Source organism: Moraxella sp. TY6, from assembly GCF_048551375.1.
Taxonomy (GTDB): Bacteria; Pseudomonadota; Gammaproteobacteria; order Pseudomonadales; family Moraxellaceae; genus Faucicola.
In genome coordinates this window covers 1-46025 of sequence record NZ_JBLYZJ010000017.1, presented here as the reverse complement: position 1 = coordinate 46025, position 46025 = coordinate 1, and the positions used below count along the sequence as shown (strand labels likewise).

The following is a 46025-nucleotide window of genomic DNA, read 5'->3' as shown; positions in this document are numbered from 1 at the left end:
ACCCAACAATTTCAATGGTTTATGTTGGGTGTCATTCTTCCACCCAACCTACAAATGGCATTTTTGCGTAAGCCTTATAAAGATAAAATTTGATAAATTGCTATCCAAAAGTAAGAGTTTTTGTGTTAAAAACCCCAATAATAAATAATTTAACCCAATTAAATATTTAATTTAAACTTTAATATTGAAATAAATTATTAAAAAATAATTACAAAAAGAAACGGTTATTCGACCGCCAATCCGTTATGATAACACCATGCAATCAATGTCAATCCAGCCATACCTTATTATTTAATGTTATACCACAATCTATATTTCAATTTAACTCTCATTTCATAATTATCAAGGAATTACCATGACACAATCAAATGCACTATCGACCCTACAACAAGTTGCAGAAACTCGCCGTTCGATTTATGCCCTTAACAACCAACTACCTGTATCAAATGACGAAGTGGTCAAACTGGTCGAACATGCCATTTTACACACCCCATCATCATTTAACTCACAATCGACTCGCATTGTCGTGTTGTTTGGTCAAGACCACGAAAAATTGTGGGACATGACCAGCGATATCTTGCGTAATATGGTCAATGACGAAGAAAAATTTAAAGCCACTGCCGACAAAATGGCAATGTTTAAAGCAGGGGCAGGCACGATTTTGTTCTACGAAGATACCAAAGTTATCAAAGGCTTACAAGAAAACTTCTCAGCGTATGCCGACAACTTCCCAATTTGGGCAGAACACAGCAACGCCATGCACCAATACGTGATTTGGAATGCGTTGGCTTCACTAAATATCGGTGCAAACTTACAACATTACAGCAACCTAGTCGAGCAACCTGTTGCCCAAGCGTGGGGCGTGGATGCTGACTATAAACTGATTGCCCAAATGGTATTTGGTGGCATTGTTGCCCCTGCTGGCGAAAAAGCCTTTGAACCAATCGAAAAACGTTTGGCTGTTTTTGGCAAATAAAGGGTTTGGGAAATAATGGGAGTTTGTTAAAAATACCCCCATCAACCAACAAACCGACACAAAAAGCCAATGTTAAACAACATTGGCTTTTTCAATGATTGATAAAAGATACAAAACCATACACCCCTATACAAAAATTTAATTTACAAGCCCCCAAGATATCCTCATAATTCCCTCAAAAGCAAAGCTCTTAGCTGACTAACTTATTTTTGAGGAAGTATTATGAAAAGCATGAAAAATCTCGTATTAGCCACCGCAGTTATTATCGGCTCTACCAGCCTCACAGGCTGTGGTTACAACACCATGCAAGCACAAGACGAACAAATCAACGCCTCATGGTCAGAAGTTATCAACCAATACCAACGCCGTGCCGACTTGATTCCAAACCTTGTGAAAGTTGTCGGACAATATGCCCAACACGAACAAGCCACCTTGACCCAAGTCACCCAAGCACGCTCGCAAGCCACGACCATTCAAGTCACCCCAGAAGTGCTAAATGACCCAGAAACCTTCAAAAAATACCAACAAGCCCAAGACCAATTAAGCGGTGCGTTATCACGTTTGATGGCAGTGTCAGAGCGTTATCCAGACCTTAAAGCTGACCGTCAGTTCCAAGAACTACAAGCCCAGCTTGAAGGCACAGAAAACCGCATCACCGTGGCTCGTGGTCGCTATATCCAAGACGTACAAGGCTACAATACCACCGTGCGTCAATTCCCAACCAACTTAACCGCCAAAGTCTTTGGTATGCACACACGCCCTAACTTTACCGTGGCAAACGAAGCCCAAATTTCAACCGCTCCAACCGTGGACTTTGGCAACAACACAGGCACTGCCAACACAGGTACAGCCACCGCACAGCCTAATGCAGGCGGTCAGCCAGTTGTCGCTAATCCAAATACCGCCAATGCAGGTGGACAACCTGTTGGTAACACCGCTAATGCAACAGCGAATTAAGCCTAATCGTATTAAACACATCAAGTTGGGCTTATTCAATAAGCCCCTACTTTTTGAATTTTAAAGAAATAATGTCTGTAGGGGCGTATTGCATACGCCCAAGCCCTCGAACTATTATTTCTGATTTAATTCATCAAGTCATTGGAAAAATTTAGCCATTTTAAGGAATCATTGGTGGGATATTTAAAGGCACAGGCAAATTCAACCGCTTTAGTTGGCTCGGAAAAACGACCGCTTTCCAAGTTACGCAACTCACTGATGCTGTCTATGGCAATGGCATTGCCCATGCCCATGCTGTCGCCTACTGTATGGGCAGAAACCGCCACCGCCCACCAAGCGACTGCTAACCACGCCAACGCAACTGCCACGGCTACGGTCAATTCTACCAATTCTGCGACTAGCAAAAACCAAGCCGTGACCTCAACCACCGTTGAGGATATGGTGGCGATTTCCAAAGTTGGACAACAAAACGAAGCCGTTAATGATGCGGTATTGGGCAATGAAGCCATTCGAGATACGCTCGGCAATGATGCCTTATTTCCCAACGCATCTGCCAACTCAGCCAATGCCAATGGGTCAGCCAATGGCACATCAAGCAATTCTGCCAATGCCAATTCCACAGCAACCACCACCCCACGCCAATCCACCCAAGCCCCTGTTTCTGCGGATAAACTGATTCTTAATAATCCAGTGATTGACGAAGCAAGGGTATTATCGCCCAGTGATAAGCAAGCCCTTGAGCAGAAATTGCGTGGTATTCACCAACGTGGTTTGGCTCAAATGGCAGTGGTGCTTGTGCCGACCACCAATGGGCAAGATATTTTTCAGTATGCTATGCAAGTGGCGGATAAATGGCAACTGGGCAATAAAGACACCGATAACGGCTTGCTGATGGTCATGGCGATTAATGACCGCAAAATGTATATTCTCACTGGTTATGGGCTAGAGGGGACGCTTCCTGATGCCATTACCAAACGGATTATTAGTGAGGATATTCGTCCTTATTTTCAGCAAGGTGACTATGCAGGCGGTATCAATGCAGGGATTAACCGCATTGAAGAACGCCTCACCACTGACCCCACGGTCTTAAAGCAAGCCGATGCCCAGCAACAAACCCAACAAGACATTGGCGGTATCTCGCCGATTGCGTTGGCGATTTTTGGTTTTGTGTTGGGAACGATGTTGACTGGGATGCTAGGGCGTTTTTTAGGGTCGGTCGTGACTGCAGGGGGCGTGTTGGTTGGCGGTACACTGTTGGGGGCAGGATTTTTTGCCAGTTTGCTAATTGCGGTGATTTTATTTGTCATTCTGCTCGGTCGAGGCGGTAGCAATAACCGTGGTGGTCGAGGCGGTGGTGGGGGCATTGTTTTCTTGCCACCGATGGGTGGCGGTGGAGGCTTTGGCGGAGGCGGTGGCTTCGGTGGGGGCGGTTTTAGCGGTGGCGGTGGTGGCTTCGGCGGTGGTGGGGCAGGCGGTGACTGGTAAATTTGAATATAAAGGTTAATAAATGAAATTATTTAAAAATCCGTTTAAAAAAATTCCTAATAACAGCAATTTAGCGTTGTTGGATAGCATTTTAAACCAGTATAAAAGCCAAATCGGTAATGACCAAAATCATACTGATAATCCTTTTCCTATTTTTAAACTTTAATTGATTTGAACATGACTGCACCGAATTTGCCATCCGACTTGACCGCTAATACGCCTACCACGACTGCCAATGCCACGGCTGATTCGCCTGTGGTGGAAGCCGTTCAAGAAACGCTTAACACCGATACCATTGCCTACACTTCGCCTGTCGCTCATGCCACGCTTGGCAAACCCAGTTGGGCAAGGTGGTGGCGACAAGTGACCTTTGTGCCGATTTTACATAACCGCTGGTTTACCGCACAGGGACAGCAACGCCTCAATCAAGCCGTGAGAGAGGCGGAAATAGGTCATCGTGGCGAGGTGTTTTTGGTGGTGGAAAATCACCTACCGCTAGAGATTGCTCGCACGCATAACAGCCGTGACCGTGCCATACAGGTGTTTGCGGATTATCGAGTATGGGACACGGCAGACAATACAGGCGTGTTGGTATACCTGAATGTGTGTGAACATCGTCTTGAGATTGTGGCTGATAGGGGTATTAATAGCCATGTCATGCCGACCTTGTGGCAAGCCCTATGTGACAAGGCGATTGAAGGGCTAAAGGCAGGCAAACAGGTGGATAGTTTGGTGGCATTGTTGCAGGATATTGGGCAGTTGCTTCGCCAGCATTATCAACTGGAAAATGATATTCGAGGTAATGAGTTGAGTGATGAGATGGTTTTTTTACGTTAATGGGATTGTTGAGTTTTAGGTGTGATTTAGACACTTTTATTATAAAAAATAAAATCCCTTGTATTATTAAGGGATTAACAGTGCTATAATAGCACTTTTTTAAAGTGTAGTAATTTGTTATTTTTATTTATTCTTTATAGTTTTATACGAAAATTTTATCAAAGATAATGATTACTACGTTTCAATATATCATTTGTAGTTATCAACTTATACATTTTATACGATTGTAATGTCATCGTCATCATGTAACTGGGCTATATTGCCAGTTGGGGAACATTATGCACATCACGGTTTTATACCAAAATCAAGTGGTATCATTAGCAATTGTCTGTACAGCATTAGGTCGAGAAGCGTTAAACCAGCATTTATTAACGCCCCGTGAACGTCAACTATTATTGTTATTGGATAAAAATAGCAATACCAGTGAGCAGGTCGTGGCTCATTTATTGCAAAAAATTAACATTCCCAAGCTGTCTGAGCAGGGACTAATCAAATATCAGATTGATGCTTCAACTGATAAAATGGTCAACCAATTTCCGCATTCATCCTTGGTACAGTTAAATTTTAACACGCCCAGTTATCAGAAATATGACAAAACAGAAAATAAAGACCTAAAAAATTTTTTGGCGACCTATTCTCATCTACATGATGATGAAATTATTAATGTCATAGAAGTCAATGAATCCCCAACAGTTAAAGAACAAATAAATCATAGCGAATCCACCCCTACCATTGAGTTTAACGCCCCACCAATTAAGATGCCACAAGCTGTGCCAACCCATTTTGAGGACATTATGATTGTTCAAACCTTGTTAAACCAATCATAAATAATGTCGGCATATCAATGAATAAGCTAGCTAATCGAGTATTGCGTTGCCCATTGTGTCATAGTGAGTTGATGCCTATGGCAAAAACATGGCAATGTACTGGTGATAACTCGCAAAACAATCCACAAAGCAACTCACCAAATCGCCAACATAGCTTTGATGTTGCCAAACAAGGCTATGTCAACTTATTGCCTGTCCAACATAAAAAATCCAAAAATCCAGGTGACACCGAGCAAGCGGTGTTGGCTCGCCAGCGGTTTTTGTCGGCTGGGTATTATCAAGTATTGGCGGATGGATTACAAGATTTTTGTCAACAATTTATCAGCGATATCCCACAGCGTAACTGGCTAGATATTGGCTGTGGCGAGGGCTATTATACTGAGCGATTTTTGCAACTTTCACCCAAACATTTGCTTGCTTTAGATATCAGCAAATCGGCGGTCATCGCCACTGCCAAACGCCTCAAGCCGTTTTTGGCGACCCAAGCCTGCTATCCGATGGTGGCTTCGGCTTCGCAAGTGCCTGTATTTGACCAATCGCTGAATGTGATTAGTTCGATTTTTAGCCCAATTTTACCCAATGAATTTGCAAGGATTTTGGCAGATAATGGGCAAGTGATTATTGCCAAACCAGCTCCCAATCATTTGGTGCAAATGCGTGAAGCCTTATTTGAACAGGTGCAAGCCCATGATTCGGATAAATTTATTGATGAAATGGCAAGTCATTTTACCTTGGGCAAAGAACAGCGGATTACCCATCAAATTACGGTGAATAGTGAGGCATTGGCGGATGTGTTGACCATGACCCCTTATACTTACCGTGCCAAACCTACCAATCGCCAAGCGTTAATGCAACGCTGTGAGCAATTGGGAGAGTTGGCATTGACGTTGGATTTTGTGATTTATGGGTTTAATAAACGCTGATTCTAACTTACGCCCTCGGATGATGTTTGGCATGTAATTCTTGCAAACGAGCGGTCGCCACATGGGTATAAATCTGCGTGGTCGATAAATCACTATGCCCAAGAAGCATCTGCACACTCCGCAAATCCGCCCCATGATTGAGCAAATGTGTCGCAAACGCATGACGAAGCGTATGCGGTGAAATTTCGGTTTCAATGCCTGCTTGGGTGGCGTAGCGTTTGATGGCATACCAAAAATTTTGCCGTGTCATATAACCGCCTTGTTGGGTCAAAAACACCGCTTGGCAATGGCTCTCTCGCCCACTTTTTTGTAGGGTTAATAGCGGGCGAGCGTTGAGTAAATACCGCTGTAACACATCCAATGCCACTTCACCCAATGGCACAAGCCGTACTTTTTCGCCCTTACCCTTGACTTGAAGCCAGCCTGCATTGAGATTGACCTCGCTGAGGCTTAGATTCATCAGTTCTGACACCCGTAAACCACAGGCATATAACACCTCAAGCATGGCTTGATCACGCAGTCCAAGCGGTGTGGTGGTATCTGGGCTAGCTAATAAGGCTTCGACATCGGCTTCGGATAAGTCTTTGGGTAGATTGCGTCCGATTTTTGGGGTGCGAATGGGTTCACAAGGGCTGTCTTCTCGCACGCCTGTTTGGATTTGCCATAAAAAAAACTGACGTAATGCGGATAATGCCCTTGCTTGGCTACGTGCGGTTTTGCCTTGTTGGTATAACGTTCCCATGCAGTGTAGTACCGCTTCGCTAGTCCATTGGGGCAGGGCTTTGGGGTGGGTGGTTTCGCAGGTCAATAGGTCACGCAAATAGGCATTACGAGTATTGGTCGATAGCCCTCGTGCCACCAAATGTTGACGAAATTGCTGAAGATAAATAGGCTCATCAACAATCTTGAGAGCCGTGGGTTTGCGTGGGTGATGGGCTTTGGTTTGGGACATGATTCGCCATCCGTTATTGTATGGCTTCGGTCATTACATAAAACATTTGTTCTTGTTGAGCCAGCAAGAGATCATCAATGGCTTGCTCTAAGGTTTTGGCAGGTTTGGGTTTTTTGACCACGGCTTCTAAGGTGTCGTATAGCTGAGAAATCAGTGAAAAATTACTTTGTAATAAATAACTTAATACCACCTCATTTAGCCCTGTGACCTCAATATCCAATGAGGTTTTACAGCGGATTTCACCATCAAGCATATCCAGCTCAAGATTGCCAATCATCAAGTCATAATTCAAATAATTAACCACGGCTAACATATCCGAACGGTGATTTTTTGGCACAGTAAAGGGCAGAATACTATATATAGATAACAGTTGTTGATTGCTAAAATAGCGTAACATACAGCCCCACTCATGGGTTTGGTCGGATACTTGCATGGTGTAATGATGCACCGCTTGTGGTTCATCGGCTTTAGGCGGATGATACATAAAATGATAGCCCAATTGTTCCAATAAATATTCAATATCATCCGATGATGGTAATTGGGTCAAATCCACATTCATCTCATTATTTTTAAGGAACAACGGACTCGTATTGGTGGGATTAGCACCAATATTGACATTATCAAGCGTGATACCATGACTAGCAGAAGATACGTCAAGGTTATTTTTATTTGGGTTATTATTATCAGTCGGCAGTTGAGGCGTTACACCCAATAGCTTTTTTAAGCGTTGCCATAGACTTTGAGTAGATTTCGGCATAATCAATGTTACAATAACAAACTATTAATCATCATAGCACACAAATTCACCATTGGGGCTGATTTTTATAAACCATTGGTCAACTTTACGATATAATAGGCGATTTGATGACATAAATAACCCACTATCATGCTCCAATCGCCTGCCATGACCCAATTGCCTTCTTCGATGCTAACGGCTGTCGAGCCACCAGTAACCATTCCATCCTCGGCTGTGAGTGGTTTGTTAAACTGCCAAAATCTCACCGTCCAACGGAGTGAATTTCCGCTATGCGAAGGGGTGAATTTGACCCTCAAAGCTGGGGATATTTGTCATTTGATTGGCGAAAATGGCACAGGCAAAACCACCTTTATCATGCAGTTGGCAGGGTTGATTCCGATTATTGAAGGGGAAATTTTTTGGCAAGGGAAAAAAAGCCTGCCCATTCAGCCGTTATTTATCGCCCACCAAATTGGCATTCATCTGCAACTTACCGTTGAGCAAAATCTACGCTTTTTATTAGCATTATATGGGATTACCCCCACGTTTGATGAGCTTGACCAAGCCCTTGATTGGGTGGGATTGGCAGGGTATGAAGCCATTCCTTGCTATCAATTATCCGCAGGGCAGACTCGCCGAGTTGGTTTAACACGGCTGTGGTTTGGGCTAAACAATGTGCAGAGCCAACCCTTTTGGCTACTTGATGAGCCACTCACTGCCCTTGATGTCAACATGATTGCCAAAATTGAAACGCTATTGCAAGATTTTGCCAATCGTGGTGGTGCGGTACTATTGACCAGTCACCAAGCGGTGGGCGTGGCGAATAAACAACTGGATTTGACAGATTATATGGTTTAATTTTCCTTAGAAATTACACATTTTTATAGACTGTAGGTTGGGTTGAGTTTGCGAAACCCAACGTTACCAAGCGTTTATATTGGCTTTCATACTTCGACCCAACAAATGATTTTTTTGCGTAAGTCCTAAAATGAAAAGATAAAAAATGACACAATCGACCGCTTTACCCCTACCCACCATTACGTTTTCCCAATTTTGGCAACGTGAATGGCAAATCAAACAACAAAATAAAGTCCAATGGCTGTATCCGTTGGTATTGTTTTTAATCATTATTACCCTGTTCCCGCTGGCGATGGGGACAGAGCCGAACTTGCTAAAACAACTGGGTGTGCCTGCGGTGTGGATTGCAGGGCTATTGTCGCTGATTATGGGGATGGATAGCCTGTTTCGTCCTGCATTGGATAATGGTACGCTCGCCCAACTGGTGGTGGCTCGTGCGTCATTGCCTGTGTGGGTGTTGGTGCGGTTGGTGGTGCATTGGCTCACGAGTGCAGGCATGGTGGCGATGTTGGCATTTTTGGCAATGCCGTTGTTTGGTTTGTCGCTCAATAGTACGGTGGCGTTAGCGATGTCAATTGTGGTTGGTAGTCCGATTTTATTATGCCTGTCAGCGATTGCCAGCAGTTTGACCTTGTCGCTCAAAAGTGGGGCGGTGCTTGTGCCGTTGATTGCGTTACCGATGCAGTTGCCTGTGTTGATTTTTGCCACTGGGGCAGTGGGGCAATTGGCGATGGGTCTGAATGGCTTGCCGATTTTGGCATTACTATTGGCAGGGAGTATTGTGGCGGTGATTGTCACCCCATTTGTGATTGCCTTTAGTTTAAAATTGGCGTGGTTAAGTTGATGCTTGATAAAAAACCTCACAATGTTGTGAGGTTTTTTAATGCGGATAAGATTAAGCCGTTTCGTTAAACAATTCACGACCAATCAGCATACGGCGGATTTCGCTAGTACCTGCACCGATTTCATACAGTTTGGCATCTCGCCAGTAGCGACCCATTGGGTATTCGTTGGTATAGCCATTACCACCGAAGATTTGAATGCCTTCACCTGCCATCCAAGTGGCTTTTTCGGCAGTCCATAAAATCACGCTGGCACAGTCTTTACGCACTTGACGCACATGGTCAGAGCCAAGCATATCCAAGTTTTTACCCACGGTATAAAGGAAACTACGACCTGCTTGCAAGATAGTGTACATATCCGCTACTTTACCTTGAATCAATTGGAATTCACCGATTGACTGACCGAATTGTTTGCGGTCATGGATATACGGAATGACGTTGTCCATCACGGCTTGCATGATACCGATAGGACCTGCGGCAAGTACGGCACGCTCATAGTCCAAGCCACTCATCAATACTTTTACGCCATTGTTTAAGCCACCCATGATGTTTTCGGCTGGTACTTCGACATTTTCAAATACCATCTCGCCTGTGTGACTGCCACGCATACCGAGTTTGTCAAGTTTTTGGGCGGTAGAGAAGCCTTTCATGCCTTTTTCGACCAAGAAAGCGGTAATGCCTTTTGCCCCAAGTTCTGGGTTGGTTTTGGCATATACCACCATCACGTCTGCATCAGGGCCGTTGGTAATCCACATTTTTGAGCCGTTCAGCACATATACGCCGTCTTTTTCTTCGGCACGGATTTTCATGCTAGTCACGTCCGAACCTGCACCCGTTTCGCTCATTGCCAATGCACCGATGAATTCACCACTGATAAGTTTTGGCAAATATTTTTGCTTTTGGGCTTCTGTGCCGTTGCGTTTGATTTGGTTGATACATAGGTTTGAGTGTGCGCCATAGCTTAGGGCGACTGAGGCAGAGGCACGGCTGATTTCTTCCATCGCAACCATGTGTGCGACATAGCCCATGTCCACGCCACCGTAGCTTTCAGGTACTGTGATACCGTGAAGACCTAAGTCGCCCATTTTTTGCCATAAGTCCATTGGGAATTGGTCGGTGCGGTCAAGTTCGGCAGCACGAGGGGCGATTTCGGCATCGGCAAATGCTTTGACGGTTTCACGGAGGGCGTTGATGTCATCGCCGAGTTGGTAGTCGAGTCCTAAATTCATGGTGAAGTTCCTTTTTAGTGGATAAAGTGTGTGGTGGGCGTTCTTTGTCGCCGTGAAATAAAGCGATAATTTCATCGGCAAACGCATTATCAAAATTCTCTGGTATGCTAATTTTGTCTTTTAGCGTTCCCATTTGGCGTTTGGGTTGTTTGTTTCGTAATGTCATAGTTGTTTATGTGAAATTTAATCCAGTAGGGTGCGTTGTACGCACCTATTTTACATTAGTTCTATTGAGGTTATTGATTTCATTAATAAATTGCTTTTTTAAATTTTTTTGGAAATCTAGTCTTGTTGGGTATTGATTGTTTTCATAGAAATAACCACTACCGATTAGCCAAAACAGTTTGTCGATATAATAAGGTGATTTTTCTGTTGCATTAGCAAAATTAATTGCCTTTCTAAAAATAGTAAAATTTGAATCATCTTCATTACAAACTTCAATACCTATCAAAATATCATTGATATGTGTATCAGGTTTAACATATTTATCAGAAACATTTTCTTTAATAAAATCGCACGCTAAGGCAAAACCTAAACCAAAAATTTCTTCTTTCAAAAGTAAAGGTAAAGCTATCTGCAAATTTGGATTATTATCTTTTACAAAACAATCAACAAAATCGGAAAAAGATTTGTAGCTTTCAAACTCGGCTAAAAAAGTTGCCCCAGTAAAAATAGATTTTGAGTATCTAACCCATGAGTTTAAAGAGTTTTGTAAGTTAAACTTGTCTTGATGTCTTATATTTGCTTGTTGGATTGCATGAAAAACCGCTTCCCAATCACTAAAATTTTGTTTGACTTTAATTGGGTCAAAATTAAATAAGACATCATTTAAATCATCAATATTACCAATGGCATTTGTCATTCTACCTGTGTTTTTACAAGAGCCTAACAAAGACTTATAGATATAATTTAAAGATTTTTCTCTGATATTTACAGTTTCTTGAAATTGATTGAGATAATAATCAAGCCGTTTTTTATCTACTTGGCTTTTTTCGAGTACAAAGTGATAAGCATAATCAATAATTTGGGCTTGATTTAACATCTAATTATTTTATCCTAAACGTTTATTTAAAATCGCTCTTGCGACTTTTGAGCCATTTTGCCGACCCAAGAAATCACTAATCTTCTGCCCCACATCGACCAATTTATCAAGGTCAATACCAGTGTCAATCCCCATACCATGTAGCAGATACACCACATCTTCTGTGGCGACATTACCAGTCGCACCTTTGGCATACGGACAACCGCCAAGCCCAGCTACTGACGTATCAAACTGCCATACGCCCATCTGTAACGAAGCCAAGGTATTGCTCAAGGCTTGCCCATAAGTATCGTGAAAATGCCCAGAAATATTGTCAATATCGATATATTTAAGGGCGGATTCAATCGCTCTTTGTACTTTAAGCGGTGTACCCACGCCAATGGTATCGGCGATACCGATATGCTCCGCCCCAATGCCGACCAGTTTTTCGGTGACATAAGCGACTTTATCAGGGCTAATCTCGCCCTCATACGGACAGCCAACGGTGCAGGAAATTACGCCACGCACCTTGATACCGTGTGCTTTGGCACTTTCGGCAACAGGGGCAAAACGCTCGATACTCTCGGCAATGCTACAGTTGATGTTTTTTTGGCTAAAGGCTTCACTTGCCGAGCCGAAAATTACCACTTCATATTGGCTAAAGTCGTCTTTGTGGGCGAGGGCGGATTCAAAGCCTTTCATATTGGGCGTAAGTACCGAAAACACCACGTTATCACGTTTGACGATACCGTTTAGCACATCGCTGTTATCGCCCATTTGTGGTACCCATTTTGGGGAGACAAAACTGGTGGCTTCTAGCTTGGTGATACCTGCGTCCATGAGACCGTTAATGAGTTCGATTTTGATGTCGCTGGGTACGGTTTGTTTTTCGTTTTGCAAGCCGTCCCTTGCACCGACATCAACGATTTGTACAAATTTTGGGTACTGCATTTTTCTATTACCTTTAATTATTTATCAAAACTTGGTTAAGTTTAGGAAATTCTGTTTCAATGGTTCGAGATTTATAAGGTGATTGACTGACAAGCGGATAACCGTATTCCAATCCTGCACTAATAAAAAATTTCAACGCTGATTTATCATCTTCGCTAAAACCGTCAATCAACCTGATAAATTCATCTTCACCGATTTTAAAAACCAACTGGGAAAATATAAATCCCAAATCATAGCAACCTGCACCACCACCGCAGTTAAAATTTAGCAAATCTTTTATGGCGGTCTTATCTTTGGCTAATGCACGTTTTATCAAATCGACTAACTTTTGGTTTTCGCCAACGGTTGAGTTATAAAACAATGCCCCATCAACGCCACCAATTTTAATACCTTCAACAATTTCTACTTTTAAATTTTCATCAGTACAAAAGTTGTTTTTCCCAACGGATGTACCACAAGCTAAGTCATGAGCAATATTTTTAGTGACGGCTGAATCACTTTGGCAACCCACCAAACATAGGCTTGATATAAAAATAGCGAAAGTTTTTTTCATCATTTTAATTTCATCACTTGTTGAATGGGTTACATTCCATAGTTACGCAACGGTTAAAATTTACTTTTTACCATCGGTTTCCAATTTCAATAATTCATCGCCATCCGACACCAAGTCACCTGCTTTAAACAGCAATTCCATCACCGTACCATCGGCAGGGGCGTTAATGGTATGCTCAATTTTCATCGCTTCAATCACCGCCAGTGGCTGACCTTTTTTCACCACATCGCCGACATTGACACGGAACGCCACGACTTGCCCCGGCATTGGCGACTTGAGGCTACCTGCATCTTGGGCTTCCTCGCCCACATGAGCCATGCTATCGACAAGGGTAATCACATCGCTGGCACGGTTCGAGAAGATATACACTTGCTCGTTGTCAATCCATGCTTGTAGCGTTTGGCGAGTGCCATCAAGCCACACGGTAAAGGTGTCGGCAGACTGCGGTAAATAGCGGATTTCCCCTGTGTAAACTGGGGTCAAGCTATCCGCTTTGCCCTCTTGTTTTTCCACCGCAAATACTGCCAGTTGGAATTGCTGTCCGTCTAACTTACTCAATACAGCCTTTAGCGGTTTTTCATGGTAAACCAAGTCAAATGGACGTTCATAGTTACTATACGCACGCCAGCCATCGGTTTTGCTAAATGGGTCATTGTTTTGGCTTTGGGCTTCATTTGCAAGCTCATTGATAATTGCTGTCGCCACTAACCAAGCCAGTTCGCCACGTTGTTGCCCGAATAGCACGTCTTTTTCACGTTCAATCAAAGCGGTGTCAAGATTGGCATTTTTGAACGAATCTGATTGCACCACATGACGCAAAAACGCCACGTTGTTTGGCAAGCCGACAATGCGAGTTTGAGCAAGAGCATGGTCAAGTTTGGCAAGGGCTTGTTCACGAGTGGGGGCATGGACGATAAGTTTGGCAATCATCGAATCGTAGTAAGGGCTGATGACATCGCCCTCACGCACGCCATCGTCAATACGCACATCGCTGATATTAAAGGCGGTGTGTTCTGGCTTGCGATACACATTTAGCGTACCTGTCGCAGGTAAGAAATTATTGTCTGGGTTTTCGGCACAAATCCGTGCTTCAATCGCATGACCATTAATGGTAAGTTCCGCTTGGGTTTTAGGTAGTGGTTCGCCACTGGCAACACGCAATTGCCATTCGACCAAATCCGTACCTGTAATGGCTTCGGTAACTGGGTGTTCGACCTGTAGGCGAGTGTTCATTTCCATAAAATAGAAATTCATGCCTTCTGGACGTTGCTCAACGATAAACTCCACCGTCCCTGCACCGACATAATTCACCGCACGAGCAGCATTAATGGCAGCCGTTCCCATCGCTTCACGCATCTCAAGGCTGACATCAGGGGCTGGGGCTTCTTCTAGCACTTTTTGGTGACGGCGTTGTACCGAGCAATCACGTTCAAACAAATACACATAGTTGCCATGCGTATCGCCAAACACTTGAATCTCAATGTGGCGTGGGCGTAGGGCGTATTTTTCAATCAGTACGCTGTCATTGCCAAAGCTACTAATGGCTTCACGTTTACACGAGGCAAGGGCTTCGATAAAGTCTTCGGATTTTTCGACCAAACGCATCCCTTTACCACCACCGCCAGAGCTGGCTTTGATAAGTACAGGATAGCCGATTTTGTCGGCTTCTGCGTGTAAAAATTCTGGGTCTTGGTTTGTGCCGTGATACCCCGGGATTAAGGGTACGTTGGCAGATTCCATCAAGCGTTTGGATTCGGCTTTTAGCCCCATGGCGGTAATCGCAGAGGCAGGCGGCCCGATAAATACCAAGCCTGCTTGCTCACAGGCATTGGCAAATTCGTCATTTTCGCTCAAAAATCCGTAGCCTGGGTGGATAGCTTGTGCGCCTGTTTTTTTGGCGGCTTCTAGGATACGCTCCCAACGTAGGTAGCTATCTTTGGGGGCAGAACCACCGATATAGACAGCTTCGTCACAGACGGCAACGTGTTTGGCAAAGCGGTCAGCGTCTGAATAGACGGCAACGGTACGCACGCCCATTTTTTTTGCGGTACTGGCAACACGGCAGGCGATTTCACCACGATTGGCGATTAAAATTTTTGAAAACATTTTTAAATTCCTTCATTAATAAGATACGGTAACAAACCCTTCTTCCCAATGGTCTGTGTCTAATCGATAACTTGATACAAATAACTCACCTTGAGTAAATCGCTGTTTCAAACTTGCATAGTAAGCAGAGCCAATCTGTTTATCAAATACACCAAAAAACTTTACATCATCTTGCCAAATATCATCTGCTATCTGATAACTGTGTTCATAAATCAAAAAATCGATAATGTCTAACTCACCAAACTGGCTATTTTCGATATTTTCTGCAACAGCTGTGACCGCTTCGCCACAATCTCGTAAATAATCACATTCAAAGTATTCATTGAGTGTCAAACAGCGAATCACGAAGTCATTCGGATAATTTTTAAAGCCGTTTTGGGTTGTTAAGCGTAAAATGGCTTGTTTAGCGTTATCAAGGGTTGAGTAAAAACCAATCAGCTTTTCTTCAAATTCGTTATCTTGTATTGGATAACTGTGAGCCAGTAGATAAACCATTAAATCAACCAATTTGGCTTACGTTTTTGCAAGAACGACTGCACGCCCTCTTTACCCTCATCAGACGCACGAATATCCGCAATCCCTGCCACCGTATCGGCAATCAACTTATCATCAATATCCGCATACGCCACATCTTGCACCAAAGTTTTACACACCTTGACCGCATTTGGGCTATTGGTAACAAGTGGTTTTAACAGACGTTCCACCGTTTCATCTAATTCTTCCTCATCGACACGCTCATGGATAAAGCCGATTTTATGGGCTTCTGTGGCATCAAATACCTCAGCCGTCAAGAAATAACGGTGAGCCATTCTCACCCCCATCGCACGAATCACATACGGACTAATGGTCGCAGGAATCAAGCCAAGTTTGACTTCACTCAAGCAAAAATTGGCACTTTTGACCGCCACGGCAATATCACACACCGCCACCAAGCCCATGCCACCTGCATACACATCGCCTTGCACTTTGGCAATGGTCGGCTTGGGGCAATCGTAAATGGTCTTGAGCATGGTCGCAAGTTTGCCTGCGTCTGCCAAGTTTTCGTCACGAGTGTAATCCGCCATCGCTCGCATCCAGTTCAAATCCGCCCCTGCACAGAATGCTTTGCCATTGGCGGATAAGACCACAGCTCGAACGTCCGCTTGTTCACCGCAAAAGCGAAAGGCTTGGGTGAGTTCGCTGATGACTTCATCGTTAAAGGCGTTGCGTTTGTCTGGGCGATTTAACGTAATCGTGGCGACGTGGTTTTCAATCGTTAATAATAAATTTTCAAAATTTGGCTGATTCATAATATTTTCTGTATTTTATTTAAACGGATTTGGTAAGTAATGAAGCAAAATTAAATACCAATACTTATGACCCCACCCCAGCCCTCCCCTTAGCAGGGGAGGGAGCGGTTCTCCCCCTGTGAAGGGGGAGTTAGAGGGGGTTAATGAAATTATAATTTAATATTGTTCAGTTACTTATCTTGGATTAAATTAGGCATAAAAGCTTGAGATTTTGGGCGTAAGCATTACGCCCCTACTAAACCTGTCTTATTGCTAATTTAAAGCACTATCATTTACATTCTAAACACACCAAAGGTCGTATCTTCAATCGGTGCGTTATACGCCGTGCTAAGTCCCAACGCCAACACCTTACGAGTGTCCGCAGGGTCAATCACGCCATCATCCCACAGACGTGCCGATGAATAATACGGATGACCTTGGTCTTCGTACTGCTGACGGACTGGGGCTTTAAAGGCTTCTTCATCTTCCGCTGACCATGTTTCGCCCTTAGCATCGTATTGGCTACGCTTGACGGTAGCCAGTACCGAAGCGGCTTGTTCGCCACCCATCACCGAGATACGAGCGTTTGGCCACATCCACAAGAAACGTGGGCTATACGCACGACCACACATACCGTAGTTACCTGCACCGAACGAACCGCCGACAATCACGGTGAATTTTGGCACTTTGGCATTGGCAACCGCCATCACCATTTTTGCCCCATGACGAGCGATACCTTCGTTTTCGTACTTGCGACCGACCATAAAGCCTGTGATATTTTGCAAAAACACCAATGGAATCTTGCGTTTACAGCACAGCTCAATAAAATGCGTGGCTTTTTGAGCCGATTCGCTAAATAAAATACCGTTATTGGCGATGATACCGACTGGCATCCCTTCGATATGGGCAAAACCACATACCAAAGTCGTGCCGAAACGGGCTTTAAACTCATCAAATTCACTAGCATCGACAATACGAGCGATGACTTCACGGATATCAAACGGCTTACGGGTATCGGTCGGGATAATGCCGTACAGTTCTTTGGCATCGTATTTTGGTGCACGTGGGGCGATTTGGGTCGCAAGGGTCGGTTTACTGCGATTTAGATTGCCCACGACATCACGAGCCAATGACAAAGCGTGTAGGTCATTTTGTGCCAAATGGTCAACCACACCTGAAAGCCTTGTATGCACATCGCCACCACCCAAGTCTTCGGCAGTCACTTCTTCGCCTGTAGCAGCTTTGACCAGTGGCGGGCCTCCCAAGAAAATCGTGCCTTGCTCTTTGACGATAATCGACTCATCGCTCATCGCAGGAACATACGCACCGCCAGCGGTACAGCTTCCCATCACCACGGCAATTTGCGGAATGCCTTCGGCACTCATATTGGCTTGGTTAAAGAAAATGCGTCCAAAATGGTCACGGTCTGGGAAAACTTCGTCTTGGTTCGGTAAGTTTGCCCCACCAGAGTCCACCAAGTAGATACAAGGTAGGCGGTTTTCTTTGGCGATTTCTTGGGCTCGCAAATGCTTTTTGACCGTCATTGGGTAGTAAGTACCGCCTTTGACAGTGGCATCGTTACACACAATCATGCAATCAATGCCTGCGACACGCCCAATCCCTGCAATCACGCCAGCCGCTGGGATATCGGTGTCGTACATACCGTAGGCTGCCATCGGTGAGATTTCCAAAAATGGCGTACCTGCGTCAAGCAAGCGTTCGACACGCTCACGAGGCAAGAGTTTGCCACGAGCGATGTGTTTGGCACGAGCGGATTCACTGCCACCTTGGGCGATGACGGCAAGCTTGGTTTTGAGGTCATCGACAATGGTTTGCATGGCTTGGCTATTTGCTTGAAATTCCGCACCGTTAGGGCTAAGTTTACTTTGAATGATGGTCATATTATTACCTAATTTTTTAGCTTTTTAGTTGGGCGTATTCAATACGCCCCTACCATGTCATAAATTTTTCAAAAATTACAAACCCAATTCTTCTTTCATCGCTTCTACGATTTTGAATTTTTGAATTTTGCCTGTCACCGTCATTGGGAACTCTTCGACAAACTTCATATAGGTCGGTACTTTGTAGTGGGCGATGTGGTCTTTACAGAAGTCACGGACTTCTTGCTCGGTTAAGTTACTGTCTTTTTTCGGAATAATCCACGCTGCCAACACTTCACCAAATTTCTTGTCAGGCACACCGACCACCTGCACATCACGTACTTTGGGGTGACGGTATAAGTAGTTTTCGATTTCCACAGGGTAAATATTTTCACCGCCACGGATTACCATGTCTTTGCTACGTCCCACGATTTTGATATAGCCTTCTTCGTCCATCGTGGCAAGGTCACCTGTGTACATCCAACCATCCACAATAGCTTCAGCGGTTTTATTGGTGTCGTTCCAATAGCCAAGCATCACCGAATAGCCTTTGGTACACAGTTCACCTGTTTCACCAATTGCCACGGTTTCACCTGTGTCTGGATTGACGATTTTTACTTCCAAATTAGGCTGTACTAGACCGACAGTCGAAACTTGTTTTTCGATAGGGGTGTGTTCGTTAGTTTGGCAAGAAACAGGCGAGGTTTCGGTCATGCCATAGGCGATGGTGACTTCTTTCATGTGCATTTTGTCAATTACACGACGCATCACCTCAATCGGACAGCTTGAACCTGCCATAATGCCTGTGCGGAGGGTCGATAGGTCATAATTGGCAAAATCTGGGTGGTCAAGTTCAGAGATAAACATGGTTGGTACGCCATGCAAGCCTGTACATTTTTCTTTTTGTACCGTTTCTAGGACGGTAATCGGGTCAAAGCCGTCATTCGGATACACAATCGTACCGCCATGCGTCAAAATGGCTAAGTTACCCAATACCATGCCAAAGCAGTGATAAAGAGGTACAGGAATACATAGACGGTCATCTGCGGTGAGGTTCATCGCTTCACCGATAAAGTAACCGTTGTTCAAGATATTACGGTGGGTAAGAGTCGCACCTTTTGGCGTACCTGTCGTACCACTGGTAAATTGAATGTTAATTGGGTTGTTAGGATTGAGTTTTTTGGCACGTTCGGCTACGGCTGGGTCATCGGCATCACCTTCAGCAATCCACTCTGAGAATTTTTGCATAAAGCCAAAATCTTCGGTTGAGTCTGGGTTATCAATCCATACCACACGCTTGAGGTTCGGTAATTGAATCAACTCAAGGTTTTTGTAATCTTGATGGCGAGCTTCTGGGGCAAGCTCTTGCATCATTACCGCATAGTCACTAGATTTAAAGTGACGCATTAGCACCAACACTTGACAGTCAACTTTATTGATGGCGTATTCAAGTTCAAAAATACGGTAGGCTGGGTTGATATTGACCAATACAATCCCTGCTTTGGCGGTCGCTAACTGCATCAATACCCATTCGACATTGTTATGTGACCAAACACCAACACGGTCGCCTTTTTGTAGCCCCATGCGAATCATGGTACTAGCAAGTTGATTGACTTTGCGTTGTAGCTCACGGTAGGTGAGGCGGATATTCTGATGAGCAGAAACTAGGGCTTCTTTGTCAGGATTTTGTTCAGCGATTTTGTCAAAAAAATCACCAATGGTCATTTCAATGAGGGGTGTAACAGGGCCTTTGTCATAGCTTTGGGTAAGTGGGGCGTTGGCAGATTTTGCCCCCATTTCGATGCGAGGTAGGTTTAGCACATCAGTGGTCATGGTAGCGTCCTTTCTACAGTATACGGTAGTGTGAATTTAGTATGAGGCAGTATTAATTGTTTTGATATGCAGAGGGGCTTTAATCATACCCCTCAACATCCTTGTTTTATGATTATTGCATTGAGTCATATTAATCAAAAAATTATGATATTGTCAACCTAAAACGATACAATTTCTATCATAATACGCTAAAAACTGTGAAAAAATGCCAAAAAAACCCTGCCATACCAATATCATCGGCAAGGCAGGTACGCCCCTCCTAGTGGGAGAGGGTGGGGGAGGGAATGAAAAATTGTAATTATTTTTCGCTAGATAATTTTAGCCCTTGAGCGAAGCCACATTGTTTAAGGCGTGCAGACTGAATCATGGCATCACGTTGCCCCATCGCAATGGCAAGGTTGCTACGGTTGGCGGTGTTGGCTTGACCAACCCCAAGGCTGATGTTGGGATAAATGCCCCCACGTCCGATACCAATGCCAATCCCCACGCCAGACATGGTCAAACCGCCTTGGTGTTGGTTGGCGTTGATATATTGGGTCACACGGTTGTATTCGTTTGATAAGGCGTTACAATCGTAGGTTTGGTAAGTATTGGGCGAAATATACTCTGGGCTTGGGGTGGTGGCACAGCCAACAAATGTAGTGCTGATAACTGAGGTCGCAAGGGCAAGAAGGGTTAATTTTTTCATAAGCGTTCCTAATTTTATTTTTTACATTTATCAAAACAAATTCATCGGCTTCATCACCGCCAAACCGACAATACCGATATACGCAATCATGGCAAGAAGCATACCTGCTTTGGCTTGGGGGGCTGGCGTGGTAAGACGAGTGGCTTTGATAGTTGTTGAAATCGCCACGACAAAGAGGATAATTTTCGCCAAGATAAAGTGAGGAAAACCAATGACCTTTAGCAATGGCATAAGTGTCATCACCCCTGCTATCAGTAATAAGGTATAAATCACGTGGCTGGCGATTTTTAGCCCTTTATTTGGCAACTGTGCATTTTTGCCACGCATGATTTGAATAAATTGATACACAAAAATGGCAATGGTTAGCACTGCCATCAACATATGAAGATGTTTCATACAAAATTCCTACCGATTAGCCTTTATTCTGTCCTGCACAATTTGGCGATTGCGGATTTTGTCCTTGCCATTCATCAGCAGTATAAGTATGCAGTGAAAAGGCATGAATCGTTCCGCCACCTTGGGCAAGCAAGTCATTGACCAAGCCAAATACCAACTGATGGCGTTGTACCAAACGCTTGCCTGCAAAACTGTCACTGACAATAACCAGTTTAAAATGGCTCTCTTTTCCCTCAAAATATCCTGCATGACGCATGGATTCATTTTCTAAATTCAAAAAAATGGGGTTAAGTGCCTGTAATCGTTGAGTGACCTCATCTGCCAAAGGCGTGGCAAGGGTGGATTGGTTCATAAGTATTCCTAAATGCTATTAAATAGGTCAAACAAAAAACCCAAAAGTTAAAACTTTTGGGTAGTGTAACATGATTTTTGGGGATTAACGATATTTGCTTTGTTGATAAAGTGGCAACACTTTTGGCATCATGGCTTGCAAGTTGGCGATGCGAGTGGCACTCACAGGGTGGGTACTCAAAAACTGCGGTGGTTCGCCTTGACCTTCGGCACTTTGCATTTTTCTCCAAAGGGTCACGGCTGAATTTGGGTCATAGCCTGCACGAGCCATTAATTCTAACCCAATCAAGTCGGCTTCGGTTTCTTGGGTACGGCTATTGGGTAGCGATAATCCCAAATCCCCTGCCAATCCTGCAAGCTGTGCTTGACCTTGCGACAATCCCAACACACTGGCGGCAATACCAATGCCTGTTTGGGTGGCAACTTGGCGTGACATCCGCTCACGAGCATGTTCACGCAACGCATGAGCCATCTCATGCCCAATGATGGCGGCAATTTCAGCATCGGTCAGATTCAAACGGTCAATAATCCCTGAATAAATCATAATTTTACCACCAGGTAAAACATAGGCATTGAGCTGATTGCTTTTGATGGTATGCACTTCCCAATTCCAACGCTGTGCATCAGGACGATACGCCCCCACTTGGTTAATCAAGCGATTGGCAATTTGGGTGACACGTTTTAGTTGAGCGGTATTGGTATCCAGCACGCCTTGGCTAAGGGCTTGTTTGAGGGTTTGTTGGTAGCTTTGATTGGACATCTGTAGCACTTCTTGGTCAGATACCATCAATAGCTGATTACGATTGACCCCAATCGCCCCTGTGTTGGTGGTACTAGAACAAGCGGTCAAGCCCACGGTCGCCATCATGGTGGCAAGGACAAGTGTGGTAAGGCGTTTATTATAATGATTGCTATGACTGTGATGACGCATGGAATCCTCCCAAGTAAATATTTTTGCCCAATTATACCCAAAAGCCAAGCCAATGCACTGCTATGATTTGGTAGCTTTAGGTAACGCTAGCGTAACAACGCTGGGTGGCTATTGGGCTAAACTTGCCATAATCGTTAGCAATTGCTCAATCTGTTCAGAGCTATGACTAGCACTCACGCAAAACCGTAGCCTTGCCGTTCCCACAGGCACGGTGGGCGGACGGATTGCCGATACCCAAAACCCTGCCGATTTTAACTTATCAGCCAAAGCTACCGCCTTGTCATTATCGCCAATCAACACAGGAATAATGGCGGTTGTGGGTAACTCATCATCAATACCGACTTGCCAACCTTGAGCATTTAAACCTTCGCTTAGTTGTTTGATATTACTTAATAATTTATCAGCACGAGAAAGGTCACTTTGGGTGAGTTTAACACTCGCTTGCGTGACTTTTGCCAATATAGGCGGTAGGGCAGTGGTATAAATAAAGGCACGGCTAAAATTGATTAAATACTCAATCAACTCATGCGAGCTAGCGACAAACGCCCCACTTGTACCAATCGCCTTGCCAAATGTTCCCATATAAATATCGGCTTTGCTCGTATTAGTATGGTTTTGATAGGCTTGATACGGCAAACCAAACCCATGAGCATCATCGACCATCAAGGCACATTCATAACGTTGTGCCAGTTCATGCAACTTATCCAAATCCGCAAACGTCCCATCCATGCTAAATACATGGTCGGTGACAATCAGTTTTTGCGTAGCGGTGGTTTGTTGCAGTTGATGTTCCAAATGGGCATAGTCACGGTGCGGAAAACGCACGACTTTGGCACGACTTAGCCCTTGAACAAGTAAAGCACCATCCACAATCGAGGCATGATTAAGTTTATCACTAAAAATCACGCTATCTTTCCCGCATAACGCTTGAATCACGCCGACATTCGCCATGTAGCCTGTGCTAAAGGTAATGGCTTTGTCATAGCCTGTGACTTCGGCAAGGGTAAGGGCAAGCTCGTCATGCCACACGCTATGCCCTGTAATCAGGTGGGATGCACCGCTGCCGACTTGCTCGATTTCTGCCACGGTATTTTTGAATGTATCCACCAAATAAGGGTCGGTTGCCAAGCCCAAATAGTCATTACTGGCGAAATTCACATACGTTTTACCATCAATTTCTATGGCGGGCGTGACACCGCTGGTAATACTCGTGAGTGAGCGGTAACGTCCGCTTTGGCGTTGTTCGGTTAAGGATTGGGTGAGGGGGAAGTGGGTGAGCATAGATAATATCCGTTTGATATTAAAAAACCGCCAATCAAGGCGGTTTTTTAGCCCTAAGCAATCGCCAACTAAATGACAGTGTAAAGGGAGGGTTATTTGTCAATATTAGCGATTAACTAACCGTTTGTCAAAATTAAATAACCGCTAAATTCCCAATTCGCCCCATCATTTAACCAATATTGTGCATCAAAATAGATTGTCGCTAAAAAAATAAAGGCATATACTAAAGTTTTATTTTACACCCAATAAACTTTAGATTATAAATCAGCCTTTGTAAATATTGCCTACCAAAAATATTCAATTGGAGTCATTATATGAAAAAATCCCTATTAACATCAATAATTTTAGCCTCTTTTAGCCTGCTATCTAGCCAAGCTGTTTTGGCAAAACCCACCCCATTTGCGTTTCAAACCGTCAAATTTGACTACAAAATCCCACCAAAATTAGATGCTTTGTGTAAACAACGCTACAACGCTTTGCCAAAAGAAGATAGAACGGATAACGAATATTGTATGCGTGTCGATATTGACCTTGTCAAAACCAATTATCCGTTTATTGATAACGTCATCAATGAGAACTTTGTGACCGAGGCAGAGCAGGCAGAAATGCGTGCCAGTTTTGATGAAGATGCAGAATATGCGTATGAATATTTGCAAGATAAAAAAAATACCCAATTCAATCAAAGTGATACATCAACATTGGTGAAGTTGGTATCTACTTCGCCTAAGGTAGTACAAATCAGCCAAGAAGGCTATGAATACGGTGGTGGACCTCATGGTATGCCATCAATGGGATTTTATGTGTTTGATTTAGAAAAACAAAAACAGCTAAAAGTAGATGATATTTTGGTCAGCCCAAGCAAGAAAACGGCATTGGAAAAATTGGTTTTTGCTCAGTTTAAAAATTGGGTGAAAAAATCTTATGTAGAAAATGGTGATAAATTGACCGAACAAGCATTTGCCGACTATCAAAAAACGTGGAAATTTGAGTTGAACGATAATTTTTATTTCACGCCACAAGGCATGACTTTTAGCTATAACCCTTACAGCTTAGGGGCTTATGCGATAGGCTTTGCAATATTAAATATTGATAAAAAAGATTTAAAAGGCATTGTTAAAGATGCGTATTTGAATCAGAACTTTGACAAGTTTGATGATGATAATTGGAATAAACCAGAGTGATTGTTATACCAATCCCAAAAATTAAAGTCGTAGGGGCGTAATGCTTACGCCCTATTGAATATTTTAAATATTGGGCTTATGCAATAAGCCCCTACAATACAATATTTATTGGGTTTGATATTATTTTTAATTAACAGGAGTAAGTCCATGAAAAAATTAATTTTATCCAGTCTATTGGCACTCGGTGCATTGGCAGTGAGTCAATCGGCAATGGCAGGTACAATCTTTCAATGTTAAGCTACCACTGGTAAGCAAATTCAACTCATCGACAATGGTAGTACACTACAATACAGCTATGGCAAAGTCGGCAAACCCGAAATCACCTTAAAAGTGCCACGCCAAGACGCTCGATACTACAACTGGAAAGGTGTAGGGCGAGCGATAGCGTATTCGGTTGATATCCGTAATGGTGATACCGTCTATAATGTTAATCATGCCTATGACACCATGACACAAGAATATTATGGTGGCGTAAATGTCGAATTAGCCAATCAAAAACATGTCGAAATTCAATGCAATCCAAAAGCCAAAACTATCAGCAAATTAGACACTCTAAAAAATGTCCCAAGTGGCTATGAGTAATCATATTTTTACCAACAAAACCGTGCCAAAATTGTCCTGGGTTAGCGAAGGGTAACCCACGTAAAATCAGAGTATAGTTTAAAATTTTTCTGATACTTATACCACCGCCAAACTTCCAATCCGCCCAGTCATCGCATTGGTGACTGGGATTTGTTTTGGCTCGGCTTTTTCCACCGTCAATCCCAAATCCGCAATCAATTTATCATCATGGTTGGTGGTGGCATTGTCCGTGGTCAGTAAGCGATTGCCATAGAAGAACGAATTTGCCCCTGCCATAAATAGCATGGCTTGCTCAGCATCACTCAAGCCCTCACGCCCTGCGGCAATGCGTACATAACTGGTCGGACAGGCGAGGCGAGTGACTGCAATCGTGCGTATCCACTCCAGCACAGGTAGACGAGTGCCTTGCAACTCATCGGCAATCGGTGTTCCCTCAATCGGCACAAGCATATTAATCGGCACAGATTCAGGTGGTTTGGGTAAATTGGCAAGTTCATGTAATAGGCTGATACGGTCATCACGGCTTTCGCCCATGCCGATGATGCCACCAGAACAGATGTTAATGCCTGCTTTTCGCACGTTATCAAGGGTATCAAGGCGGTCATCATAACTGCGTGTGCTGACGATTTTGCAATAATAATCTCGTGACGTGTCAAGGTTGTGGTTATAGTAGTCTAGCCCTGCTTCTGCCAAGACTTGGGCTTGGTTGCCTGTCAGCATACCGAGCGTCATGCAAGTTTCTAGCCCCAACGCCTTCACTTCTTTAATCAGTTCTACCACATACGGCATATCTCGCTCGTGGGGGTGTTTCCACGCCGCCCCCATACAAAAGCGACTTGAGCCACTTTCTTTGGCTTTTTTGGCTTCTTCGATGGCTTTTTGCACTTCGATTTTCTTTTCGGGTTGCAGGTCGGTGCTGTGGTGACCTGATTGCGAGCAGTAACCGCAGTCTTCTGGGCAGTTGCCTGTTTTAATAGATAATAAGGTGCTGACTTGGACGCTATTGGGTGGGAAATGCTCACGCAGTTTGTTTTGAGCCAGTAGCAATAAATCCATCAAGGGCAAATCAAACCATGCTTGGATTTGCTCACGGCTAGGGCGAGTATTTGTGTTTGTAGAAGTGGCGGTTAAACCAATACCTGTGGCGGTGGGTTCTTGAATGTTGAGTAGGTCTGCCATGACAAAATGTTCCAATAAATAGTCATTTAAATTAGCAATAACACCGCTTGTAGGGGCGTATTGCATACGCCCAAAAAGTCAAAGTATTATGCCTAATATAATGAGTAGGGATTAAAATGAGAAAATGGGTATCATCATAGCAAAAAAAAACAACCACCTAAAGTGATTGTTTTTTATCAAACATTGCTAAACCTATAATCTGATTATTCAGCACGGGTGACAGTAATGTTAGTAATCGGTGATTTATCATCTTTTACCGCTTTGGTGATGACATCTTCAGCGATGACTTCTTCGTCTGCGTGTTTGGCTTCGATTTCTGCTGATTTACGCATGGCTGGGGTTAAGTTTTCATTATCAACAGATTTGGCAAACACGTTATCTGGGCGAATTTCATCGGATTTTGTATTTTCAAGTTTTGCTTCTACTTGTGATTTAACATCTTCCGCTTGTTCTTTCACGTCTTCTGCTTTTTCTACAGCGGTATCTTTGACTTCTTGTTTGACATCTGCCAATTTTTCTTCAGCTTGATGCTCAAGGTCTTGAGCTTTGTCTTTTAATTCAGCGGTTTTTTCATTGACAGTTTCTTTGACTTCTGCCAGTTTTTCTTCCGCTTCATCTTTTAGCGTATCAAGTTTTTCTTTGGCTTCGGTTTTGATTTCGTCAAATTTTTCGACCGCTTCTTCTTTGAGTTCAGTGGCTTTGGCTTTTAAAGTGTCCAATTTGCTTTCGCCAGCGTTGGTAACATCTTTTGGCGTGTTGCTGTCATTGAAGTATTTGCTTTTGGCACTTGAACTGCTGACACTGCTTGCCCCAAATAGCCCTGCGACTTTGGCACACAAGCCCTGAGCGATTGGCATGGCTTTTTCTAGTAATGGCTTGGCTTGCTCAACGACAGGTTTTAGTGGTTCTGGCACTTTAGGCACGATAAATTTTGAAATTTGGTTAAACCACATCAACAGCGAGTAATCGCCAGCCATTTTTAGGTCGCCATTTTGAATGCCTGTCATAAAGGCAGTGGCTTCCCCTTTTGATAGGAGTTTTGCCCCTGTCATGGCATCTTTGAAGGTAATGCTCAAGGTCGGGTCTTCGGCTTTGCCAGCGATTTGCTCAAATTTGCCGTGGTCAACTTTATAATGGCGGAAATGCTGTTCGGCTTCACTGCCCATTTGAATGGTAAAACTGCGGTTTTCTAATAGGCTTTTGAATTTTTCATCATTTGAATTTGCCAATTGTGACAAACGCACACCAATAGCAAATAACATCACATCCAATGGCTCAGATTTAATTTGGGTCAATTGTGATAACATAGCGACATCCTCTAAAGTAAACAATAATAAGTGAAAAAACTGTACTTAACATAGGGCATTATACAAGGTAATCATGGTTGTTACCGTAGCATTTGCTTTGCTAACACAATTTTTTGTAAACAATTAGTTGCATTTGTGTAGTGTTGGATGAATTAGATTAAGAATGACATTCTCCTTCAAATACCGCTGTATGACGCACGTGGTTTTGATAAAAACTGGTATCTTTGTCCAAAATCACAGGGCGTGAGCCGACCCAATGATGGGTAAAGTGGGATGATTGGCGGACATTGGTGCGGTTATTTCTCTTGGCTTTTTTGTGAGGCGAGTCCGGTTGCCAATGTAACAGCCAACATAAAGGTAATAAAGATAAACCAAAGGCAATCACATAGCTATTGTCGACTTGCCCAGCAAAGAGATGCACAATCAGCCAGTTCAAGCCTTCCACACCGCACCAATACAGTGAGCCTATCCCAAAATACCCCATCAAATAACGATACGGTGACAATGCCAATCCCAACAGCAATGCCCCCAATAATAATAGCAACAACAAGCCCAATACCCACCCTTGTTGGGCAGGCGTGTTGGTGGATACAGCTAATAGTAAAGTATGAACATTTGGCATAATACACCTCTAATAACCATAACTAAATCAATGGTTTATATTTTATAATCTGTGTGGTAACAAGGGGTATTATGGCGGTATATTGGCTAAAATAAAACCCCAAATCAGCGACAAAACGACAACCACTGACGTTTAGTTTTTTAATATTTGCTTACTGTCTTGATTGGTGAATAAAAATGCCAATTTTGCGAAAAGCTATCGCAGTTTGGCTAATTTAGCGGTTATAATGGTGGGAATTTTAGGTTGCTGATTTTGATTTAACCCTTTATATTTCATTCTTTGGTACTCAATTATGATGACATTTCAACAAATTATTTTAACCCTACAAAACTACTGGGCAGACAAAGGCTGTGTCGTGCTACAACCCTACGATATGGAAGTGGGAGCAGGGACGTTTCACACAGCGACTTTTTTGCGTGCGTTGACCCCAGAGCGTTGGCACGCCGCCTACGTTCAGCCGTCACGCCGTCCCACTGATGGACGCTATGGCAATAACCCCAACCGCCTACAACATTATTATCAATTTCAAGTGGTGTTAAAGCCCAATCCACCTGATATTCAAGAATTATACCTTGGCTCGTTACAAGCCTTGGGGATTGATACCTTGACCCATGATGTCCGCTTTGTCGAAGACAACTGGGAATCACCGACATTGGGTGCGTGGGGCTTGGGCTGGGAAGTGTGGCTTAATGGCATGGAAGTGACCCAGTTTACTTACTTCCAACAAGTTGGCGGTATCGAGTGTTTCCCTGTGACAGGTGAGATTACCTATGGGCTTGAGCGTCTTGCTATGTATATTCAAGGCGTGGATAGTGTTTACGACCTTGTTTGGGCGGATGGTGAGTTTGGTAAAGTGACTTATGGCGATGTGTTCCACCAAAATGAAGTAGAGCAATCGACCTATAACTTCGAACACGCTGATGTGCCGAAGATGTTTGAGTTGTTTGATTTTTATGAAGAACAGGCGGATAAATTAGTAACAGCGAATTTGCCGTTGCCTGCGTATGAGATGGTACTCAAAGCCTCGCATACGTTTAATTTATTGGATGCTCGTGGGGCGATTTCGGTGACGGAGCGTCAGCGTTTTATTCTCAGAGTGCGTACCTTGGCTCGTAAAGTGGCGGTAAGTTATGTTGAAGCCCGTGCGAAATTGGGTTTTCCACTAGCAGATGAGGCTCATAAAGCGGAGGCGTTAGAAAAGTGGTTGCCTAATGATAACTCTAAAGGGAATTAATTTTACATGGATAACGATAATTTTTTTGAAGATAATAAAACTTATGAGATACCAGCTCGTGTGGTTTTGAATAGTGATAAATTCAAATTTGTAAGATTTTTCTTAGAAGAGTCTAAAAATATTAGTGATAGTATTACAAGAGATAGCAAAAAAAATATTTTTCTAGAACAAAATGATGATAAAAAAGAATATGGCTCTTTACAATTAGGTGATTATTTGTTAATTAGTTGTAAAGGAAAACTAATTAATCAATTTTTTGATACAGGCATGATAGATGAAAATATTGATAAAAAGGAAAGAAGTTGCATTTTTATCAAAAAAACTAGTTCACCTGAATATAATGAAAAGTTAGGATTATTTAACACTCTAAAACTATTAGAAGAAAAGAAATTTGAAATTAAACAAGAGGAAATAAAAAAAACAAACTTAGTTGATTATATAAAACAACTTGAAGAACAGCAAGCTGGTTTAAAAAATGACTTGAATCAAAAATCACAAGATTTCAAAATTATTATTAATGATATTAATACTTTGAAGAATATTAAAAATCTTGAGGAGGCTAACCTTAAACTCGAAGAACAGAAGAATACTTTAGAGTTTTTTTTAGGAGAAAATCAATGGTTAGAACAAATAAAACCTTATTTTAATATTGTAGAAAGTAGCCGTCCTAACTTTTCTGATGAACCATTAAATAAAGTCAAGTCAAAGCCATTATTTAATAAGTACACCAAATCATTAAAAGGCAGATTTAACGTATCTGATGATTTTATTCATTGTTATTTACTGTCGCTATTTACCAGTCTTATTCAAGGGCGTTTCTTATTGCTAACTGGTCATATTGGTACAGGAAAATCCAAAATTGCTAAAGAGACTGGTAGGCTAATGGGTGGAAAAACCAACATGGTTGCAGTTCGTCCTGCTTGGCTAGATGCGTCTGATTTGCTTGGTTATTTTGACCCAATTAATAATCGATATCATGCCACAGATTTTGTGCGATTTCTTAAAGAGAAGGACAATAATCGTATCAATATGATACTCCTAGATGAGTTAAATATTGCTCGTATTGAAAATTATGGAGCAGATGTTCTTGCTTGTTTATCATCTATTGATGATAGATATAAAGACGAAAATAAGATTCGACTCTTTTCACAAGATTTAAGCGAAATTGTTACAACATACCAAATGTACTACGATTTGTCTGAGGAAAAACAGGTAGCTTATGAAAGGGTAATTACTAAAATAAAAGAAAGTGCCAGTATTGCCATTCCTAAAAATGCTTTAATCTGTGGCACATTGAATATTGATGGGTCAACAGAAAACCTATCGCCAAAAATGATAGACCGCTCTTTTATGTTAAAGTTCCCTGACTTTAATGGTCAGTTAGCAAGCTATCAAGATATTGAAGAGATAGTTAATTTCCCTATACAGGCATTTTCTGATGCGTTGAAAGAACGAAATAAGCCAGCACATGAAGCATGGAATAGATTTTACGACACATATATTCAAAATGTTAAAGATTTTTTTATTCCAATCAGTAATCGTGTGGCAAAAGATTATATCGAATTTTACAAAATCGCTAATTTTTTTGGCGTTGAGAAATCCGAAGAAATAAATGCTTACTTTTTTTATGCTCGAATTTTGCCAAGATTGCGGATTGCAAAAGCCGATAAGTCAACAAATATCTCATTGGTCAATAATGTTTTGGATGGGTTTCAATCGGATTTATTTGATGGTTTTATTGCTGAATTAAATAAAGTTGAAGATGGGCAGTTCGTTGATTATCAACATATCTGTGGATAATTTCATATGTACATCACTATAGGAAAGAATAAAAAACCATATTATCCTGATGATTGGCAATTCGTTGCTTACCAGTTTTTAAATATTCATATCGAAGATATAGAAATGGAAGGTAAGCCATACTGTCTTAGAAATAGCCAAGAAATAACTTTAACCAATATTGATAAATATGGTAATCAGACAAAATATTGGCAATTGCCTTATAATGAGCATATTAAGCCTACAGTAGGTGAGGTGTACATTGGCTATAAGAAAAAAGATGGTAGTAATATTAAGGAAAAAATTATTATTCTACCTTCAGTTTTAAAAATAGATGAGTTTGAACAAATGGCAAAGCAAATTGCTAATATTGTGTTCAATTGTCATTCTTTTACCTATGCAGATTTTTCTCAACAAGTACAACAAGGTAGTAGCTTGACTGATGGTGAGCGTATCGGAGCAAATACTGATACCAAACAAGGCAGTAAATTTGAGCAGTTATTAGAAAAGCTACCCCAATTTTTGGAGATATTGGAAGGTAATTTACAGACCATTGAGAGAAACCCTGCTTTAGCTATGAGAGCAGTCAAAAAAGAAGGTGATATCTCTAAGTCTAACAAACCTAAAGATTTGCTGATGCGAAAGTTACAACCCAATAAAAAACGTACACTAACTTATGATAAAGTTTATGATGAGTTTAGCCCTGAAAACAAATGGTTAGGTTATTTGGTATATGAAACTTTACCAAGGCTAGTAAATAATTTTTTGAATGGGTATGTCAATCAAAAAAAAGATAGTGAATTGGAACAGCAAGATAAAGATAAAATAAATGTTTTATTAGAAGACGTAGAGAGAATACAGTCAAAAATAAAAACCATTCAATCAAATAGCTTTGCTAAAAAGTTTGATTTAAAAATAAAAGCACCACCATCAATTACCACAAAATTGATGAAGTCAAAAGGCTATAGTGCTATTTTACAAGCCTACTATAAGATTTTTGATGAAAACTTTTTAAAAGCCTTTCAGCAATATCAAGAGACCATTACAGCTTACTCTAGTGGGTATGTTGATAATTTATCAAACATTTATGAACATTGGTGTTTGGTGATTTTGTATGAGAATTTGCTGAAATTAGGTTTTAAGCCATTATCTGATAGTGATAGATTGGAAAATAACATTACATTAGCAGACGATAATTTAATAATACCAAGTCAAAGTGTTTTTAGATTATCAAAGCCTTTTGCACAATATGATAACTTTGTACCAATATCTGAAAAGAATATTACGATTACATTATATTATGAGCCATCTATTCCTAAGAAACAAAATAATGGACATTCATATAAACCTGATATAAAAATAGATATTGTTGCACCTAAAAGATGCTATGGCTTAGAAAGCTTTTCATTAATTTTGGATGCCAAATTTAAGGAATATACTAGAAGATATAGAAGTGATTATAATTCGCTTGTGGTTAGTTGTTTAAATAAAAGTGATGGAGAAAAATTTAAAGTTGTTCGAGATAAAATGATAATGTTAAGTGATATTATCGGTGCTTCTATGTTTAAATATCATGCTGACGTCAATTCTCCACCTGATATGAGTGTGATTTTACATCCCAATGTGGGTGATGAATTCAACTGGAGAGGAGAGTTCTCTTTAGAGGAATTTTTAAGAGATAATAACCATTTAACTAACGATAGTATTCTCATGCTTAAGCGGTTGGTTAGAGAAGCATTGGGGCTTGATACAGAAAGATATATTGTTAATAGGGTTTTACACAAGTTTGGTTCTTTAACTTTACGACCAAATAGTTTGGCAAAAGATATTCGTAGATTATTTACGATTATTTTTCATTATCATATGGGACTAACAAGTCTTTGTTTGCATTGTGGTAGAGAACTATATGAAGAGATGGAGTTTTTGGTTAATTGTGATGAAAGGCACGTGGCTTCAGATGTTGGTAAGTCTATGCACCAAAAACAATTAGAAAATGGGTATAGTTGGAAGAATACTGACCCAAGTACAAGATTTCATGCTAAGTGTCAAGATTGCAATACCCAATGGCGAGTATCTTTTTGTGCTAATAATGGTTCGGAAGTGAGACATACCCATACACCAAGTAACAATAACAGAATCGTTAAAGTTGGTGTAAATGATAGCAATGATAATATTGGTTATATGCCTATACATGACAGATTGAATGACATAACATTTTGTCCGAGTTGCGGTAGTGGAAAAATACCCAATAGCGATGAGAGAACAACAAGACATGAGCAGATGGCAGAAAATTAATGATTGAGCGTAAGAATATTAATATGACTAATCCCATCGAAATTTATCAAACTCAAAATGTCGAAGCCCAAGTTGAAGTCCGTTTTGACAATGAAACCGTTTGGCTAAGTTTACAGCAAATGGCGGATATGTATGGGCGTGATAAATCCGTAATTTCACGCCATTTATCAATGATGGGTATTGAATATTTTTATGGTTTAGTTGTGGCAAACAAAGCAAGTTGCTTTTTATTAACTGACAAAATTAACAATGGATACTAACGATTTACTCACGCTGATAGCCCTTGGCGAGGACAGCCAAACCCAATTCAAAGCGGATATCAGCCGTTCGGAGTCGCTTGCCCAAGAAATGGTCGCCATGAGTAATGGTCAAGGCGGACGCATTCTCATCGGTGTCAATGATGATGGCACGATTGCAGGGCTAGACAACCAAGATATCAGCCGATTAAATCAACTGGTATCCAATGCCTCTACCGAGCATATGCGACCGCCAATCGCCCCAACCACGCAAAATTTCAACTTTGAGCAAGGCATGGTAATGGTCGTGCATATTGCTGAGGGGGTCAGCAAGCCTTATATGGATAAGCATTTGCACGTTTATGTCAAAAGTGGAGCAGATAAACGTAAAGTTGTCGCTCGTGAGGAGTTGCAACGCATTTTTCAGCAAAATGCCTTGGTTCATGCAGATGAATTGGTCGTTAAAAACAGCAGTATTAACGATTTAGACAGTGCCTATTTTGAACAGTTTTTTGAAAAAGCCTATGGCGAAAGTTTAGAACAAACCGCCATGCCTTTGACTACCTTGCTCGAAAACATGAATCTCATGCACCAAGGTCAGCTTAATTATGCAGGCACGTTGTTATTTGCCAAAAAACCACAAATTCGCTTACCCATGTTTATGATAAAAGCGGTGGCATTTTATGGTAATGACATCACGGATGAGCAGTACATTGACAGTCGAGATATCACAGGTAAATTGGCAGATATTTTTAGCGAGGCATTAAGTTTTTGTTTAATCAACATACGCCATGTGCAAAATAATCAAAGTGTCAATTCTATTGGCGAGCCAGAGATTCCCAAAATTGTGTTTGAGGAACTGATAGCCAATGCATTGATTCATCGTGATTATTTTATTTCTGCTCCCATTAATTTGCTGATTTTTCAGAATCGTATCGAAATCATCAGTAGTGGGCATTTACCCAATAATTTGACCATTGAAAATATAAAAATGGGTAACTCGAATATTCGTAATCCAATTTTGGCTTCCTTTGCCAGTAAAGTGTTGCCTTACCGTGGGCTAGGCAGTGGGATTTTACGAGCATTGAAGGCATATCCCAATATTGAATTAATTGATGATAGAGAAAATAACCGTTTTAAAGCCATTATTTATCGTAAAAATTTAAGTTAATAAAAGTAAAGATTAAGGTAGAGATTATGACCACCATTTTATTTGAACTTGGCACAGAAGAGTTGCCACCCAAAAACCTCAAAACCCTGCGTGACGCACTGACTAACAACGTCAAAACCGCCCTAGCAGACGCAAATATCCAATACGATAGCTTGCAAAATTTCGCATCACCACGCCGTCTTGCCCTGCAAATCAAAGGCATTAGCGAGCAACAACCCGACCGCACCGAACAAAAACGAGGCCCTGCCATCAAAGGGGCGTATGACGCTGAGGGTAATCTCACCAAAGCAGGGCTTGGTTTTGCTCAAGGTTTAGGCATCACCAAAGACGATTTAATCACCATCAGCACCGATAAAGGCGACTATATCGGCTATAACCTGACCGTCAAAGGGCAAGCCACTACCGAATTATTGCCTGCCATCTTCCAAAAAGCCCTTGATGATTTGCCAATTGCCAAACGTATGCGTAGTGGGGCAAGTAAAGACGAATTTGTGCGTCCTGTGCAATGGGTGGTGTTGATGGCAGACAATGCGGTCATTCCTGCCACCATTCAAGGCTTTGAGTCGAGCAATCAAACTCGTGGACACCGTTTTCACTCGCCAGACTTTACCACTATTTTGCACGCTGACGACTACGAAAGCCTGTTGGCAGAAGCGTTTGTGATTGCTGATTTTGATAAACGCCAATCTCAAATTGTTGAACAAGTCCAAAAACTTGCTGATGAAGTCGGTGCAACCGCTATTGTACCGCAGGACTTGCTAGACGAAGTCACCGCCTTGGTTGATTTTCCTGTGGCGTTGCGAGCAAGCTTTGAAGAACGCTTTTTGGCAGTTCCACAAGAAGCCTTGATTAGCACCATGCAGGCTGACCAAAAGTATTTTTGTTTGACTGATAAAGACGGCAAATTACAGCCCTATTTTATTTTTATCAGCAACATTCAGTCCAAAGACCCAAGCCAAGTCATCGCAGGCAATGAAAAAGTAGTACGCCCACGCCTTGCCGATGCGGAGTTTTTCTTTTTACAAGACCAAAAACAGCCGTTATTTGCCTTGACCGAAAACCTCAAAAACCGTGTTTTCCAAGAAAAACTGGGAACAATTTGGGAAAAATCCGAGCGTATTGCCAAACTTTCTGCCTTTATCGCCAACTTTACAGGGGCGGACGTGGAGCATTCGGCAAGGGCAGGCTTGCTGTCAAAAGCCGACTTGGCAAGTACCTTGGTTGGTGAATTTCCAGAGTTGCAAGGGGTGGCAGGGACGTATTATGCTCGCCTTAACAACGAACCGAAAGCCGTTGCTGATGCGATTGAAGAGCAGTATTTACCCAAATTTAGCGGTGATAAATTGCCCCAAACCCCAATTGGCACGGCATTGGCATTGGCTGACCGTTTGGATACCTTGGTGGGGATTTTTGGTATTGGGCAAGCCCCAACAGGCTCAAAAGACCCATTTAGCCTTAGACGTTCGGCGATTGGCGTGTTACGGATTTTGATTGAAAAACAGCTACCGCTAAACCTTATCGTGCTACTTGAGCAGGCATTATTGGGTTATGTTGGCAAAATTGAAGATTTACCCAATACCTTTAAACAAGTGATGGAATTTATCAATTCTCGCTACCGTTCCATGTATGAAGACCAAGGTGTGAGCGTGGATACGATTTTGGCAGTGCAAAAACTTCAGCCCCAAGTGCCATTGGATTTTGACCAACGTATCAAAGCGGTACAAGCATTCCGCACTTTACCGCAAGCTAAACAATTGGCAGAAGCCAATAAGCGTGTTGCCAATATTTTGGCAAAAGCTGAGGGTGAGATTGCCCATGAGGTACAAACCGCTTATCTTGAAGAACATGCCGAAAAAGTGCTATATCAAGCGGTGGTCGATGCCAAGCAAGCCATTGAGCCATTACAGCAAGCCAATGATTATCAATGTATTTTACAGACACTTGCCCAATTACAACAACCCTTAGATGATTTCTTTGAACATGTGATGGTGAATGCCGAAGCAGTGAGTCTAAAAAATAACCGTTTGGCATTATTACAGCAAGTGAGAGGACTTTTCTTGCTAGTCGCTGATATTAGCGAGTTGCAGGGTTAGGCTTTGATAAACGGTAGTATTTACAGGATTAGTACGATAAGCACTGATTGATAATTAATCAACTGATATAAGCTAACTGATAATATCAAATTCTGATGTCTCGACTACCGTTTAAAAAATCACCTTTACTCGTTATAATGGTTAGTTTAATTCCTTTATTATAACAAGGTAATCGGCGATGCTAGGCAATGAAAAATTGGGTGAAAATGATATACAAGGTAATTCAAAATTAGCAAATAAGCAGGTTCTCAAAACAATGATAGCGGGTAAAAAATACCGCATTTTAATCAACTCTTTGATTGGTCTATTTGTCGCATTATTATTGTTAATTTTGACCAACTTTCTCATCGCTAAAACTTCTACCATTGCCACTGAACATATGGATATTATTGGCAATATTAGTGATGATACTTTGCAGATTGCTACCTCCTCACAACATTTAGCGTTGGTAGACCAGTCCAACCAAGCTGAATTGTCTAAAATTACTAAAGAAATTCAAGATTATAGTGCTGAGCTTGATGACTACATGGCAAAGCTTGATAACTATGAGAAAAAAGAAACAGCGATGGAGGATTTTGCCAAAATTTGGCAAGTATATCGCCAAAAAATTAATGCGTTATCCTCTAATCGTGCCGAAGACCGCCTTGCCCTTGCAAATTATGCCCAAGATCAAAAAGGTTCGATTTGGGATTTGATGAACGTGGGCTATGATACTTATCTGGAAGAAACCTACCGTTTGGCGAGTTATTCTCGCTATTTGCAGATTTTTACCTTATTGGCATTGATTGGCTATCTGATTTTCTTTGTCAATTTTACCTTTCGCCGTATGCATGAGACTGATCGTGCGGTTGAAAAGGCTCAGAAAGAAACCGCTGATATCATGCGGACAGTTAATGAAGGGCTATTTTTGATTGATAGAAATATGGTTATTGGTGAAAATTATTCGGACAAATTGGAAGATATTATTCACCAAAAACATATTGCAGGGCGTACCTTACTTGAGCTATTAAATGGAATGATTTCACAAAAAGACTTGGATACGACCAAGTTGTTTGTTGAACAGCTGTATAATAACTGGGTAGTTGAGGATTTGATTCAAGACCTTAATCCACTAAAACAAGTGCTTACCACTTATATGGATAAGCAAGGTATTGCGGATACTCGCTTCTTAGAGTTTAATTTTTTACGAGTAATGAATGAAGCAACGGCTGAAGTGAGTAAAGTGTTCGTGAGTGTGGTTGATGTCACTAATGAAGTGAAATTACAAAATCAAATACTCAAAGATAAAGAGCAACACGATAAACAGATTGAGATGATTAGCTATTTGATGACCGCTAATCCTGAACAGCTTGCAGTATTTATTAAAGAAACCCATCATCGCTTTCAGCGTATGAATGGCGTGCTAAAACACGAAGTCAATGATTTCGATAACTTACAAGCTAAAGCGCGTACTTTGCTTCGAGAAACGCACAGCCTAAAAGGTGATGCTTCTGCCATGAAATTAGGGGTATTAGTGAGTTTGGCAGAACGCCAAGAAAACGAACTCAAGCACTTACTTCAACAACCAACCTTAAAAGGCAATGATTTTTTGAAAATCACCATTGCACTGGATGAAATGATGGACATCACTCATTTTATCCAGTCATTGATGCAACGTTTGCATTTGGATAATGCGTCTTTAAGTGGATTGGTAAATGCTTCTGATAAACACAAGCTTGATTCAACCAATGATACAGCTAGTCCAAAGGTAGTCGAGACACCTATCATTAAATCGGTGATAAGCCATACACAAAACTATTGGCAACATTATTTTACTCAATATGCTGATGATATTGCCAAACGTCATCAAAAACAGGTACAGCTGACCGTCATAGGCTTTGATAATAATGGTATTGATGATGCAAAAATGGCGGTGTATAAAGATATTACGACTCAATTGATAAAAAATGCTATTATTCATGGTATCGAATCGCCAGAGGCTCGTTTGGCAAAGGGTAAGCCTAGTATGGGTCAAATTGAGTTAATACTCCAAGCGGTCGATGGTCAGCATCAACTCAGCATACAGGATGATGGGCAAGGGATTGATTGGCAAAAAATTCGTGATAAAGCCATCGAAATTGGGCAAATTACTGCCTCACAAGCCGAGCAGTTACAGCCCAAAGACTTGGTAAACTTGATGTTTAGTTCAGGACTTTCGACTGCCGAACAACAAGACGAAGATGCAGGGCGGGGTATGGGCATGGATATCGTCCGTCAATTGATTAGCGAACATCATGGTAAAATAGGGCTTAATACCAAGTTTCATCAGTTTACCCAATTTACCCTACGATTTCCCCAAAATTAAGTTTTAGGTATAGTTTTTTAAATTAGAAATAATATGGGTTTGTAGAGTCGTATTGTATACACCCAAAACTCATAGTTATTTTTCCTATTGAACTCACTATAAACACCTTGTAAGGATTAAGTATGTCGTACCGCCTAATGGTTGTTGATGATTCTAATATCATTCGCAATCGTATTGAACGTAGCTTTATGGAGAGTGACATCCAAATTGTCGCTACCGCTAGCAATGGGGTCGAAGCACTCGAAAAATTCGCCAAAACTCAGCCTGACCTTATTACTATGGATTTGACCATGCCCCAAATGGATGGTATTGAATGTATCAAGCGTATCATCGCTCAAGGCACAGGCGTGAGTATCCTTGTCGTATCGGCATTATCTGATAAAGAAACCGCATTATTGGCACTGCAAAATGGAGCAAGGGGGTTTATTTGTAAACCATTTAATGAAGAAGAATTAAGTAATGCCTTACATCGGCTCATTGATATGCGTAACCGTACTCAGTAAATGCCAAATTAGCTTAACAAATCTTACCCATTACCCTTGCGAGCCGAGTTTAAATCCCTTAAACTCGGTTTTATGTTTTTAGCAAATCCAATAAATATTAGAGTAGGGGCGTATTGCATACGCCTAATATTTATCATCTCAAACAGGGTGTAAGCATTACACCCCTACGATTTTAAATTTTGGGTTTGTTATTAGATTTGAATAAATACCACGTTAAGGACAGACATGACCCAATCTACCAACCACCGCCCAGAAACCCTTGCCATTCACGCAGGCTACAGCCCAGAGCCGACCACCAAAGCCGTGGCAGTACCGATTTACCATACCAGCTCATACGCCTTTGATGACACCCAACATGGGGCAGACCTGTTTGACCTTAAAGTCGCAGGCAATATCTATACTCGCATTATGAACCCCACCAATGCTGTGTTAGAAGCTCGCATGACCGCCCTTGAAGGTGGTGTGGGGGCATTGTGCTTGGCATCAGGTATGTCAGCGATTACCTACACTATTCAAACCCTCTGTGAAGCAGGCGATAATATCGTATCGGTTTCGACCTTGTATGGCGGAACGTACAATCTCTTTGCCCATGCCTTACCTCGCCAAGGCATCGAAGTGCGTTTTTTTGACCATACCAAACCAGAAACCTTGGTGGATTTAATCGATGATAAAACCAAATTGGTATTTGCCGAAAGTATTGGTAATCCACTGGGTAATATTGTCGATATCGCCAAAATCAGCGAATTGGCTCACAGCAAAGGTGTACCAGTGGTCATTGATAACACGGTTGCCACCCCAACACTTTGCCGTCCGTTTGAGCATGGGGTGGATATCGTGGTGCATTCATTGACCAAATATATCAGTGGTTCTGGCACGTCTGTGGGTGGCGTAATTATTGACAGTGGTAATTTTGATTGGGGAGCAAATAAAGCCCGTTTCCCAATTTTGAACACGCCTGATGTCAGCTATCATGGGGTGAATTTTGTGGAAGCGATGGGCAAGGCTGCCTTTATTGCTCGTGCAAGGGTTGCTCCACTGCGTAACACAGGGGCGGCATTAAGCCCAATGAACGCATGGCAAATCATGCTAGGGTTAGAAACCTTAGCCCTACGTATGGAACGCCACTGTGAAAATGCCCAAGCGGTCGCTGAGTTCCTTAATAACCATGAACAAGTAGCTTGGGTCAAATATGCAGGGCTTGCTGACCACCCAGAGCATGAGCTTGCCCAAAAATATATGAATGGCAAACCCTCTGCAATTCTAACTTTTGGTGTCAAGGGCGGACGTGAAGCAGGGGCAAAATTCATTGACGCATTGCAACTGATTGTACGGTTGGTGAATATTGGTGATGCCAAATCCTTAGCGTGTCACCCTGCCACCACCACCCATCGTCAGCTAAACCCTCAAGAACTTGCCAAAGCAGGGGTAAGTGAAGACATGATTCGGCTATCCATTGGTATTGAACATATTGACGACATCAAAGCCGACCTTGAACAAGCATTACAAGCATCAAAATAAGACCCAGCCCAAAAAAAACGCCTCAAACTAATTTGAGGCGTTTTTTTATGTTTTAACTTAGCTAAAATTATTTAGCAGCAGCGGCTTGAGCAGCAGCAACTTCTTCAGCAAAGTTCTCTTGTTTTTTCTCAATGCCTTCACCAACTTCTAGGCGTTTGAATTTCACAACAGTCATACCTTCTGCTTTTAGTACATCGCCAACTTTTTTCTCATTGTCGATAACGTAAGGTTGATTCACCAAAGTCACTTCGTTGAGGTATTTTTGTAGACCGCCAGTAATCATTTTTTCAACCACGTTCTCTGGTTTACCAGATTCTTTGGCTTTGGCTTCGATGATGTCTTTTTCACGAGCCAATACGTCTGCTGGGAAGTCAGCTTCGTTGACTGATAGTGGGTTGAATGCTGCTACTTGCATTGCCACTGATTTACCAGTCGCTTCATTACCGCCTTCATAAGACACCACAACACCGATACGTAGACCGTGACGGTATGACGCTAGGTTAGCACCTTCAACCACTTCGGCACGGCGTACTTGGATGTTTTCACCGATTTTTTGTACCAAAGCAACACGAGCTTCTTCAACACTTTGACCATCGCCATAAGGCAATGCAGAAATGGCTTCTACGTCAGTGGTGTTGTTAGCAAGAGCAAGGTCAGCCACTTTGGTTGCAAAGGCAGTGAAGTTTTCATCTTTTGCCACGAAGTCAGTTTGACAGTTGACTTCTAACAACAAGGCTTTGTTACCTTCTTGAGCGATGATGATAGCACCGTCAGCAGCGATGTTGCCTGCTTTTTTAGCAGCTTTGGCTTGACCTGATTTACGTAGGTTATCAATTGCGGTTTCGATGTCGCCGTCTGCTTCTTGCAAGGCTTTTTTACATTCCATCATACCAAGACCAGTACGGTCACGAAGTTCTTTTACGAGTTTTGCACTAATTTCTGCCATGAGAATACCTCGAGGTTATGTTTTTGTGTGTTAAAAGGGAAAATTAAAAAATCAGTCAATATAAAAACTAAAACTAAATGGCAAAAATTCATGTATTTTCACCATTTAGTTTAAGATAATAGCATCAATGATACAGATTCACTGGATAATACAGCATGTTTATGACAGCCTTATAACACATAGCCTGTCTTTTGTATCATGTTATCAAGATGATCAAATCAATCGTTATTCAGCAACTTCGGCAGTTTCAGCATCAGCAACAGGGGCATCCGCTTCTTTCTCTGCTTTACCACCTGTAGTTTTGGCATACTCTTTACCAGCGATAATCGCATCCGCCATGGCAGAAACGTACAAAGTAATAGCACGAATCGCATCGTCATTGGCTGGGATAACGTAATCAACATTGTCTGGACTAGAGTTAGTATCAACGATACCGATCACTGGAATGCCTAGGTTTTTGGCTTCTTGAATGGCAATCGCTTCATGGTCAACACCAACAACGAAAATCGCATCTGGCAAGCCGTTCATGTTTTTGATACCGCCTAACGCACGCTCTAATTTTTCCATTTCACGAGTACGCTCAAGGGCTTCACGTTTGGTCAATTTAGCGAAAGTACCGTCTTCGGCTTGTTTTTCGTAATCTTTTAGACGAGTGATTGATTGACGAATGGTTTTCCAGTTGGTCAACATACCGCCCAACCAGCGATGGTCAACGTATGGCATACCAGCACGAGTGGCTTGTTCAGCAATCACGCTACTAGCGGCACGTTTTGTACCCACGAATAGAATTTTGTTACCACGAGCAGCTTCACGGTTAACGAAAGTCAATGCTTCGTTCATCGCTTTTACGGTATGCTCTAGGTTGATGATGTGAATTTTGTTTCTTGCACCAAAGATGAATTTACCCATTTTTGGATTCCAAAAACGAGTTTGGTGACCAAAGTGAGCACCAGCTTCTAATAAATCACGCATTGAAACTTGGGTAGGATTAGCATTTGCCATGAAAATTTCCTTTAGATTAAGTTGGGTTATGCCTCCACATTACCGATTAAACCGATTTGCAAACACGCATTGATAGATTAGGGGTTAAACTTTATTAAGTATAAAATTCACCAACTATCAATTAATCAAATTTACAAACACCCAGTTTAACTCTTATCTAGCCTTATCCATTAAATAATTAATTTAGATAAAGAAAAATTAGAAAGTAGTAATGTGTGTGTCATGTTGGTTGATAAAAAAAGCAATCTGTCAAACATCTTCATCACAAAGATAAAATGACAAACTGCTATTTTAACATAATTTTAGTCGAGAAGGCTACTGCTATTTTTTCGACAAAACAGTTATTTCACCAAATCCACCAACGCCTCATAGCCTTGTTCCACCATTTGCTCTAACGGAATAAAGCGAAGCGAAGCCCCATTGATACAGTACCGCATACCGCCAAGTTCTGGACGACCATCATTAAATACATGACCCAAATGCGAATCCGCCACACGGCTACGCACCTCGGTACGCCTCATACCGTGGCTTTCATCAAAATATTCCTCAATCACCGCAGGGTCAATCGGCTTGCTAAACGCAGGCCAACCACAGCCCGAATCGTATTTATCACTAGAAGCAAACAATGGCTCGCCACTCACAATATCGACATAAATACCTTTATCAAATTGGTGGTCATATTCATGGCTAAACGGACGCTCAGTGCCACTATGTTGGGTGACATAATACTGCTCATCGGTCAGATTTGCCTTAATTTCAGCTTCGCTTGGTTTTTGGTAATCACTGGCATGAATCATGGTAGTTTCTCGCTGTATTGACTGCTTATGTGAATTGGTAAATAAGTGATTGATTTTACAATTATCTTAGCCATCATATCATTCTCGACATACCCACTTCAAGCCCAAAAGCCAATGTCCCTCATTATAGGTTTTTGGTAATCAATTTTGAGAAAACCCATAAAAAGGCGTACAATAGCGGTTTTTATCTCATTAAACGACCTAGCCATTTATGAAAACACTTGCCAACAACCCAGAAGCCATCGAAAAAATGCGTATTGCAGGCAAACTTGCCGCTGACGTACTGGTTATGCTTGATGAATACGTCAAAGAAGGCGTATCCACCGAAACCCTTAACCAAATCGCCCATGACTATATTGTCAACGTACAAAAAGCCATCCCTGCACCGCTAAACTACAACGGCTTCCCAAAATCCATCTGTACCTCCGTCAACCATGTCGTTTGTCATGGCATTCCAAGTGACGACAAAATCCTTAAAGACGGCGACATCATCAATATCGACATTACCGTCATTAAAGACGGCTTTTATGGCGACACTTCAAAAATGTGGATTATTGGCGAAGGCTCAATCATGGCACAACGCCTGTGTAAAGTCGCCCAAGACGCACTATATGCAGGGATGAAAGTGGTCAAAAATGGGGCAAAACTGGGTGACATCGGTGCCGCCATCGAAGCCGTGGTGCTACCAGAACGCTTTAGCATCGTCAAAGAATTTTGTGGGCATGGTATTAGCGATGAATTTCATCACGAACCGCAAGTCCTTCACTATGGCAAAAAAGGCACAGGCGACACCCTTAAAACAGGCATGACCTTCACCATCGAACCTATGATTAACCAAGGTGTTTGGCAAACCAAAATCCTACCAGACAAATGGACAGCCATCACCAAAGACCGCAAACTCTCTGCCCAATGGGAACACACCTTAATGGTCACTGACAACGGCTGTGAAGTTTTCACCACACGCCCAGACGAAGACCTTAGCTTTCTTAATCAATAACTGTCTAAACCAATAAAAATCTTACCAACAATATAGTGAATTAAATCAAAAATAAGGCTTTGAAATTCTGGGCGTATGCAATACGCCCCTACAAAACTGTCTTATTTCTAGTTTAAACGACTATATAAGGGTGTATCGCATACGCCCTTTATTTTTGCTAATCTTATCGTAAGGTGCGTCATACGCACCATTTATACAAGCATATTTGCAAAAATGTGAGAGATAAACTTTTTATTGAATTGATGTAAAATTTTTAAAAATCAATACTTTAAAATAAACATTAAAAATAATCTCAAAAACTTATAAAAAACCTCTTGACGTCCCATATAAAAAGCGTATAATACGCACACACCGAACG

The 46025-nt window shown here is 42.0% G+C and carries 43 protein-coding genes; 20 read left to right on the top strand and 23 right to left on the bottom strand.

All coding sequences use genetic code 11. The features are described 5' to 3' along the window. Positions 1-355: 355 nt before the first annotated feature. The 6 genes from ACK1U4_RS10790 to ACK1U4_RS10765 all read left to right on the top strand — a co-directional run bounded on the left by ACK1U4_RS10790 (position 356) and on the right by ACK1U4_RS10765 (position 6005). Positions 356-976, top strand: coding sequence for a nitroreductase family protein (locus ACK1U4_RS10790; RefSeq protein WP_419401700.1), 621 nt, complete (start codon positions 356-358; stop codon positions 974-976). A 222-nt stretch (positions 977-1198) separates the two neighbouring features. Next, entirely contained in the window at positions 1199-1933 is a 735-nt protein-coding gene (locus ACK1U4_RS10785; protein ID WP_419401699.1) for a LemA family protein, read from the top strand. Between the two features lie 174 nt (positions 1934-2107). Continuing rightward, positions 2108-3418, top strand: a complete 1311-nt coding sequence (locus tag ACK1U4_RS10780) for a TPM domain-containing protein (RefSeq protein ID WP_419401698.1) — start codon at positions 2108-2110, stop codon at positions 3416-3418. Between the two features lie 177 nt (positions 3419-3595). Beyond that, positions 3596-4255, top strand: coding sequence for a TPM domain-containing protein (locus tag ACK1U4_RS10775; RefSeq protein ID WP_419401697.1), 660 nt, complete (start codon positions 3596-3598; stop codon positions 4253-4255). Positions 4256-4533: 278 nt separating this feature from the next. Next, positions 4534-5082, top strand: a complete 549-nt coding sequence (locus tag ACK1U4_RS10770; protein ID WP_419401696.1) for a hypothetical protein — start codon at positions 4534-4536, stop codon at positions 5080-5082. Between the two features lie 17 nt (positions 5083-5099). Beyond that, a complete protein-coding gene (locus ACK1U4_RS10765) occupies positions 5100-6005 on the top strand; it encodes a putative RNA methyltransferase (protein WP_419401695.1) in 906 nt (301 codons plus the stop codon). Positions 6006-6012: 7 nt separating this feature from the next. Here ACK1U4_RS10765 and xerD read toward each other — a convergent pair whose 3' ends face one another. Together xerD and ACK1U4_RS10755 are read right to left on the bottom strand one after the other, a co-directional pair. After that, positions 6013-6957 (bottom strand): site-specific tyrosine recombinase XerD, encoded by a 945-nt coding sequence (gene xerD / locus ACK1U4_RS10760; protein WP_419401694.1) that lies wholly within the window; start codon positions 6955-6957, stop codon positions 6013-6015. A 13-nt stretch (positions 6958-6970) separates the two neighbouring features. Next, positions 6971-7714 (bottom strand): YbjN domain-containing protein, encoded by a 744-nt coding sequence (locus tag ACK1U4_RS10755; protein ID WP_419401693.1) that lies wholly within the window; start codon positions 7712-7714, stop codon positions 6971-6973. Between the two features lie 129 nt (positions 7715-7843). Between ACK1U4_RS10755 and ccmA the strand changes: the two genes are divergently transcribed. Both ccmA and ACK1U4_RS10745 read left to right on the top strand, forming a co-directional pair. Continuing rightward, positions 7844-8551, top strand: coding sequence for a heme ABC exporter ATP-binding protein CcmA (ccmA, locus tag ACK1U4_RS10750; RefSeq protein ID WP_419401692.1), 708 nt, complete (start codon positions 7844-7846; stop codon positions 8549-8551). A gap of 145 nt (positions 8552-8696) precedes the next feature. Continuing rightward, entirely contained in the window at positions 8697-9395 is a 699-nt protein-coding gene (locus ACK1U4_RS10745; RefSeq protein ID WP_419401691.1) for a heme exporter protein CcmB, read from the top strand. A gap of 51 nt (positions 9396-9446) precedes the next feature. Here ACK1U4_RS10745 and ACK1U4_RS10740 read toward each other — a convergent pair whose 3' ends face one another. The 15 genes from ACK1U4_RS10740 to ACK1U4_RS10670 all read right to left on the bottom strand — a co-directional run bounded on the left by ACK1U4_RS10740 (position 9447) and on the right by ACK1U4_RS10670 (position 23881). Continuing rightward, the gene (locus ACK1U4_RS10740; protein WP_419401690.1) at positions 9447-10622 is read right to left on the bottom strand and encodes an isovaleryl-CoA dehydrogenase; all 1176 of its coding nucleotides are present in this window, start codon (positions 10620-10622) and stop codon (positions 9447-9449) included. Next, the gene (locus ACK1U4_RS10735) at positions 10588-10788 is read right to left on the bottom strand and encodes a hypothetical protein (RefSeq protein ID WP_419401689.1); all 201 of its coding nucleotides are present in this window, start codon (positions 10786-10788) and stop codon (positions 10588-10590) included. Before ACK1U4_RS10735 ends, ACK1U4_RS10740 begins: the two co-directional genes overlap by 35 nt. A gap of 45 nt (positions 10789-10833) precedes the next feature. Then, positions 10834-11664: a hypothetical protein gene (locus ACK1U4_RS10730; protein WP_419401688.1), complete on the bottom strand. Its 831-nt coding sequence runs from the start codon at positions 11662-11664 to the stop codon at positions 10834-10836. 9 nt (positions 11665-11673) lie between these two features. Beyond that, positions 11674-12594, bottom strand: a complete 921-nt coding sequence (locus ACK1U4_RS10725) for a hydroxymethylglutaryl-CoA lyase (protein ID WP_419401687.1) — start codon at positions 12592-12594, stop codon at positions 11674-11676. A gap of 13 nt (positions 12595-12607) precedes the next feature. Next, entirely contained in the window at positions 12608-13150 is a 543-nt protein-coding gene (locus ACK1U4_RS10720) for a hypothetical protein (RefSeq protein WP_419401686.1), read from the bottom strand. 57 nt (positions 13151-13207) lie between these two features. Beyond that, a complete protein-coding gene (locus tag ACK1U4_RS10715; protein ID WP_419401685.1) occupies positions 13208-15253 on the bottom strand; it encodes an acetyl/propionyl/methylcrotonyl-CoA carboxylase subunit alpha in 2046 nt (681 codons plus the stop codon). Positions 15254-15268: 15 nt separating this feature from the next. Beyond that, positions 15269-15760, bottom strand: a complete 492-nt coding sequence (locus ACK1U4_RS10710) for a hypothetical protein (RefSeq protein WP_419421670.1) — start codon at positions 15758-15760, stop codon at positions 15269-15271. After that, complete coding sequence (locus tag ACK1U4_RS10705; protein WP_419401683.1) at positions 15748-16542, bottom strand: enoyl-CoA hydratase/isomerase family protein; 795 nt, start codon at positions 16540-16542, stop codon at positions 15748-15750. The genes ACK1U4_RS10710 and ACK1U4_RS10705 overlap by 13 nt, the downstream gene beginning before the upstream one ends. Before the next feature lie 272 nt (positions 16543-16814). Beyond that, on the bottom strand, positions 16815-18422 hold the full coding sequence (locus ACK1U4_RS10700) for a carboxyl transferase domain-containing protein (protein WP_419401682.1): 1608 nt from the start codon (positions 18420-18422) through the stop codon (positions 16815-16817). Between the two features lie 75 nt (positions 18423-18497). Then, positions 18498-20198 (bottom strand): AMP-binding protein, encoded by a 1701-nt coding sequence (locus ACK1U4_RS10695; protein ID WP_419401703.1) that lies wholly within the window; start codon positions 20196-20198, stop codon positions 18498-18500. 334 nt (positions 20199-20532) lie between these two features. Further along, positions 20533-20922, bottom strand: a complete 390-nt coding sequence (locus tag ACK1U4_RS10690; RefSeq protein WP_419401681.1) for a hypothetical protein — start codon at positions 20920-20922, stop codon at positions 20533-20535. A gap of 30 nt (positions 20923-20952) precedes the next feature. After that, positions 20953-21318, bottom strand: coding sequence for a SirB2 family protein (locus ACK1U4_RS10685; RefSeq protein ID WP_419401680.1), 366 nt, complete (start codon positions 21316-21318; stop codon positions 20953-20955). A gap of 16 nt (positions 21319-21334) precedes the next feature. Then, complete coding sequence (locus ACK1U4_RS10680) at positions 21335-21670, bottom strand: BolA family protein (RefSeq protein WP_419401679.1); 336 nt, start codon at positions 21668-21670, stop codon at positions 21335-21337. A gap of 84 nt (positions 21671-21754) precedes the next feature. After that, complete coding sequence (locus ACK1U4_RS10675) at positions 21755-22537, bottom strand: M48 family metallopeptidase (RefSeq protein ID WP_419401702.1); 783 nt, start codon at positions 22535-22537, stop codon at positions 21755-21757. A 171-nt stretch (positions 22538-22708) separates the two neighbouring features. After that, on the bottom strand, positions 22709-23881 hold the full coding sequence (locus ACK1U4_RS10670) for an aminotransferase class I/II-fold pyridoxal phosphate-dependent enzyme (RefSeq protein ID WP_419401678.1): 1173 nt from the start codon (positions 23879-23881) through the stop codon (positions 22709-22711). A 314-nt stretch (positions 23882-24195) separates the two neighbouring features. Between ACK1U4_RS10670 and ACK1U4_RS10665 the strand changes: the two genes are divergently transcribed. Then, positions 24196-25062 carry an RsiV family protein gene (locus tag ACK1U4_RS10665; protein ID WP_419401677.1) on the top strand — a complete coding sequence of 289 codons (867 nt, stop codon included), beginning with the start codon at positions 24196-24198 and terminating at the stop codon, positions 25060-25062. 330 nt (positions 25063-25392) lie between these two features. Beyond that, the gene (locus ACK1U4_RS10660; RefSeq protein ID WP_419401676.1) at positions 25393-25644 is read left to right on the top strand and encodes a hypothetical protein; all 252 of its coding nucleotides are present in this window, start codon (positions 25393-25395) and stop codon (positions 25642-25644) included. Between the two features lie 96 nt (positions 25645-25740). Here ACK1U4_RS10660 and bioB read toward each other — a convergent pair whose 3' ends face one another. The 3 genes from bioB to ACK1U4_RS10645 all read right to left on the bottom strand — a co-directional run bounded on the left by bioB (position 25741) and on the right by ACK1U4_RS10645 (position 28752). Then, positions 25741-26823, bottom strand: coding sequence for a biotin synthase BioB (bioB, locus tag ACK1U4_RS10655; RefSeq protein ID WP_419401675.1), 1083 nt, complete (start codon positions 26821-26823; stop codon positions 25741-25743). 203 nt (positions 26824-27026) lie between these two features. Next, positions 27027-28130: a hypothetical protein gene (locus ACK1U4_RS10650; RefSeq protein ID WP_419401674.1), complete on the bottom strand. Its 1104-nt coding sequence runs from the start codon at positions 28128-28130 to the stop codon at positions 27027-27029. 157 nt (positions 28131-28287) lie between these two features. Beyond that, positions 28288-28752 carry a hypothetical protein gene (locus ACK1U4_RS10645; protein WP_419401673.1) on the bottom strand — a complete coding sequence of 155 codons (465 nt, stop codon included), beginning with the start codon at positions 28750-28752 and terminating at the stop codon, positions 28288-28290. A 295-nt stretch (positions 28753-29047) separates the two neighbouring features. Here ACK1U4_RS10645 and glyQ point away from each other — a divergent pair, with 295 nt between their 5' ends. The 9 genes from glyQ (at position 29048) to ACK1U4_RS10600 (ending at position 41925) form a co-directional block, all read left to right on the top strand. Beyond that, complete coding sequence (glyQ, locus tag ACK1U4_RS10640) at positions 29048-29986, top strand: glycine--tRNA ligase subunit alpha (RefSeq protein ID WP_419401701.1); 939 nt, start codon at positions 29048-29050, stop codon at positions 29984-29986. A gap of 6 nt (positions 29987-29992) precedes the next feature. Next, a complete protein-coding gene (locus ACK1U4_RS10635) occupies positions 29993-31786 on the top strand; it encodes a hypothetical protein (protein ID WP_419401672.1) in 1794 nt (597 codons plus the stop codon). 6 nt (positions 31787-31792) lie between these two features. After that, positions 31793-34060, top strand: a complete 2268-nt coding sequence (locus ACK1U4_RS10630) for a hypothetical protein (protein WP_419401671.1) — start codon at positions 31793-31795, stop codon at positions 34058-34060. 23 nt (positions 34061-34083) lie between these two features. Beyond that, complete coding sequence (locus tag ACK1U4_RS10625; RefSeq protein ID WP_419401670.1) at positions 34084-34320, top strand: hypothetical protein; 237 nt, start codon at positions 34084-34086, stop codon at positions 34318-34320. Beyond that, a complete protein-coding gene (locus tag ACK1U4_RS10620; protein WP_419401669.1) occupies positions 34310-35467 on the top strand; it encodes an RNA-binding domain-containing protein in 1158 nt (385 codons plus the stop codon). Before ACK1U4_RS10625 ends, ACK1U4_RS10620 begins: the two co-directional genes overlap by 11 nt. Positions 35468-35493: 26 nt before the next feature. After that, positions 35494-37560: a glycine--tRNA ligase subunit beta gene (glyS, locus tag ACK1U4_RS10615; RefSeq protein WP_419401668.1), complete on the top strand. Its 2067-nt coding sequence runs from the start codon at positions 35494-35496 to the stop codon at positions 37558-37560. 256 nt (positions 37561-37816) lie between these two features. After that, entirely contained in the window at positions 37817-39904 is a 2088-nt protein-coding gene (locus ACK1U4_RS10610; protein ID WP_419401667.1) for an ATP-binding protein, read from the top strand. A 122-nt stretch (positions 39905-40026) separates the two neighbouring features. Continuing rightward, positions 40027-40407 (top strand): response regulator, encoded by a 381-nt coding sequence (locus ACK1U4_RS10605; protein WP_419401666.1) that lies wholly within the window; start codon positions 40027-40029, stop codon positions 40405-40407. 225 nt (positions 40408-40632) lie between these two features. Further along, positions 40633-41925: an O-acetylhomoserine aminocarboxypropyltransferase/cysteine synthase family protein gene (locus tag ACK1U4_RS10600; RefSeq protein ID WP_419401665.1), complete on the top strand. Its 1293-nt coding sequence runs from the start codon at positions 40633-40635 to the stop codon at positions 41923-41925. A gap of 67 nt (positions 41926-41992) precedes the next feature. Here the strand turns inward: ACK1U4_RS10600 and tsf are convergent, their stop codons facing one another. The 3 genes from tsf to msrB all read right to left on the bottom strand — a co-directional run bounded on the left by tsf (position 41993) and on the right by msrB (position 44670). After that, positions 41993-42871: a translation elongation factor Ts gene (tsf, locus tag ACK1U4_RS10595; protein ID WP_419401664.1), complete on the bottom strand. Its 879-nt coding sequence runs from the start codon at positions 42869-42871 to the stop codon at positions 41993-41995. Positions 42872-43096: 225 nt separating this feature from the next. Beyond that, a complete protein-coding gene (rpsB, locus tag ACK1U4_RS10590; RefSeq protein ID WP_419401663.1) occupies positions 43097-43873 on the bottom strand; it encodes a 30S ribosomal protein S2 in 777 nt (258 codons plus the stop codon). Between the two features lie 341 nt (positions 43874-44214). Then, positions 44215-44670 carry a peptide-methionine (R)-S-oxide reductase MsrB gene (gene msrB / locus ACK1U4_RS10585; RefSeq protein WP_419401662.1) on the bottom strand — a complete coding sequence of 152 codons (456 nt, stop codon included), beginning with the start codon at positions 44668-44670 and terminating at the stop codon, positions 44215-44217. A 211-nt stretch (positions 44671-44881) separates the two neighbouring features. Here msrB and map point away from each other — a divergent pair, with 211 nt between their 5' ends. Further along, a complete protein-coding gene (map, locus tag ACK1U4_RS10580) occupies positions 44882-45667 on the top strand; it encodes a type I methionyl aminopeptidase (RefSeq protein WP_419401661.1) in 786 nt (261 codons plus the stop codon). Positions 45668-46025: the final 358 nt, after the last annotated feature.

What these genes read in the sequence shown, in the direction of transcription:
- ACK1U4_RS10790 (WP_419401700.1), top strand. Translation starts at nt 356, where the DNA reads ATGACACAATCAAATGCACTATCGACCCTACAACAAGTTGCAGAAACT.
- ACK1U4_RS10785 (WP_419401699.1), top strand. Translation starts at nt 1,199, where the DNA reads ATGAAAAGCATGAAAAATCTCGTATTAGCCACCGCAGTTATTATCGGC.
- ACK1U4_RS10775 (WP_419401697.1), top strand. Translation starts at nt 3,596, where the DNA reads ATGACTGCACCGAATTTGCCATCCGACTTGACCGCTAATACGCCTACC.
- ACK1U4_RS10770 (WP_419401696.1), top strand. Translation starts at nt 4,534, where the DNA reads ATGCACATCACGGTTTTATACCAAAATCAAGTGGTATCATTAGCAATT.
- ACK1U4_RS10765 (WP_419401695.1), top strand. Translation starts at nt 5,100, where the DNA reads ATGAATAAGCTAGCTAATCGAGTATTGCGTTGCCCATTGTGTCATAGT.
- xerD (WP_419401694.1), bottom strand. Translation starts at nt 6,957, where the DNA reads ATGTCCCAAACCAAAGCCCATCACCCACGCAAACCCACGGCTCTCAAG.
- ACK1U4_RS10755 (WP_419401693.1), bottom strand. Translation starts at nt 7,714, where the DNA reads ATGCCGAAATCTACTCAAAGTCTATGGCAACGCTTAAAAAAGCTATTG.
- ccmA (WP_419401692.1), top strand. Translation starts at nt 7,844, where the DNA reads ATGCTCCAATCGCCTGCCATGACCCAATTGCCTTCTTCGATGCTAACG.
- ACK1U4_RS10745 (WP_419401691.1), top strand. Translation starts at nt 8,697, where the DNA reads ATGACACAATCGACCGCTTTACCCCTACCCACCATTACGTTTTCCCAA.
- ACK1U4_RS10740 (WP_419401690.1), bottom strand. Translation starts at nt 10,622, where the DNA reads ATGAATTTAGGACTCGACTACCAACTCGGCGATGACATCAACGCCCTC.
- ACK1U4_RS10735 (WP_419401689.1), bottom strand. Translation starts at nt 10,788, where the DNA reads ATGACATTACGAAACAAACAACCCAAACGCCAAATGGGAACGCTAAAA.
- ACK1U4_RS10730 (WP_419401688.1), bottom strand. Translation starts at nt 11,664, where the DNA reads ATGTTAAATCAAGCCCAAATTATTGATTATGCTTATCACTTTGTACTC.
- ACK1U4_RS10725 (WP_419401687.1), bottom strand. Translation starts at nt 12,594, where the DNA reads ATGCAGTACCCAAAATTTGTACAAATCGTTGATGTCGGTGCAAGGGAC.
- ACK1U4_RS10720 (WP_419401686.1), bottom strand. Translation starts at nt 13,150, where the DNA reads ATGATGAAAAAAACTTTCGCTATTTTTATATCAAGCCTATGTTTGGTG.
- ACK1U4_RS10715 (WP_419401685.1), bottom strand. Translation starts at nt 15,253, where the DNA reads ATGTTTTCAAAAATTTTAATCGCCAATCGTGGTGAAATCGCCTGCCGT.
- ACK1U4_RS10705 (WP_419401683.1), bottom strand. Translation starts at nt 16,542, where the DNA reads ATGAATCAGCCAAATTTTGAAAATTTATTATTAACGATTGAAAACCAC.
- ACK1U4_RS10700 (WP_419401682.1), bottom strand. Translation starts at nt 18,422, where the DNA reads ATGACCATCATTCAAAGTAAACTTAGCCCTAACGGTGCGGAATTTCAA.
- ACK1U4_RS10695 (WP_419401703.1), bottom strand. Translation starts at nt 20,198, where the DNA reads ATGGGGGCAAAATCTGCCAACGCCCCACTTACCCAAAGCTATGACAAA.
- ACK1U4_RS10690 (WP_419401681.1), bottom strand. Translation starts at nt 20,922, where the DNA reads ATGAAAAAATTAACCCTTCTTGCCCTTGCGACCTCAGTTATCAGCACT.
- ACK1U4_RS10685 (WP_419401680.1), bottom strand. Translation starts at nt 21,318, where the DNA reads ATGAAACATCTTCATATGTTGATGGCAGTGCTAACCATTGCCATTTTT.
- ACK1U4_RS10680 (WP_419401679.1), bottom strand. Translation starts at nt 21,670, where the DNA reads ATGAACCAATCCACCCTTGCCACGCCTTTGGCAGATGAGGTCACTCAA.
- ACK1U4_RS10675 (WP_419401702.1), bottom strand. Translation starts at nt 22,537, where the DNA reads ATGATGGCGACCGTGGGCTTGACCGCTTGTTCTAGTACCACCAACACA.
- ACK1U4_RS10670 (WP_419401678.1), bottom strand. Translation starts at nt 23,881, where the DNA reads ATGCTCACCCACTTCCCCCTCACCCAATCCTTAACCGAACAACGCCAA.
- ACK1U4_RS10665 (WP_419401677.1), top strand. Translation starts at nt 24,196, where the DNA reads ATGAAAAAATCCCTATTAACATCAATAATTTTAGCCTCTTTTAGCCTG.
- bioB (WP_419401675.1), bottom strand. Translation starts at nt 26,823, where the DNA reads ATGGCAGACCTACTCAACATTCAAGAACCCACCGCCACAGGTATTGGT.
- ACK1U4_RS10650 (WP_419401674.1), bottom strand. Translation starts at nt 28,130, where the DNA reads ATGTTATCACAATTGACCCAAATTAAATCTGAGCCATTGGATGTGATG.
- ACK1U4_RS10645 (WP_419401673.1), bottom strand. Translation starts at nt 28,752, where the DNA reads ATGCCAAATGTTCATACTTTACTATTAGCTGTATCCACCAACACGCCT.
- glyQ (WP_419401701.1), top strand. Translation starts at nt 29,048, where the DNA reads ATGACATTTCAACAAATTATTTTAACCCTACAAAACTACTGGGCAGAC.
- ACK1U4_RS10635 (WP_419401672.1), top strand. Translation starts at nt 29,993, where the DNA reads ATGGATAACGATAATTTTTTTGAAGATAATAAAACTTATGAGATACCA.
- ACK1U4_RS10630 (WP_419401671.1), top strand. Translation starts at nt 31,793, where the DNA reads ATGTACATCACTATAGGAAAGAATAAAAAACCATATTATCCTGATGAT.
- ACK1U4_RS10625 (WP_419401670.1), top strand. Translation starts at nt 34,084, where the DNA reads ATGACTAATCCCATCGAAATTTATCAAACTCAAAATGTCGAAGCCCAA.
- ACK1U4_RS10620 (WP_419401669.1), top strand. Translation starts at nt 34,310, where the DNA reads ATGGATACTAACGATTTACTCACGCTGATAGCCCTTGGCGAGGACAGC.
- glyS (WP_419401668.1), top strand. Translation starts at nt 35,494, where the DNA reads ATGACCACCATTTTATTTGAACTTGGCACAGAAGAGTTGCCACCCAAA.
- ACK1U4_RS10610 (WP_419401667.1), top strand. Translation starts at nt 37,817, where the DNA reads ATGATAGCGGGTAAAAAATACCGCATTTTAATCAACTCTTTGATTGGT.
- ACK1U4_RS10605 (WP_419401666.1), top strand. Translation starts at nt 40,027, where the DNA reads ATGTCGTACCGCCTAATGGTTGTTGATGATTCTAATATCATTCGCAAT.
- ACK1U4_RS10600 (WP_419401665.1), top strand. Translation starts at nt 40,633, where the DNA reads ATGACCCAATCTACCAACCACCGCCCAGAAACCCTTGCCATTCACGCA.
- tsf (WP_419401664.1), bottom strand. Translation starts at nt 42,871, where the DNA reads ATGGCAGAAATTAGTGCAAAACTCGTAAAAGAACTTCGTGACCGTACT.
- rpsB (WP_419401663.1), bottom strand. Translation starts at nt 43,873, where the DNA reads ATGGCAAATGCTAATCCTACCCAAGTTTCAATGCGTGATTTATTAGAA.
- msrB (WP_419401662.1), bottom strand. Translation starts at nt 44,670, where the DNA reads ATGATTCATGCCAGTGATTACCAAAAACCAAGCGAAGCTGAAATTAAG.
- map (WP_419401661.1), top strand. Translation starts at nt 44,882, where the DNA reads ATGAAAACACTTGCCAACAACCCAGAAGCCATCGAAAAAATGCGTATT.